Genomic DNA, 41,921 nt, shown 5'->3' with positions numbered 1-41,921 from the left:
TCTGTAGTTCCGGCCACCCCTACTGTTCCCGTTCGGGGACAGTAGGGGATGCCGTGTCTTCGTCCCCGGGCCGGATCCTGCAACTACGGGTGGCGGACACCGGGGATTCCGGTAGCGTCACGCCCACTCGGGCCGTTCCTCCGGCTCTCGCCGGGCCCCGTATTTTCGCCTGGTACGTGTTCTAATTTTTTCCCCTCCTGCGACGACTCGATCGGGCCGTGACGGCCTCTCGTGCCGAGGTGATCGAGCTCGGGCCCGGCGTCGAAAATCTCACCGAAACCCCAGCGTAAAACCACTTATGAGCGTGTCGATGCGCGTCGGTCGACGCCCGTGTGTCCGTTCGGACGGAAATGGATCGAGATGCCCCTCGACGGATCTTTGACAGGTGAACACGTTCTAGTTACTATGACCCGGGTCACAGCACACGCCATCGATCGGCCGCGCGCCGACGACGTGAGGATCGAAGGGGGCACACGATGGTAGACCTCCTCGAGGTTCCCTTACGGGCCGTCGGCGGACTGTTCGCCATGACCGGCGAGACCGCCCGGGCGGCCTTCCGTCGCCCCTTCCAACGGCGCGAGTTCATCGACCAGGCATGGTTCGTCGCACGCGTCTCGCTCGTGCCCACCGTGCTCGTCGCGGTGCCGTTCACGGTTCTGGTGAGCTTCACCCTCAACATCCTGCTCCGGGAGATCGGCGCGGCCGACCTCAGCGGAGCGGGTGCGGCCCTCGGCGCGGTGACGCAGGTGGGTCCCATGGTCACGGTGCTCATCGTCGCCGGTGCCGGCGCCACCGCGATCTGCGCCGATCTCGCGGCGCGCACCATCCGCGAGGAGATCGACGCGATGCGTGTGCTCGGCATCGATCCGATCCAGCGTCTCGTCGTGCCCCGGGTGCTCGCGTCCACCGTCGTCGCCCTGCTGCTCAACGGTCTCGTGTGCACGATCGGCATCCTCGGCGGGTTCGCCTTCTCGGTCTTCCTCCAGGACGTCAACCCCGGCGCGTTCATCAACGGCATCACCCTGCTCACCGGCTTCGGAGAACTGATGATCTCCCAGGTCAAGGCGGGGCTGTTCGGCATGATCGCGGGGCTGGTCGCGTCCTATCTCGGTCTCAATGTCAAAGGTGGAGCGAAGAGTGTCGGCGACGCCGTCAACCAGACGGTCGTGTTCGCGTTCATGGCGCTGTTCGTGGTCAACCTCCTCGTCACGGCCGTCGGCATCAAGCTGACCGCGGGATGAGGGGAGCGGAGATTTCATGGCAGTGATGTCCTGGCGCTTCCCCCGTGCGGTTCGGCGCATGACACGTGCGTCGTCCACGGTGGACCGGGTGGGGGAGCAGGCGCTGTTCTTCGGGCGCGCCCTCGCGACGGTCCCCCGGGCGCTGATGCACTACCCCAAGGAGACGGTGCGTCTGGTCGCCGAGATCAGCATGGGCACCGGCGCACTCGCCGTCATCGGCGGCACCGTCGTGATCGTCGGCTTCCTGACGCTCTTCACCGGCGGCATCATCGCCGTGCAGGGCTTCAGCTCACTCGGCAACATCGGCGTCGAAGCGCTCACCGGCTTCTTCGCGGCCTTCATCAACGTGCGTATCGCGGCCCCGACCATCGCCGGCATCGGGCTGGCGGCCACCATCGGCGCCGGCTCCACCGCCCAGCTCGGCGCCATGCGTGTCTCCGAGGAGATCGACGCGCTCGAGACCATGGCGATCCCGTCCATCCCGTATCTGGTGTCCACGCGCGTGCTCGCCGGGATGATCGCGATCGTCCCGCTGTACTCGCTCGCCGTGATCGCCTCGTTCGTCGCGAGCCGTTTCGCGACGGTGGTGCTCTACGGTCAGTCGGCCGGCGTGTACGACCACTACTTCACCACCTTCCTGATACCCACCGACATCCTGTGGTCGTTCGTCCAGGCCATCGTGATGGCGATCGCCGTGATGCTCATCCACACCTACTACGGCTTCACCGCAGGTGGCGGCCCCGTCGGTGTGGGTGTCGCGGTCGGCAACGCGGTGCGGGCCTCGCTCGTCGCGGTCGTCACCGTCACCCTGCTCATCTCGCTCGCCGTCTACGGCGCGACCGGCAACTTCAACCTGTCGGGATAGGGCGCGCGACATGGACACTCCTTCGTGGAAGAAGAAGCTCGCCGCCTTCGGTCTCGTGGGCGGCCTCGCCGCGATCGCCGCGGTGGCACTGACGATGTTCGCCGGTGGGTTCACCTCGACGGTCCCGCTCACCGTCACCTCGCCCCGGTCGGGTCTGGTGATGGAACCCGACGCCAAGGTGAAGATGCGCGGCGTCGAGGTGGGCCGCGTGGCGTCGATCGAGCACACACCGGCCGGTGCGGTCCTGCATCTCGACATGCAGCCCGGGCAGATGCAGCTCATCCCGTCGAACGCACGGGTGGCGATCGAATCCACCACCGTCTTCGGTGCCAAGTTCGTCGACATCGTCGTCCCCGACGATCCGTCCTCGGTGCCGATGCAGGAAGGCGCCGTGATCGCGGCCGACAACGTCACCGTCGAGTTCAACACGGTCTTCGAGCACCTGTCCGACGTGCTCGCCCAGATCCAGCCCGAGAAGCTCAACGCCACCCTCGGCGCGCTGTCGGAAGCACTCAACGGACGCGGCGACGCCCTCGGTGCCGCCCTGGCCGAGGCCGATGCGTATCTCGCCGAGATGAATCCGTCGCTGCCGCAACTGCAGGCCGACCTCGTCTCGGCCGCGCAGGTGACCGACGTCTACGCCGACACGGCCCCCGACCTCATGACCACGATCGGCAACGCCACCGACGTCGGCAACACCGTCGTCGACGAACAACAGCAACTCGACCTGCTGCTGATGAACCTTACCGGTCTCGCGAACACCGGGCGGGACGTCTTGGGGGAGAACGAAACACAGTTGACCACCGCACTCGACAGCCTGAGCCACACCACCGGCCTGCTCGGTGAGTACTCGCCCGAACTGACCTGCTTCATCGTCGGTCTCAACGACGCCCGGGTGGCGTTCGAACCGATGGCCGGCACCGGCGAGTACGCGGCCCTGACCCTGAGTACGAGCTTCATGGGCGGTGCCACGCCGTACAACGACGCCCAGGATCTGCCCGTGGTCGGCGCGACCGGCGGACCGAACTGCTGGGGCCTGCCGAACTTCGACCCGCGCCGCGACGGTCACGCGCCGTTCGTCGTGTCGAACACCGGCGAAACGCCCTACAAGCCCGCAACGGAGGCCTGGATCCGCTACCCGACGATCTTCCAGTACCTGTTCGGCGACCATCTCGCGGGCGGGCGGTGACCATGAGAGCGACCACCGTCAAGTTCCTGATCTTCGCAGTCACGATGGCGTTGATCTTCGCCGGTCTGGCCGTCGTGTTCAGCCAGGCGCGGTTCACCGGCACCGAGAACTACCGGGCCACCTTCACGGACGTCTCCGGTCTCGGTGCCGGCGACAAGGTCCGCATCGCCGGGGTGCAGGTCGGTTCGGTGAAGAAGGTCGACATCGGCCGCGACAACACCGCCGAGATCGAGTTCGACGTGGACGCGAAACACACGCTGTTCACCGGCACCCGCGCCACCGTGCGATACGAGAACCTCGTCGGCGACCGGTATCTCGAACTGCTCGAAGGTGCCGGCAGCGTCGACGTCCTGCCCGCCGGTGGCAGCATCCCGATCGAGCAGACGGAACCCGCCCTCGATCTCGACCTGCTCCTCGGCGGGTTCAAGCCGCTGCTGCAGGGCCTCGACGCGCAGCAGGTCAACGACCTCTCCGGAGCTCTGTTGCAGGTCTTCCAGGGGCAGGGCGACACGCTCGTGTCGCTGCTGGGGAACACCAACTCGTTCACCAACTCACTCGCCGACCGCGACCAGCTGATCGGCGACGTCATCGACAACCTCAACGCCGTCCTCGGCACGATCGACGATCACGACCGCGAGTTCGAGAACACGATCGAACAGCTGCACACCCTGGTGGGCGGGCTGTCCGCCGATCGTGATCCCATCGGCGCGTCGATCCCGCAGATCGCCTCCGGCACCGCGGATCTCGCCGCGCTGTTGCAGAACAACCGGCCCGACCTGCAGACGGTCATCGCCGAGACGAACCGCACCATGACCCAGCTCGACCTCGGCAAGGACGACATCAACCGCACGCTCGAACGCCTGCCCTCCGACTACAAGAAACTCATCCGCGTGGGTGCATACGGAAATTTCTTCCAATTCTTCCTCTGTGCCAATACTTTCAAGTTCTCCGGACCGGACGGCACCACCATCCGGTACACCACGGCGAACCACGACACGGGAAGGTGTGCGAAGGTCGAATGAGTGCACCTCGTGACCCCAACTACATCCGGACGGGCATCATCGGCCTGGCCGTGTCCGCCGCGATCGTGCTCGCCGGTCTGCAGTACGACCAGCTGCACTTCCTCTCCGGTGGCCTGAGCTACTCGGCCCGTTTCCAGGACGCCGGTGGCCTCGTCCCCGGCGACGACGTCATGCTCGCCGGCGTGAACGTCGGCGACGTCACTGACGTGCGGCTCGACGATCAGGCCGTGCTGGTCACCTTCCGCATCCGCGACGGCATCGGGCTCGGCGACACCACCGGTGCCGACATCAAGACCAACACCGTCCTCGGACGGAAGTCCTTGGCGCTGCGCCCCGGTGGCGGCGGCGTGATGCGCCCGGGCTCGGTGATCGCGCTCGAACGCACCAACTCGCCGTACTCGCTGACCGACGCTCTCGGCGACCTCACGACGTCGGTCTCCGAACTCGACACCGACCGGATCAACGAGTCGCTCGACGCGTTGTCGCAGTCGCTCGAGAACACCCCGCCCGAGATCCAGGGCGCCCTGGAGGGCATGACCCGCCTGTCGCAGTCGATCAACGCCCGCGACGAATCGCTCGACCAGCTGCTCGAACGCGCCGAGGGGGTGACGAGCATCCTCGCCGAGCGCAGCGACCAGGTCAACGCGCTCATCGTCGACGCGAATGCACTGTTCGGCGAACTGAGTCTGCGCCGCGACGCCATCACCGAACTGATCGCGAACATCTCGTCCGTCTCACGTCAGCTCACCGGCCTCGTGCAGGACAACCAGGCGCAGATGGCACCGACGCTCGAGAAGCTCAACCTCGTCACGGCCAACCTGCAGGCGAACAAGGAGAACATCGCCGGCGCACTCGACGGTCTGGGCCCGTACATCGGCGCGCTCGGCGAATCCGTCGCCAGCGGACCGTTCTTCAACGCCTACGTGTCCAACATCCTGCCGGCACCGTGGTGGAAAGCCGTGGTGGACAGCCAGGTCGCGCCCGATCTCCTCCCAGAGGATCTGCAGGACGTGATCCCGGACGAACCCCCGACGATCAAGAGGGACGGCGAATGAGTACCGATACCGCCGCGACGACCCGGCGGCGCCCACCCTGGCTGATGGCGGCGATCATCGGCGCCGTCGTCGTGCTCGTGCTCGGCGCTCTCGCCGTGCTCGTCCTCCCGGACCTCGGCAAGCGCACCATCCACGCCGAATTCGCTTCCACCAGCGGCCTGTACGAGGGCGACGACGTGCGGGTGCTCGGGGTGTCGGTGGGACGCATCAGCGACATCGAACCCCGCGACGACCTCGTGCGCGTGACGATGCAGGTCGACAGCGGCGTCGAGATCCCGTCCGACGCGAACGCCGTCGTCATCGCGCAGAGCCTCGTCTCGGCGCGCTTCGTCCAGCTCACCCCGGTCTACTCGGGCGGTCCGACGATCGAGGACGGCACGACGATCCCGATGCAGCGCACGGCCTCTCCGGTCGAATGGGACCAGATCAAGACCGAACTGATGCGGTTGTCCGAAGCGCTCGGACCCGAGGAACTCGACCCGCAGGGGTCCCTCGGCCGGTTCATCGACACCGCAGCCGAGAATCTCGAGGGCAACGGGCAGACCGTGCGTGGGGCCCTGCGCGAGTTGTCGGACACGATGCGCACGCTCTCCGAGGGGCGCACCGATCTGTTCTCGACGATCCGCAACCTGCAGACCTTCGTATCGGTCCTCTCGTCGAGCAACGAGCAGATCGTCCAGTTCGGCGGTCGTCTCGCGTCGGTCTCCGACGTGCTCGCGCAGAGCTCCGACCAGCTCGGGGTCTCGTTGTCCGAGTTGAACATCGCCGTCGGCGACGTGCAGCGGTTCGTGCAGGACAACCGGGCCGGACTCACCGAATCGGTGCAGCGACTCGCGGACGCGACCGAGGTGCTCGCCCGCAAGCGGCCCGAGATCGAGCGGGTGCTGCACTCGGGCCCGACCTCCCTCGCGAACTTCTACAACATCTACAAACCGGCGCAGGGTTCGCTCACGGGCGCACTCGCGATCAACAACCTCGCCAACCCCGTCGAGTGGATGTGCGGGTCGGTCGCGGCCGCCGCCAACGCGACCTCCGAACGCAGTGAGGAACTGTGCCGCCAGCAGCTCGGACCGGTGTTGTCGTCCATCAACGCCAACTACCTTCCGCTGCTGGTCAACCCGCTCGCCGGTGTGCAGGCCTTCGACGGCGACATCGTCTACACCGAACCCTGGCTCGAAGGGGCGTCGGAAGGACGCGGCACCGCACCCGGACCGTCGCTGTCGGAAGCGGCGTCGCCGCTCGACGGGATCCTCGGCGGCCTGCCGTCGCTGCAGGTCCCGCAGGATCTCGGTTCCCTGCTGCAGCCGGGAGGAGGACGATGACCGGCCGATCGATGTTCCGCCGCCTGGGCGTCGCGGTCACTGCCGTCGCGGTGGGCACGACGCTCACCGCGTGCGAGTGGGGCGGGCTCAACTCGATTCCCATGCCCGGCACCGCCGGCCGCGGGGAGGGCGCCTACCAGGTGCAGATCGAGATGCCCAACGTGACGACCCTGACCCAGAACTCGCCCGTGCGGGTCGACGACGTCACCGTGGGGTCGATCTCGGGGATCGAACTCGACGGCTGGCACGCGCTCGTGACGGTCTCGCTCGACGAAGGCGTGATCGTTCCGGCCAACTCGCTCGCCCGGATCGGGCAGACGAGTCTGCTCGGATCGCAACACCTCGAACTGATCCCGCCCGTCGGCGAACCCCCGCAGGGCCGGCTCGAGGACGGCGACGTCATCCCGCTCGAACGCGCCGGTGCGTATCCGACCACCGAACAGACACTCTCGTCGTTGTCGGTGGTGCTCAACGGTGGTGGACTCGCGCAGATCAACGACATCACAACCGAGCTGAACGCGGCGCTCGTCGGCCGGGAGGACTCGATCCGGAATCTGCTCCCGCGCCTGGACGAACTGGTGTCCACCCTCGACACGCAGCGCGGCGACATCATCGCGGCGCTGGAGGGCATGGACCGTCTGGCCGCGACCGTCGACGACCAGAACGCGACCCTCGTCCGGGCTCTCGAGGAACTGCCGCCCGCGCTCGAGGTCCTGGCCGATCAGCGCTCGAACCTCACGGCCGCGATGAGTTCGCTCGGCGAGATGAGCACCGTGGCGAGCCGGGTCGTGGAGACCTCGAACGACGACCTGAAGGCGAATCTCGAAGGGCTCGCGCCGACGTTGAAGGCCCTGGCCGATTCGGGCAGTGCCCTGACCGAGGTGCTCGGTGTGCTGCTCACCTATCCCTTCCCGCAGGCGGGCATCAACAACATCATCCGTGGCGACTACGCGAACCTCGCGATGACGATCGACCTCAGTCTCGAACGTCTCGACCTGAACTTCCTGTCCGGGACGCCGCTTGCGGGACGCCTCGCGGGTCCGGAGGGGATTCTCGGCCGCGACGCGGGACTCGCTGCGCAAGCGACGGATCCGTTCCGTGCACCGCTCGAGCCGCCACCACCGCCACCGCCCGGTCCCGAAGGGAAACTGACGATCCCCGGCATCGGTGAGATCACCATTCCCGGCCTGCCCCTGGGGGTGCCCGCACCATGATGCTCACGCGGTTCGTCCGCATCCAGCTCACGATCTTCGCGATCCTCACGGTCGTCGGACTCGTCGTGATGTCGCTGATGTACGTGCGGCTGCCCGCCCTGTTCGGGGTCGGGCGGTACGAGGTGGTCGTCGAACTCCAGTCGACCGGTGGCCTGTACCCGCATTCGAACGTCACCTACCGCGGCAACACCGTCGGCACCGTCCGGAGCGTCTCGCTGTCGCCGACGGGTGTCGAGGCCACGTTGTCCATCGACAGCGACGCGAAGATCCCCGCCGACGTCGACGCGGCCGTGCGCAGCGTCTCGGCGGTCGGTGAGCAGTACGTCGATCTCGTGCCCCACGCCGACGGTTCGGGCGGCGAACGCCTGGCCGACGGCGACGTGATCCCGATCGACCGCACGACGGTGCCGCAGGAGGTCGGTGCCCTGCTCGACCAGGCCGACGTGCTGCTCGCCTCGATCGGCGACACGCGACTGCAGACCGTGGTCGACGAGGCGTTCGACGCATTCAACGGCTCCGGACCCGAACTGCAGGAACTGATCGACTCGACGCGCCTGTTCGTGCAGGAGGCCTCGGCGAACAGTGCCGAGACACGGCAGTTGATCGACCAGATCGGTCCGCTGCTCGACACGCAGGTGGTCACGAGCGACGCCATCCGTTCGTGGACACGCGACATGGTGACCTTCACCGATCGTCTGCGCGAGAGCGACCCCGACCTGCGGGCCCTGCTCGACATCGGACCGGGCGCTGCCGCCGAAGCCGAATCGCTGCTGCAGGACCTGAAACCGACGCTGCCGCTGCTGCTTGCGAACCTGGTGAGCGTCGGCGAGGTGGGCGTCATCTACAACGCCGGCATCGAGCAGATCCTGGTGCTGTACCCGCCGATGACGACGGCCCTGATCACCGCGGCCGGCGACGGCCCGCCCGAGGACGGTGCCGTGGTGGACTTCCACCTGCAGTTGCACGATCCGCCGCCGTGTCTGGCCGGTTTCGTGCCGCCGGAACAGTGGCGCAGCCCGGCCGACACGTCCGTGGTCGACACCCCGGGCGACGTCTTCTGCCAACTGCCGCAGGACTATCCGAACGCGATCCGCGGTGCCCGGAACCTGCCGTGCATGGAGTACCCGGGCCGTCGCGCACCGACGCCCGACACGTGCCGCACCGGGTACAGCCCCACCTACTCGGACAATCCGTGGACCGGGCCGCCCACGCCGGTGGCCTCGGAGAACGTCGCACCCACGCCCGCCTCCTACGGCGGGGGAGACGGCACGGCTCCCGTGGGGGTCGCGGCGCGACGGATCGATCCGCAGACCGGGACGTACATTGGTCCCGACGGCACCGTGTACACGCACGCCGATCTCGGTGGAGATCGGAGCTTGGAGAGTTACATGAAGGCGCAGCAGGGCTGATGGCAGACGAGATCGACAAGAAGACGAAGCCGAGATGGGCCAAGCCGGTCGCGATCATTGCGTCCGTGCTGGTGATCGCACTCGTGGCGGTCGGGGCCTGGCTCATCGTCGACCGGCAGTCCGCGAACGAACGCGACGAGCGGCGGGAGGCGTACCTGCAGGCCGCGCGGCAGACGGTGCTCAACCTGACCACCATCAACGCCGACACCGCCGACGCCGACGTCGCGCGTCTGCTCGAAGGCGCGACGGGTGATTTCAAGGCCGAGTTCGAGGGCCGCGAAGGGCCTTTCGTGGAGGTCGTGCAACAGGCCGGCGTCGACACCACCGGTGAGGTCCTCGAAGCGGGGATCCAGAACGAGGACGGCACGTGCGCGTCGTCGCTCGTCGCCTCCCGCGCGATGGTGAGCAACGCCGACCAGACCGAACCCGAAGCACGCGACTTCCGTCTGCGGGTGACGATCTGCGACGAGAACGGCAGATTGTTGGCGTCGAAGGTGGAGTTCGTGCCGTGACCGACGAGAAGGACGATCGCGTGACGCTCGACAAGACGACCGACGACACTGTGGCCGGTGGGACCGAAGAGAAGGACGGACCCACCGCCGCCGAGACCTCGGCCGCCGACACCTCCGTCCCGGACGCGACCTCGGATCCGAAGGCCTCGTACCTGCCGCACATCGCGATCGGATTGTCGGTCGTGGCACTGGTTTTCGCGGTCCTGGTGGGATGGCTCGCCTACGGCACCGTCCAGCAGTCCGCCGCCGAGACGGCACGGACGGAGGCGCGGGTCGCTGCGGAGGAACAGGCGGTCGCGATGCTTGCCTACACCCACGACCAGGTGGACGCGCAGACCGCCGCCGCCGCGGAGGGTCTCACCGGCGACTTCCGCGAGGAGTACACGAATCTGATGAAGAACATCATCGCGCCGGGCGCCAAGGAGAAGGCGATCAGCGTGCAGGTGAGCGTGCAGGCGTCGTCGGTGGTCTCCGCCGACGCCGACAACGCCGTGACCCTGCTGTTCCTCAACCAGATCACGACGAGTTCGGAGAACCCCGAAGCGGTGAGCAGCGGCAGCCGGGTGCGCGTCGAACTCGAAAAGCAGGACGGGCGTTGGCTCGTCAGCCGGCTGACCCCGATCTAGGAGAGAGCCGTCAGGTGGGGTCGGGTTCGCCGGCCTCACCCGGCGCGATCAGCGCGCGTCCGGCGGCGCCGGTGTTGGCGAGGGTGTCGAGGAACGAACGGGCCCAGCGATCCACGTCGTGCGTGAGCACCTGACGGCGCAGCGCACGCATCCTCTTGCGGCCGTCCTCGCGCGGCACCTCGATCGCGGCCTGGATCTTGTCCTTGACGTCCTCGAGGTCGTGCGGGTTGCACTGGAACGACTGCCGCAGTTCGGCTGCGGCACCGGTGAACTCGCTGAGCACCAACGCGCCGCCGAGATCGCTGCGGCACGCGATGTACTCCTTGGCGACGAGATTCATGCCGTCGCGCAAGGGGGTCACCAGCATGACGTCGGCCGCGACGAAGAACGCGATGAGCTCGTCGCGAGGGACCGGGCGGTGGATGTAGTGCACCACCGGACGCCCCACCTCGGCGTACTCACCGTTGATGCGGCTGACCGTCCGCTCGATCTCGCCGCGCATGTGGACGTAGGAATCGACGCGCTCCCGGCTCGGGGTCGCGAGCTGCACCATCACGGTGTCCTTCGGGTCCATGCGACCCTCGGCGAGAAGTTCGTGCACCGCATCGAGCCGCACGTCGATGCCCTTGGTGTAGTCGAGTCGGTCGACACCGAGCAGGATCTTCTTCGGGTTGCCGAGTTCCTTGCGCAGCGCCTTGGCGCGATCGCGGATGGCTTTGCTCCGCGACTGCTGGTCGAGCCGGCCCGATTCGATGGAGATGGGGAAGGCGCCGACGCGCACCGAGCGGAAGCCGACCTGGACCACGCCGAGCTTCGACCGGATCCCGATGTTGCCGCGTGAGGTCTGGGCACCTGCCAGACGTCGGGCGAGATACAGGAAGTTCTGGGCACCACCGGGGAGGTGGAAGCCGATGAGGTCGGCGCCGAGGAGACCCTCGACGATCTCGGTGCGCCACGGCAGCTGCATGAACAGCTCGATCGGCGGGAACGGGATGTGCAGGAAGAAGCCGATCGTCAGATCGGGACGGAGCATCCGCAGCATCTTCGGCACCAGCTGCAGCTGGTAGTCCTGGATCCAGACGGTCGCGCCCTCCGCGGCGGCCTTCGCGGTCTCCTCGGCGAAGCGGCGGTTGATCTCGACGTAGGAGTTCCACCATTCGCGCCGGTACTCCGGACGCACGATCACGTCGTGGTAGAGCGGCCACAGCGTGGCGTTGGAGAACCCCTCGTAGTATTCGGCGATGTCCTCGGTGCTCAACCGCACCGAGTGCAGGGTCAGCCCGTCCTCGACGATGACGCCGGACTCGGCGTCGGCCACGCCGGCCCAGCCGACCCAGGCGCCGTTGTTCGAACGCAGGATCGGCTCGAGTGCGGTGACGAGCCCGCCCGGACTGCGCTTCCAGCGGGTGGTGCCGTCGGGAAGCCGTTCGAGGTCGACCGGCAGGCGATTGGCGACGACCACGAAGTCCGACCCGGCGTGCGAGTCGTGGTTCCCCGCTGCGTCCGCTTCGCCTGCTGTCACGTTGTGGTCCTTTTTCGGGGCCGGTGCCGTCGCCGGCCCGGCAGGGTGGGTGCCGTCACCGGCACCGGGGTGGGTGTCGTGCTCGTCAGTGCTTGTCGCTGGGACCGATGCCGAGCATCGACAGCAGCATGCGGCACTCGTCCGCGTTCTCTGCGTAGGCGGCGACGACTCGCTGCGCCTGTCGTGCGGTTTCGTCGGCGACGGGTTCGAGATCCTCGTCGGCGATGTCGTTCGCGGTGGTCGGGTCCGCGGCCATGATGTCCTCCCGGGGTCGCTGCTCTGTGCGAGCACGCATCGTCCTTCGACTCTAGGAGAATCGGACAGCTCGCCGCCACCCGCCTTCCGAGGGCGGTCCTGGCACGGTCCTGCACGTCTACGTCGCGGTACCGTAGGACGGTCGTGCTGTAGGTACACCGTGTGTGTTTCCGGCGCACGACGTCACGGCGCCGACCCGCGGCGCACAACCGCGCTCTCGTCGAGGAAGGTATTCATGCCCATTGCCACCGTGAACGGCATCCCGCTGAACTACCAGGTCAAGGGAACGGGCGATCTCGTCGTCCTCATCATGGGAACGGGTAGTCCGGGGCGCGTGTGGGATCTGCACCAGGTGCCCGCGCTCGTCAAGGCCGGCTACCGGGTCGCCACCTTCGACAACCGCGGCATCGCACCGTCGGGCGAGAGCCTCGGCGGCATGACCATCGACGACCTGGTGAAGGACACCGCCGGCCTGATCGAACTGCTCGGCGGCCCCGCCTACGTGATCGGTACGTCGATGGGTGCGCGTGTCGCGCAGGAGCTGGCGCTCGCCCGTCCCGAACTCGTCCGCAAGGCCGTCTTCCTGGCCGGCCACGCCCGCATGGACCAGTTCCAGCTGACGCTCACCGAGGGCGAGCGGCAGCTCTACGACAGCGGCGTCGAACTGCCGCCGAAGTACCAGGCCGCCGTCACGGCCGTGATGAATCTGTCGCCGGCCTCGCTGGCCGACGAGCACACCGCCCGCGACTGGCTGGACGTCTTCGAGTTCAGCGGAGGAAAGGTGTCGGCGGGAGTGCGCGCGCAGCTCGGCATGGACCGGGAGTTCGATCGGCGCGCGGCCTACCGCGGCATCACCGTGCCGTGCCTGGCCGTCGGATTCGCCGACGACCGGATGATCCCGGCCTATCTGTCGCGCGAGGTGGCGGACGCCATTCCGGGTGCGCGCTACGAGGAGATCCCGGACGCGGGGCACTACGGCTATCTCGAGCGGCCCGAGGCGGTCAACAAGATCCTGGTGGACTTCCTGGCTTCCTAGAGGAGTCCCTTCACAGGGGAAATCGGCAGGCGGGCGCGGTGGGATCGGCGACNCCGCGCCCGTCGTCGTCGAAATGCGACGAAGGTCCCTGTGATCCGGGAGATCGGGACGTCCCGCGGACCGTCGGGCGCTGGTACGCTCACCGAACAAAGGTTAGCCTGAGCTACCTTCGAGTCTCGTACGAACCGATCACGGGCCCCTCCGGACCCCCTAGTACGGAAGTTGAGTGATGACCGACCGTTCCAGCCTTGTCGCCGATGACGCGGGGAGGTCGGAGGGCAACTCGCAAGGAGACGTCTTCGACCTCGTCGGTATCGGTTTCGGCCCCTCGAACCTGGCGCTCGCGATCACCGTCGAGGAGCACAACACCGACAACCCCTCCTCGGCGATCCGGGCACGTTTCTTCGAACGCCAGTCGGCCTTCGCCTGGCACCCGGGCATGTTGCTCGAGGGCGCCACGATGCAGATCGCGTTCCCCAAGGATCTGGTCACCTTCCGTAACCCCACGAGCTCGTACAGCTTCTTCTCCTACCTGCACGAGCGTGGCCGTCTCGTGGACTTCGTCAACCACCAGACGTTCTTCCCCACACGTCACGAGTTCCAGGACTATCTGCAGTGGGCGGCCACGCGCGTCGACGCCGACGTCCGCTACGGAACCCAGGTCGTCTCGGTCGAGACCGTCCGCAACCACAACGGGGTCGCCGATCTGTTCGCCGTGCGGACCGCCGACGGCGCCGTCGTGTACGCGCACAGCGTCGTGGTCGGAGTCGGACTGCGTGCCCGGCTCCCGAAGTGGGCGACCGAGTCCGCCCGCTGCTTCCACAACCACCACTTCCTCTTCCACATCGAGGACATGCCGGAGCCGCAGCACCAGCGCTTCGTGGTGGTCGGTGCGGGACAGAGCGCGGCCGAGGTCGTGCAGTACCTGCACACGCACTACCCGCAGGCCGAGGTCCACAACGTCTTCAACCGCTTCGGGTACAGCCCGGCCGACGACAGCCCGTACGCGAACCGCATCTTCGACCCGCAGGTCGTCGACGAGCTGCACGCGGCCCCGCTGTCCGAGCGTGAGCGTCTGCTCGCCCTGCACCGCAGCACCAACTACTCGGTCGTCTCGCCCGAACTCATCGAGGCGCTCTACGCGACCGAATACCGCGAACGGGTGAGCGGTCGTCGCCGCTTGTTCATGCGTCGTGCCTCGGAGGTCGTGTCGGCGATCGAGAGCGACGCGGGAGTCACCGTCGAGATCCGCGACAATCTCGAAGGCGACACCGAGACCCTCGAGTGCGATGCGGTGGTCCTCGCGACCGGCTTCGAGCCCACGCCTCTCGCGCCGCTGCTGGGTGATCTCGCACCCGAGGCACCCGTTCTGTCCGTCGCCCGCGACTACCGTCTGCCGCTGCCCGAGAACGTTACGGCCGACGTCTACCTGCAGGGCGGAACCGAGAAGACACACGGTCTGACCGCGTCGTTGCTGTCCAACGCAGCGATCCGCGCGGGTGAGATCCTGACCTCGATCGTCGAACGCCGAGAGCTCCGTCTGCCCGGAGCCGGGGGAGGAATCGACGAGCTTGGTAGGATATCGGACCATCACACCTACGCAACAAGTGAGGCGAGATGAGCACGAATCCATTTGACGACGAAGACGGCCGCTTCTACGTCCTCATCAATGATGAGGAGCAGTACTCGCTGTGGCCGACCTTCGCCGAGGTTCCGCAGGGGTGGCGGGTGGTATTCGGCGAAGAGTCGCGCGCCGCTTGCGTCGAGTACGTCGAGCAGAATTGGACCGATATGCGTCCGAAGAGCCTTCGCGACGCAATGGAAGCCGACGAGAAGGCCCGCCAGGGCAGCTGAACGCTTCCGTCAGATCCGCCGAGAGTCACGCCCGCGCCGAAAGCGCAGCGTGGCTCTCGTCGTTTGTACGGACGATCCTGCCTCCCGGCCCGACGACGACCCGTGCGAATCGACGGGGATCGGGCCCGTGGCCAGCGGACCCGACGCGATCGGGCCCGTGGGTATCGGGCCGGTGGCGATCGGTCCCGTCGCGATGGGGCCCGTCCCGGGAGCTGTGGGTATCGGGCCGGTGTGCAGCGATCCCACCGGGATGGGACCCGTGGTGAGGCCGGGCGCCGGACGCCACACCGGGCGGTTCTTGTCGAGCCGGATCCGGGGGATCCGCCGCAGCTGCGGGCGACGCAGCGCGCCGACGCGGAGGACACCGCGCGGGTTGCGCGTGCGGCGGGCGAGCCATTCACCGAGCGTGACGCCTGCGGCGAGCGCGCACCCGATACCGAACGCCGAGAACAGCGCCGTCATGCCGGTGGCCATCTGATTGCGGAGCATCGCGTACAGGCCGCGATAGAGGGCGAGACCGGGCAGCAGCGGCGTGATGCCGGCGACCGCGACGACCAGCGGTGGCGTGAGCGCGCGGCGGGCCATCAGACCACCGGCGAAACCGATGACGGTCGCGGCCAGCGCCGACGAGATGATCGGACCGAGCGACAACCCGAGCGCGAGCTGGTAGCCGAGGCTGCCGGTGGCGCCGGCGAGCGCGGCGACCGTGAGAGCGCGACGTTCGGCGTAGCAGGCGAGGGCGTAGAACAACGCCGCCGCGGCACCGGCGAGGATCTTCGTCGGCAGCTGTGTGAGGTCGGGAAGTGCCTCGTAACTGATGAGAGGGAGTTCGGCGCCGAACACCGACGCGACCCGTAGGGTCGTCGCGACACCCGCGATGATGCCGCCCGTCATCATCAGCACTTCGAAGAAACGCGCCGACGCCGTGATGGGGGCCCCGGTGATGGCGTCCTGCACCGAACCCACGAGCGACAGACCGGACAGCAGCACCGTCACGCCGGCCGCGATGATCAGTCCCGGCGACACTTCGATCCCGATCGTCTCCCGTATCCCGTACAGGGTGATCGCCGGGGCCGTCGCGACGATGCCGCCCACCAGATGCTGGAAGAAGAACGGCAGCCCGGCCGCGTTGAGTTTGCGGTTGACGCGGTCGATCACGAACGTCGAACCGAAGGCGACGAGCGCAACCAGCGCGTCGCCGCCGAGGAGCACGGAGATCGAGGCGGCCATCGCCGACCACGCGATCGTCGCCACCCAACGGTTGTACGGATGCGCCTTGGTAGTGATGGCGAGCAGTTCCTCGTGCGCCTGCGCCGGGGAGATCGCGTCGCGGCGGATGCGGCGGGTCAGACGGTCGACGGCCGCGAGTCGCGTGAAGTCCATCGAGCGGTAGTGCACCACCCGCATCGTGCTCGACGGCGGCATGGTCGGTCCGCGATAGGCCGACAGCACGATCGAGTTGTAGGTGACGTCGACGTCGCACTGCGCCAGACCGTAGGTGGCGGCGACGAACCGCACCTGTTCGGCGGTGTCGATCGCGCCGGTGCCCGAGGCGAGCAGGACCTCACCGACACGCACGGCGACGTCGAGCGCCTCGGCGACCACTGCATCGTCGGTCAGATCGATCGGCTGCAGTGGCGCCGGCGCCTCGGTGACCGCGTCGATGGTCGCGCGGCGGGTACCGAGAACCCGATCGAGGAAGTCGTCGAAGCGGCTCACCGTCCGCGGCCTCCGGTACGGCTGGGGGAAACGGGGAGGGTGGGCATGCAATCCACCGTAACGAAGGCGGGTGGGTGCGCGCCGGGAGTGTGACGCGCTATATGATGGCGTCGCTCACGCGTCGTCCGCGACCGTCGAGTTCTGTGCCTCCTTAGCTCAGTGGTAGAGCACTCGCCTTGTAAGCGAGCGGTCGTCAGTTCAATCCTGACAGGGGGCTCCAGTAGGGCCCGTCGCGTACCGCGCGGGCCTGTTTCATCCGGTGCTGCTGTGAACCGCTGCGAAGACCACGAACACGGCGAACAGTGCCGCGACGCCCAGGCAGGCACCGATCAGAGCTTCGCGACGATGCGTCGCCGTGCCCCTGTCGACCCGTTCGAGACCGATCCATCCGCACACCACCGCGACCAGACCTGCGGGGATCGCGACGAAGTCGCCGATGACGGGTACGAAGGCGAAGGCGAGCGCGACGATCCCCGCGATCAGTGCCGTGTTCCCGGCGCCGTTGCGGGGCGGGACCGGGGTGAAGCGGTCTGCGGTCATCGTCCCTCGATCCGGGAGGCACACATGCACGGGCGGGTGTTCGCCCGGACCGGATCCCCTGTCCCGTCGAAGGCGAGAAGGACAACCTACATCGGAAGACGGGGCTCCGGGAGGGTAGCCGGGCCGATGCCGTCCTGCTCCGGCCGGTGGTATTCGCCGAGGCGGAGTGCTCGGCGCTCGGACAGGTCGATCACCGGCGCGATCGTGCGCGGCGCCTCGTGAAGGTCGCGCGCCGCGGCGACGCGGCCGAATACGAGGGCGACCACCGGGGATGCCGTGAACCATCCGAGCAGCGGCCAACCGATCCATGTCATATCCGGAGAACGGTTCGGGCGCACGGAGCGTTAACGGATCCGCCGCAGTTCACCCGGTTGTTCACCCTCCGCATGTCACTGCAGGGGCGTGTGAATACGGAAGTGACGAAATGGATCGGATATCAGGACTTCGAGGATTCGAATGCGTCCATATCGACGAATATCAGCCGTCCGTCGTCGAGTGCCACAGCCCAGCGGCGCACGGGCGCCCAGTCGCGACCCAGCTTGTCGCCCACGGCTTCCTGTGCGGGACCGAAGTCTTCGACGATCGTGCCGGGACAGGCCTTGTCGCCCGCGACACCCGCGCGTACGACGACCTTCGAGCCCACAGCAGGCTTCGGGGGAGTATTCGACGATCCGGCCATAACTCGAATCATGCCATCAGTGGAAAGAAATGACCGGGCAAACACGGATTATCCCCATCGAACGAATGTGGTGATTCGGGTGGAATATCCCTTTTGTGTTGTTCTTTCCTCCGGAAACGACTTCGCCCANCGCCGGTCGGCGTGGGCGAAGAGGTTCCCGAATCGGAGAAACAATGGTCGGTCAGCGCAGTGCGAGCTTCTCGCGCGCCTGATCGACGAACTCGGAATCGACCATGAGGTCGTAGCGCGAGGCCTCGATGCTCTTTCTCGAGACGAAGTCGCGGCGTCCCCCGGTGCTCCAGTGGGTGAAGAAGCCGAGTGATCCGCCCCATACCGCGCCGAAGACGACAGCGGCGAGGATCACGGTGGTCATGCCGGTGGCAGGCAGGAGCAGCGCCAGGAGCAGACCGAAGAGCAGGCCCGTCCAGACGCCCGCGGCGGCGCCGCGAAGGGCTGCCTTCCCGTTGGTCATGCGGCCTTCGATGTGTTCGACGGTGGTGACTCCCTGGCCCACGACCCGCAGGTACTCCACGGGAAAGCCTTCGTCGGACAGGTGGTCGATGGCCCTCTCGACGGCGTCGTAGGTGCGGTAGCTCTCGAGGACGGTTTCGGATTCGGTGTAGTGCCCGGGTGTCGGTGCGTAGATATCTGTCATGCGTTCCCCTTCGTCGACGATTGGAACGATACGCTCATCGTAGCGTATCGTTTCGTAGTGTTTGATTCGGGGTCGCCTTTTCGGGGAGACTCGGGAATCCTGCGGGTGTATGCCCGCGCGAGGAGGATGTAGACATGGTGGGCGAGGTCGAGACGGAGTCCGTGGCCCTGACGTCGCGGCGTCCCGTCAAGGAGCGTGCCGGGACCGACACACGCATCGTGAAGGCCGCGCTCGAGATCCTGCGCCTTCACGGGCCCAACCGCGTCACCGTCGAGGCGGTCGCGGCGCTGTCGGGCGTCGCGAAGACGACGATCTACCGGCGCTACGCGAACCGCGAGGAGATCCTCGACGCGGCATTGCACTCGCAGGTCGCCTCGCCGTGCGTTCCCGACGGGCTGTGCGTCTACGACCGCGTCAAATGGACCCTCGAGCTGATCCGTCGCGGACTGTCGAACGAGGTGGGCATGGGCAGTGTCGGCGCACTGCTCACCGACCAGGAACCCGAGTTCACCGAGTCGATCCGCGAGATCATCAATGCCCGGAGCGAGGTCGTCGCCGACGTGCTCCGCACCGCGATCGAGTCGGGCGCGATCCGCAAGGACATCGACGTCGACACCGCCGTCTCGATGCTCGTCGGCGCGTATCTCGGCGCCTACCTGCGTCACGGCGAGGTGGGGGAGTCCTGGGCGGACGAGGTCGTCCACATCGTCTGTCCCGAACTGGAACCGGACACGAAGGGGCAGTGATCGTAGGCCCGCCCCCGCGGGTCGATCGGTCGTAGGCTCGACCCGTGACCGAGTCGAGTCGATGCGTGGTGGCGGTCGTGGGATCGCTGAACCTCGACCTGACGGTCGTCGTGGCACGTGCTCCCGAAGAGGGTGAGACGGTACTCGGCCGGCATCTGCGCACCTATCCGGGAGGCAAGGGCGCGAACCAGGCCATCGGTGCTGCCCGTCTGGCTCCCACCGCCATCGTCGGCGCGGTGGGCAGCGATCATGCCGCCGACGTACTGCGCGGCGTGCAACAGAGGGCCGGGGTCGACACCTCCCATCTGCGCACCACACCGGGCCCGACCGGCCGGGCCGTCATCATCGTCTCCGACGACGGGCAGAACCGGATCGTCGTCGTTCCGGAGGCCAATTCGCTGCTGAAGGCCGAGGACGTGACCGCCGCACTCGATGCCCTCGATCCCGCGGTGGTGCTCACCCAACTCGAACTGCTCCCCGCCGTGACCTGGGCCGCCGCCCAGTGGGCGCGCGATCACGACCGCCGGTTCGTGCTCAATCCGAGCCCGGTGATCGACCTGGACGAATACGTCCTCGCCGACGCCGATCCGCTCGTACTCAACGAGCAGGAAGCCCTGCACTACGCGGGTCTTCCCGCCGGAACCCCCTTCGACGAGATCGTGACCCGCCTGCTCGAACAGGTACGCACCGTGGTGATCACCCGGGGCGGGGAGGACGTCGTGGTCGGAACCGAGGACGCGATCGAACATCTGCGGGTCCCGCAGGTCGACGTCGTCGATACGACGGGGGCGGGCGATCATTTCGCCGGCACGCTCGCCGCGATGCTCGGCACGGGGGAGGACCTGTTCGCGGCAGCGCGCCGGGCATCGGCCGACGCTGCCCGGCTGGTCGCATCCCGCCGCTCCGATCGCTGAAACGGCGGAACCGCGTCAGGGCGGCGGAAGCAGTTCGCCCTTGCCGCTGCGCAGCCAGCGCCCGGGAAGCCGGCCGGCGAGGTCGCCGAGCGGACCGACGGCCCCGCGCAGCAGCTCGACCGTTTCCTGCAACATGTCGATGCTCGCGTTCATCTGCGAGATGCCGGGCGTGAGATGCGCGAGGGTCTCCGAGAGCGAGACGATCTGATCGAGCGGACCGCCCTCGGCGAGCAGTCGTTCGAGGGCGCCCCGTTCGGAGAGCAGGACGTCGAGGACGCCGCCCTGGGCGAGGGCCCGCTCGACGACCCCACCGGGCCGGATCGCCACATCGACGATGCCGCCCGGCGCGGTGAGCCGTTCCACCGCGCCGTCCTGGGCGAGCAGCCGTTCGAGCGGGCCGTCGTGCGCGGTGAGGCGATCGAGCAGACCACCTTCGGACACGAGGCGGTCGAGGGCACCGTCGTCGGCGAGGATCCGGTCGAGGGGACCACCCGGTGCGGTGAGCCGGTCGACGGGTCCGCCCGGTTCGAGCAACCGATCGAGCAGGCCACCCGGCTCGGTGAGTCGATCCACCGGCCCACCCGGCGCGAGCAGCCGGTCGAGGGGACCGCCGGGACGCAACGCGTGCCCGAGTCCGCGGTCCTCCGACGTGAGCTTCGAGATCTGCTGCAGCAGACCCACCGAACTGCGGGTGTCGGGCAGGCCGACCGCGCCGAGCGCGGAGTAGGTGGTGGGCGACACCGCGACCCGCACGGTGCCGACGACCGTCTCGGCGACGCTCAGGGCGGCCTCTGCGGCGGTCAGACCCACACGCACCGGCATCACGAGTACGGACCCGAGGTTCATGGAACCGACTGTAACGGTCAGTGTCCGAGAACGTCGGTGTCCGAGAAGGTCGGTGTCCGAGAAGGTCAGTGCACGAGTTTGAGACCGACGACGCACAGCACGATGCCCGCGATCAGTGCGAGCTTCAGCAACGAGGCGGTCTCGGTGCCGGTGACCATCGCATATCCGACCGTGAGAGCGGCGCCGATACCCACCCAGATCGCGTAGGACGTCCCGACCGGCAGGGTGCGCAGGGCATAGGCGAGTCCGGCCATGCTCAGGACGAGGGCGACGACGAACACCAGTGTCGGGGTGAGCCGGCTGAAACCGGCAGATCTGCCGAGGGCCGTGGCCCACACGGCTTCGAGCACACCGGAGAGGACGAGAACGATCCAGGCCATGACGTACAACGCTCCTGCACCGTCTTGTCGCTGGCCGGGTACGGTGCGCTCGTCCGGGAGGCCGACCGGCGGCCACCTCAGTCGAGGTTAGGAATTCCGGGCGAGTATTGGCAAATTGCTCAGGACACGCGCAGCAGCTGTGGTTCCTGCGCAATCACCGTGCACGAGCATCCGCCGTCCAGCTCGGTGCAGTCGAGAACGAGGGTGTGCCGCACGATCTCGAAGTCGACGCAGTCGGGTTCGGTGCAGTCGACCCGAGTATCGGCGTGGATCACGAGGGTGCCGTGGCAGTGGTCGAGATCGTGGTTGCACTGTGAGCACGTCATGCACCACTTGATAGCACTGCCGTCGGACAGGTTCTCGGAGGCGGGTCGTCGTGCCGTCCGGTTCGTCCGGTGCGCGGGCCCCGACGCCCCACGACTATCGTGAGCACGCGCAACAAGCAGGTATTGCCGACTCGGGGAGGAGTCACATATGGGGATCACGGACGTGGTCGGGAAGGCCGCGCGGAACGCGTGGTCGTTGTTCGTCGCCGACGGAATCGCGCCGCCCCATCGCACTCCCTCGGTGGTCGTCGGGGACGGTCGCCACCGCACGCTGCGTCGCTTCGGCCCGGAGAACGCCGGTCCGCCGGTGCTGCTCGTGACCCCGCTCGCCGCGTCGCCCACCTGCTTCGACCTGATGCCCGGCCAGAGTCTCGTCGAGCACCTGCTCGAGCTCGGACGCAGCGTCTTCCTCGTCGAATACGGCGAGATGACCTCCGTCGATCGCGCCCTCGGCCTCGAGTTCTGGATCGACGACGTCATCCCCGAAGCGATCGCCCGCACGTCCGAACTGTGCGGGAACCGCGAGGTGGACGTCGTGGCGTGGAGCATCGGCGGCACGCTGGCGATGCTCACCGCCGCGGCACATCCCGATCTGCCGATGCGGTCGCTGACGGCCTTCGGCAGTCCACTCGACTACTCCGCGATCCCGCTGATGGCGCTGCCCCGGCTCGTCGGCCGGTTCGTCGCCGAGCCCGCACTCGGCCTGCTCGACGCCGTCTTCGGCGGGGTGCCCGCACCCATCGTCCGCACGGCCTACCGCCTCACCGCGATCGAACGTGAGATCCAGCGTCCGTGGTTCGTCGCGACGCACCTCGCCGACGCGGAGACGCTCGCGCGGATGGAACGCGTCGACCGGTTCCAGGACGAGATCCACGGCTACGCGGGACGCGTGTTCCACCAGCTCGCGACGAACGTGACGGTCGACAACCAACTCGCCACCGGACGTCTGCACCTCGGCGACCGGGTCGTCGACCTCGCCGACGTCGCGGTCCCGGTGCTCGCGTTCGGCGGCGAGGACGACGTGCTCGCCCCGATCCCGGCGGTCGAGCCCGTCATGAGGCTGCTCGTCGGCACGCAGGTGCGCTTCGTCCGCGTCCCGGGCACGCACCTCGGCATGCTCACCGGCAGCGCCGCGCGCGACACCTCGTGGGTCGAACTGGACGCCTTCCTCCGCGAACCGTGTGCGGACAGCAACGCGCCGGCCGCCACGCTTCCCGTCGAACAGGAAGTCGTGACGACCGGCGCGTGAGTGCCGGGCCGGTGTGTACTGCCGGCTAGTGCGTTCCGGCGGTCTCGGGGACCGACAGCTCCACCGCATCCGCCTCGGGCTCCGGGGCCCGTCGGACGAACAGCGAGCCGACGACCGCGATCACCGCGATCACCGCGCCCCACGTGAACGCGCCGTGGACACCGTCCGCGAGCGCACCGGCGGGATCGCCCGCGCTCTCGGCGCCCGCGACGGTCGTGCGGGTCAGCACCGTGATGAACAACGCCGTACCGGCCGCACCGGCGACCTGCTGCATCGTGCTGACGATGGCGCTGCCGTGGGAGTACAACCGCCGCGGCAGCGCTCCGAGTGCCGAGGTCAGCAGCGGCGAGAACATCAACGCGAGGCCGATGTTGAGCAGCACGTGCCAGGCGATGACCGTGCCGATCGTGGTGGTCGCGTCGAAGGTCGTCATGCCCCACATCGCGACGCAGGCGATGATCGCCCCCGGTGCGACGAGCGGCCGCGGACCGAACCGGTCGAACAGGCGTCCGACGATGTAGCCGAGCAGACCCATGACCAGACCACCGGGCAGCAGCATCAGGCCGGTGGTCAGCGTCGACTGACCCAGCACGTTCTGCAGGTAGATCGGCAGCAGGATGAGGGTGCCGAACAGCGACATCATGCTCACCGACACGAGTGCGACCGCGAGCGAGAACGCCGGGGTGCGGAACGCGCGCATGTCCAGCAGGGCGCCGTCGCCGAGGCGGATCTGACGCAGGACGAAGACCGTCAGCGACGCGATGCCGACGACCAGCGGCAGCCACGGCGGCATGAGCGGATCGCCCTCGGCGGCCTCACCGAGACTGCTCAGACCGAAGACGAGACCGCTGAACCCGAGGGCCGACAACATCACCGACGGGGCGTCGAGCGGAACCGCGACCGGTTCGGTGACGTTGCGGATCCAGCTCAGGCCGAGCGCCGTCGCGACGACCGCGATCGGCAGCACCAGCCAGAACATCCACCGCCAGCTCAGCTGGTCGAGCACGACGCCACCGATGGTCGGGCCGACCGCGGGAGCGACCGCGATGACGATCGAGATCACGCCCATCGTGCGACCGCGACGATCGGCGGGAACCAGGTTGAGCACCGTCGTGAACAGCAACGGCAACATCACCGCGGTGCCCACGGCCTGGACGACACGACCCAGCACGAGGACCGGGAAGATCGGGGCGCTCGCGGCGATCAGGGTGCCGAGCAGGAAGCTGCCCATCGCGATCGCGAAGACCGTGCGCAGCGACAGCCGGGTGAGCAGGTAACCCGTGATCGGGATGACGACGGCCATGGTCAGCATGAACGCCGTGGTGAGCCATTGGGCGGTGGCTGCGCCGACGTCGAACTCGACCATCAGCTTCGGCAGCGCGACGCTCATGATCGTCTCGTTGAGGATGACGACGAATGCGGCCCCGACGAGAACGGCGATCAGAAGACCGGCGCGCGGTGCGGCAGCGGCCTGCGGCTCGGCCGTACCGGCCGGGGCTGGGGAACTCGGTGGAGTAGAAGACACGAGGAACACAACGGGATACCGGTCGGAATTGTTCCGCCGATATCCCGTCGAGCGGATCAGTCCGGGATGTGCTCGCCGTGACCCTGTTCGCGCAGGGCGTCCTTGATTTTCCGATGCGCGCGGTCGAGCGATTCGGGCGACGGATCCTTCTCGGCCGTCGCGAAATCGAAGTCGCCGAGGGAGTAGGCGGGGAAGACGTGCAGGTGCAGGTGGGGGATCTCCAGGCCGGCGATCATCAGGCCGGCGCGCGGGGCGTCGAAGGCGGCGGTGACGGCGCGACCGAGGATGCGGGCGACGTCGTTCACCTTCGCCCACAGGTCGTCGTCCACGCTCTGCCAGTGATCGACCTCCTGCCGCGGCACGACCAGCACGTGCCCCTCGGTGAAGGGATTGATGGTCAGGAAGGAGACGACGTCGTCGTCCTGCCAGACGAAACGGCCCGGCAGTTCACCGGCGATGATCTTGCTGAACACGGAAGTCATACCGGGAGGATAAGGGACACCGTGTTCACCGGAGCTGTTCCCCGACATCGGCCGCCGCGACGGTGAGGACCAGCAGCGGCACGACCTTCTCCGGCGCGATCCGGTAGCGGTTGCGGCTCTCCTGCTCGACCACGCGCGCAGCCGACAGAGCCCGGAGATGGTGGTAGAGCCGGCCGGTCGACGTGAGGTCGGTGGCCTCCTGGAGTTCGGTGGCGGTGGCGGGCCCGCGCAGCAGGGTCCGCACGATCGCCAGCCTCGCGGGGTTGCCCAGGGCGTCGAGGACGGCGGCGACGGGAACGGGATCGAGTGCGAGGGATGCGCCCGCGTCGTACTCGATGTTCCAGCGGACGTTGCCGTGCAGGGAGACGGAGCCCCCGTAGGTCACGGACCCCGTGCTTCCTGCCACGTCCGCCACGGGACTGGTACCACCGGGACCGGGACCGTCCCCGGCGCCCGGGCGGGTCGCGTCGCCCTCGAGGATCCGCACACGGCGTTCGAGATCCGCGATCCGGACCTCGTACTCGTCGTTCACGTCGCCGTCGCTCACATCGCGCAGCGTATCCGCTCGAGAAAATCGGGATCGTTCGCTGCCGCGGCGAGCATCTCCTGGTGGGCGAACGATTCGAGGGCTCCCGCGTAGTCGCTGTCCGACATGCCGGACGCGAGCATCACCGTGGTCGCGATCGTGCCGTCGTCGCGGCGGAAGGTGACCGCGTCGGTGAGGATGCCGGGCAGGCTACCGCCCTTGAATCCGACTCCCTCGAATCCCGGAACCGTGGACGGTTGCCATTCGAGGTGGGTACGCGCGAGGTCGCCGCCGGCACCGAACGAACCGTTGGCGATCGCGCGATGCAGGGCGGTGAGCTCGGCGGCCGATCCGGTGTTGTCGAAACGCTGGACGCGGTCGACCCGGGCGAACAGATCCTCCGGCACCGGGTGCTGCACCGCTTCGACGCGGTAGGCGGGGTCGGAGGCGTAGCGGCGCGCGGCGTCCCACACCGCCGACGAGTCGTCGAGCGTCGGGTCGAGCAGCGCGAGCGTGTTGCCGAGCATCGTCGGCGGCGTGAAGTCGTCCCAGCCGCCCTGGGCGGCGGCCTCGCGCAGGGCGTCGTCGCCGAGTCGGTCGCGCAGGTAGTCGGGGACCGCGTTGTCGCTCTCCTGGATCATCGCCGACACCATCTCGTCGAGAGTGACGGTGTCCTCCGGGTCGTTCACACCGAGCCGTTCGAGAGCCCGGGGGTGTGCGCCGCCGTCGGTGTCCGGGAGATGCCAGCGTTCCCAGTCGGCGAGCGGTACGCGCTCGTCGGGGGAGAGTTCACCGGCTGCGACGGCGCGGGCATAGGCGGCGAGATGCACGACCTTCACAGCCGACGCGAGCGGTTGCCGCTCGTCGGGTCGTTGTTCGAAGGTCCCGCCGTTGCCGTCGTCGACCGCGATGGCGACCGTGTCGGAGTTCTCGGCGAGGTAGCCGATCCAGCCTTGGGCGGTGCTCACGTCGGCGGCGGGGGTGGGCATGCATTCACCGGTCGGCGCGGAGTCCCCGGCGCCGGAAGGTGTGGCGACGTCGGCATCCGGTGGGTCGGTCTGTCCGCATCCGGTGAGTGCGATCACGACGCTCGTCGCGGCGAGGGTGGTTCCGATCCTGTTCGGCATGGCGATATCCGTCCGTGTCGGGGTGGTTAGTTCGGAATTTCGAACTTTCGAAATAACGATAGATCGGTCGGGTGGGCGTGTCGAGAGCTCACGGCGACTCCGACGGTCGTGGGCGGTCGTATCGTCGGGCTCATGGGAGGTGACGGGAGCGTGCGGGAGGCGCCGCTGCGCGTGCTCGTGGACGAACTCGTCACACACGTCCTCGTCGGGCTTCCCGCGGATCGGCGCACGGTCGTCGGTCTGTGCGGGCCGCCGGGTGCCGGGAAGAGTCGCGCCGCGGCGCTGCTCGTCTACGCCCTCCGGTGCGCGGGGGTCTCCACCGGGCAGGTGCCGATGGACGGCTACCACCTGTCCAACCGGCAGCTCGACACCTTCGGCGCGCGGGACCGGAAGGGGGCGCCCGACACCTTCGACGTGGCCGGCTTCCGCGACATGCTGAGCCGGGTGCGGCAGTGCCGCGACGAGACGATCTACGCCCCGGATTTCTCCCGGCCGCTCGACGAACCGATCGCGGCGGTGCACGCCGTGCCGGCCGACGCCCGGGTGATCGTCACCGAGGGCAACTACCTGATGTTCGAGACCGGGGGATGGGAACACATCCGCCCGCTGCTCGACCTCGTCATCTACATCGACGCACCCCGCCGCACGCTCACGCGACGTCTCGTGCGCCGGCACCGCCACCACGGACGGGACGACGACGGAGCACGCGAATGGGTGCGGACCGTCGATCTGCCCAATGCGGAAGCCGTTCAGCGCACGCGCTCCCGCGCCGATCTCGTGTGGAGACCGGTCCCGTAGTCTGTCCTGCGTGCGCGTACTCGTTATCGGCTCCGGTGCCCGTGAACATGCTCTTGCTCTCGCCCTGTCCCGCGACCCCGGCGTGACCGCCGTGCTGGCCGCGCCGGGCAACCCCGGTATCGCGAACGTCGCCGAGCTGTTCCCCGTCGATGCGGCCTCCGCCGACAGCGTCGTCGCCCTCGCCACCGAGCAGAAGGCCGACCTCGTCGTCATCGGTCCCGAGGTTCCGCTCGTCCTCGGGGTCGCCGATGCCGTCCGCGCCGCGGGCATCCCCTGCTTCGGACCGTCCGCCGCCGCCGCACGCATCGAGGGATCGAAGGCGTTCGCGAAGGACGTCATGGCCGCCGCCGGTGTGCGCACCGCCCACAGCGAGGTCGTCGACACTCCCGCGACCCTCGACGAGGCGCTCGACCGGTTCGGACCGGCCTGGGTGGTCAAGGACGACGGTCTCGCTGCCGGTAAGGGCGTCGTCGTCACCACCGATCGCGCCGCCGCCCGCGACCACGCCGCCGAGATCCTCGAGAACGGGCACCCCGTCCTGCTGGAGTCCTTCCTCGACGGCCCCGAGGTCTCGCTGTTCTGCCTCGTCGACGGCGAGACGGTCGTGCCGCTGCTCCCGGCGCAGGACCACAAGCGCGTCGGCGAGGGCGACACCGGCCCCAACACCGGTGGTATGGGTGCCTACACGCCGCTGCCGTGGTTGCCCGAGGGCAGCGTCGAGCGGATCGTCTCCGAGGTCGTCGAGCCCGTCGCGGCCGAGATGGTGCGCCGCGGATGCGGTTTCTCCGGACTGCTCTACGCGGGTCTGGCGATGGGCGCCGAGGGCCCGGCCGTGGTCGAGTTCAACTGCCGTTTCGGCGACCCGGAGACCCAGGCCGTGCTCGCTCTGCTCGAGTCCCCGCTGGGCGAGGCCCTGAACGCGGTCGCCACCGGCATGCTCGCCGAGCTCCCGCCGCTGCGCTGGAAGGACGGCGCCGCGGTGACCGTGGTGCTCGCTGCCGAGTACTACCCGTCCACCCCGCGCACCGGCGATGTGATCACCGGCGCCGAGGGCGACACGGTGCTGCATGCCGGCACGAAGCGTCGCGAGGACGGTGCGCTGGTCTCCGCAGGTGGGCGCGTGCTCAACGTGATCGGTGTGGGTGCCGATCTCGCGTCCGCGCGCGAGGCCGCTTATGATCGGCTCGCCGACGTCAAGCTGCCGGGCGGTCACTTCCGCCGCGACATCGGTCTGGCGGCCGTCGAGGGCCGGATCTCGGTCTAGCCTTTCACCCTCGTCCTTCACCTTGCACCTACCGGGTGTATGTTGCACACTCGGTGCATCTTTGATGCCGCCAGGGGTGACTGCATGGTTTCTCGAAGACGAACGCCGACGCCGGACCCGACACCGCTACGGCACCACCACGTCGTCGTCCACGGGTTGCCGGACGACGTCCTCGTCGAGCGCGACGTACCCATCCGCACGGGCGACGGCACCGTACTGAGAGCCGACGTCTACCGCCCTGCCGACTCCGGTGAACACGACCGCTGCCCCGTGCTGGTCGCCGTCACCCCCTACGGCAAGGACGCCGGCGTCGACCGGTATCCCGTCGACTTCGACGACCTCGCCGAATCCGGCAACCACATCGGCGATCTCGAGATCAGCGCCTGCACCTCCTTCGAAGCGCCCGACCCCGCCTACTGGGTTCCTCGCGGCTACGTCCTGGTCGTCGCGGACATGCGCGGCCATCATGCGAGCGGCGGCCGTCCCCGCCTGCTGCTCGGCCGGGCCGCGCTCGACTGCGCGTCCGTCGTGGAATGGGCCGGCGGTCAGGAGTGGAGCAACGGCCGGGTCGGCCTCGCCGGCGCCGACTATCTCGCCACGCTGCAGTGGTACACCGCCGCGCTCAACCCGCCCTGTCTCGCGGCCATCGCACCCTGGGAGGGCGTGAGCGATCCCTGCCGCGACATCCTCACCCAGGGCGGCATCCCCGAGACCCGCTACAGCGAGTTCTGGTACAGCGCGATGAACACCGGGGCCCGCTGCGGCGCCGCCTCCCTCCGGCGGTTCACCCCCTGGTTGCTGCGGCGGTTCCCCGACTTCTTCCGTCACGTCGCCCCGCCGCCCCGGCTCGAGGACGTCACCGTGCCCGCGCTCGTCGGCGTCTCGTGGTCCGATCAGGGCCCGCGTGCCCGTGGTTCGGTCGAGGGCTACCGCCGCATCGCGTCGGAGCACAAGTGGCTCTATACCCACGGCCGGAAGATGTGGCAGACCTTCTACGGCAACGAGGCCCTCGACTACCAGCGACGATTCTTCGACCGGTTCCTCAAGGAGGAGGACAACGGCTTCGAGGACACCCCGCGCATCCGTCTCGAGACCCGCCACGACCTGCGCACCTATTCCGAACGCCTCGAATCCGAGTGGCCGGTCCCCGACACCCGTTACGTCGCACTCCACCTCGACCACGCGAACGCCGACCTGAGCACCACCCCGTGCGAGAGCCGCCAGTTCCGCCGCACCTTCCCCGTCGCGGGCGACGAACTCGTCTTCACCCACACCTTCGACGAGGACACCGAGATCACCGGGCACGCGGCGCTGCGTCTGTGGGTGCAGGCGAAGGACGCCAACGACATGGACCTGTTCGTCGGGCTCGCCAAGCGCGACGAGCACGGCCGCGACGTGTGGTTCGAAGGCCACGGCGGATACGAGAAGGGATTCGTCGCCCACGGATGGATGCGGGTCTCGCGGCGGGCACTGGACCCGGAGGCCTCCACCGCCTACCGGCCCGTCCACGACCAGACGAAGTACTGGCCGTTGCTGCCCGACCAGATCGTGCCGGTCGACATCGAGATCATGCCGCACAGCACCTTCTTCGAGGCCGGATCGAGCCTCGTGCTCGTCATCGCCGGCCACGACCTCGACGAGAACCCACGCGTCGGGCACGACCGCACGATCAACAAGGGCTTCCACATCGTGCACGCCGGCGGACAGTTCGACTCGCATCTGCTGTTGCCGGTCGTGCCGCAACCGGCGCCGGAACCCGACGAGGCGGCCACCGATGTGGAGGCCACGCCGGTGAAGGTCGTCGATCGTCAGGACTATCCGATCGCGTGGGGTGCCCTCACCCGACTTCAGCGCGTCCGGCTCTGACGAACGACGCGGGCGTACTACCGTCGTCGACGTGCGCCCCGAATCCCAACGCTCCGGTATCGAGACGTTCCATGTCATGGATGTGTGGAAGGCGGCCGCCGAGCGGCAGCGCAGCCACGGCGACGTCCTGAGTCTCGCCGCCGGACAACCGTCGACCCCCGCACCCGCTCCCGTGCTCCGGGCCGCCAACCTGGCGATCGATGCGGAACTGCTGGGTTACACGGAGACCTTCGGCATCCTGCCGCTGCGCGAGGAGATCGCGGCGTACCACCGCCACAAGTACGGCATCGACGTCGACGCGGACGACGTCGTCGTCACCACCGGCTCGTCCGGCGCCTTCACCCTGGTGTTCCTCGCGGCCCTCGACGTCGGCGACACCGTGGTCGTCGCCCGCCCCGGCTACCCGGCCTACCGCAACACCCTCGCCGCGCTCGGTTGCCGCGTCGTCGAACTCGACTGCGGCCCGCAGACCCGCTACCAGCCCACCGTCGCGATGCTCGAGGAACTCGACGCTCCGCCGGCGGGAATCGTCGTCGCCAGCCCCGCCAACCCGACCGGCACGATGATCGAACCGTCCGAGCTCGCGGCGCTCGCGCGCTGGTGCGACGAGCACGGCAGCCTGCTCATCTCCGACGAGATCTACCACGGCATCGAGTTCGGCACCGCCCGGTCCGAGACCGGTGAGGGCACCGGATCACCGGCGACCTCGACGGCGTGGGCGACCTCGCGCGACTCGGTGGTGATCGGCTCGGTGTCGAAGTACTTCTCGATGACCGGCTGGCGGCTCGGCTGGATGCTCGCGCCCGAGACGATGCGTCCGGCTCTGCAGCGACTCGCGTCGAACATGACGGTGTGCCCGCCGTCGATCTCGCAGTTCGCGGCGATCGAGGCGTTCGGGACCGAGGCCCGCACCGAACTCGACGGGCACGTCTCCCGCTACGCCGTGAACCGGGAACTGTTGCTCGAAGGGCTGCCGGATCTCGGCATCACGAAACTCGCACCGGCAGACGGCGCCTTCTACGTCTACGCCGACATCGGCCATCTGCTCGACGGCGAGAACTCGACGGCGTGGTGCGCGCGGCTGCTCCACGACACCGGGCTCGCGCTCGCACCGGGCGTCGACTTCGACACCGTGCGCGGCGACGAGACCGTGCGGCTGTCGTTCGCGGGTTCGACCGCCGACGTCACCGCGGCGCTCGACCGGCTCGCGGCCTGGCTGCCCGTCTCCTGATCGCCGGCCCGGACCGCCGCGGACGGGTCACCGCCCGTCGGCGATGATCCGCGCGATGTTCCGTTCGGCCAGCGCCGCGATGGTCAGCGACGGGTTCGCGGTGCCGGTGCTGCCCGGGATCAGCGCGCCGTCGACGACGTAGAGACCGGGATGGCCGTGCACGCGGCCGTAACCGTCGGTCGCCTCGCCGAGCACCGCACCACCGAGCGGATGCGCAGTGAAGGTCGCGTTGACGTCCTCGGCCATCGGCGATGCGCCCGGGATCGTGCCACCGGCCTGCGCCATCGCGTTGTGCACGGCCCGCAGGGCGTCGACGCTCTCGCGTTCGCCACCGGCCGGCCAGTTCAAAACCGCCCGATCGGCACCCGGGTCGTACGCGAAGTCGGCGCGGGTGGGGTCGAGGGTCATGCCGAGGGAGGCGAGCATCCCTACGTCCTTCGCGGTGCCCGCGACGAACCAGTTCTCGAGACTCAGCGGCAGACCGGACTCGTCGACGATCCGCGACGCCGACGGCGCGCCCTGGTCGCCGCCGAAACCCTCGGTGAGCGCGAACGAGCGGACGAGCACCGCGTCGCCGTTGGTGCCCCAGCCCCGGCCGACACGCTCGTCGAGGTTCGGCAGCGAACCGGTGTGCCGCGCCTTGACGAGCAGTTCGGTGGTGCCGATCGATCCGGCGCCGAGGACGAGGCGGTCGCACGTGATCGTGGTGGTGCGCAGCACCGCGCCCGTCGGGTCGACGGCCTGCACGTCGAGCCGGTAACGGCCGTTGCCGTCCTGACCGACCGCGAGCACCCGGTGACCGTGGCACACCAGGGTGCGCCCGGTCGCCTCTGCCGCCGGGATGTAGTTCTGCGTGAGATCGAACTTCGCGCCGTTCGAATTGCCGAGGTTGCTCTCGCCCGCGATGGCCGACCGGCGGACCGAGCCGGCGAGTTCGGCACGCACGACATCCCAGTCCCAGATGCCGTCGATGCGGTGCGGGCTGTAACCGGCGGCGCGGGCGTCGTCGTCCCACCGCCGCGAGTGTGTGAACTCGGCGGCGTTGTAGATGTCGTCGGGCATCGGGTCGAGGCGCAGCATCGAGCGCACCTTCGGGTACCAGGTGGACGTCATCTCGTCGTAGGACAGACGGCCGCCGAAGGCGTGCTCGAAGAAGTGCCGTTCGGGAGCGATCATCACCCCGGTGAAGACGATCGATCCGCCACCCACCGCGGCGCCGCGCCACACCGACATGTTCGGGTAGTCGACCACGTCGAGGACGCCGGCGAAGTCGTCGCACACCACCGGGATGCCCGTCGGACCGGTGAAATGGGTGCGGTGGTGGTAGCCGCGGCCGTCGGCGAGCAGATCGGTCGTGAAGATCTCGCGATGCGGGTCGCGGGGCCAGCGCATGCCCCGCTCGAGCATCGTGACCCGGTTCCCGGCCTCGGCCAGGCGCAACGCGGCGACGCTCGCTCCGAAACCGGAGCCCACCACGACGACCTCGGAGTGCTCCGGCGGGGCGGGCGGCGGAACGAACAGCTCGGGCACGAGACGCCGGTACTCGTCGACCCCGACGGGCAGTGCATTCGCGCGGGGGAGACCGATGCCGCTCAGGCCGGAACTTGCGGCGCCGGTGCCCGCCAGCGCGGCCCCGAGAAGCGATGCCTGCAGAAAGCGTCGACGTCTCATCCGGTCCGGCTCCGATCGTTCGATGACCTACTCGCGGGGAAACGCCCGCCGAGACTCGACACGCGCGGGCGGGCGCAATGGTACCGGTTGGTCTCCACTTCCGTTTTCCCCTGGTGAGACGCTCGGGACTGTCACCATGAGAAGGTGTCGATTGCTGCGACCCCGAAGGGCGAACGGCGCCGTCAGGCGCTGGTCGAGGCAGCGGCCGACCTCATCCTCGAAGGGGGGATCGACGCCGTCCGCCACCGGGCCGTCGCCACTCGCGCGGGCCTGCCGCTCGCATCGACCACCTACTACTTCGAGTCGCTCGACGACCTCGTCGCATGCGCGGTCGACTACAACAGCGAGCGGGAACTCGATGCGATGCGCGAGCGCGTCCGCGACATCGAGCCGCTCCCGCGCAGTCTCGAGGGCACGGCCGATCTCATCGTCGAACTGCTGATCGGACCGCGGGACTGCGACGGCGGCATCGACCGCGAACGCCTGATCTCCCGGTACGAGCGGTGCGTCGCGACGGCGCGTTATCCGGAACTGCGCGACGTGCAGGTACGCATGCGCGAACAGATCGACCACCTGCTCACCGACCTGCTCGAACGCTGCTGCCGCTCCGTACGGCCCCGTGAGGTGCGCCGGCTCGTCGCGGTCGTGGACGGCGCGGTCCTCGGCGGACTGGGCGAGCTCGATCCCGACCCACGCTCGCTCGCGCGCGGCATCCTGCTCGACGTCGTGGAGACCGTCGCGCCCCCGGTCGAGGATTGAGGTCGGGGAATACGGGAGCAGACCCGGACCGTAAACTCACTTGTGTGAGCCACATCCCCAACGTCCTCGCCACCCGCTACGCCAGCCCCGAACTCCGGGACCTGTGGTCGCCCGAGTACAAGATCGTGCTCGAGCGGCAGCTGTGGCTCGCGGTGCTGCGGGCGCAGGCCGAACTCGGGATCGACGTTCCCGCCGAGGCGATCGCCGACTACGAACGCGTGATCGAGCAGGTCGACCTCGAGTCCATCGCCCAGCGCGAACGCGTCACCCGCCACGACGTCAAGGCCCGCATCGAGGAGTTCAACGCCCTCGCCGGTCACGAGCACGTCCACAAGGGCATGACCAGCCGCGACCTCACCGAGAACGTCGAGCAGCTGCAGATCCTGCGGTCGCTCGAGCACGTCCACTCCCACGGTGTCGCCGTGGCCGCACGCCTCGCCGAGCGCGCCACCGAGTACGCCTCGCTCGTCATGGCCGGCCGCTCGCACAACGTCGCGGCGCAGGCCACCACCCTCGGCAAGCGTTTCGCGTCGGCCGCCGACGAACTGCTCATCGCACTGCAGCGCGTCCGGGAACTGATCGCCCGCTACCCCCTGCGCGGGATCAAGGGCCCGATGGGCACCGCACAGGACATGCTCGACCTGCTCGGCGGTGATTCCGCCAAGCTCGCGCAGCTCGAGCAGAAGGTCGCGCAGCATCTCGGCTTCGCCAACGTCTTCACGAGCGTCGGCCAGGTCTACCCGCGTTCGCTCGACCACGACGTGCTCTCCGCGCTCGTGCAGGTCGGCGCCGGTCCCGCGTCGTTCGCCCACACCATCCGGCTCATGGCCGGCCACGAACTCGTCACCGAGGGCTTCCAGCCCGGCCAGGTGGGGTCGTCGGCGATGCCGCACAAGATGAACACCCGCTCGTGCGAGCGCGTCGACGGCCTGCAGGTCGTCCTGCGCGGGTACGCGTCGATGGCCGCCGAACTCGCCGGCGCGCAGTGGAACGAGGGCGACGTCTTCTGCTCGGTCGTCCGGCGTGTGGCCCTGCCCGATGCCTTCTTCGCGATCGACGGCCAGATGGAGACCTTCCTGACGGTCCTCGCCGAGTTCGGTGCCTACCCGGCGGTGATCGAGAAGGAACTCGTGCGGTACCTGCCGTTCCTCGCGACCACCAAGGTCCTCATGGCCGCGGTCCGGGCCGGGGTGGGTCGCGAGACCGCACACGAGGTCATCAAGGAGCACGCGGTCTCCGTCGCACTCGCGATGCGCGAGGAGGGTCGCGAACCCGATCTGCTCGACCGTCTCGCCGCCGACGACCGGCTCCCGCTCGACCGCGCCACGCTCGACGCGGCACTGGCCGACCGGGAGGTCTTCGCCGGAGCTGCGGTCGCGCAGGTCGAAGCGGTCGTCGCGGCGGTGCAGGACCTCGTAACGCAGTATCCGGAAGCAGCGAAGTACACGCCGGCGCCGATTCTGTAGGAAGCCGATTCGACAGGAATCACGGGAACCGACTGCCGGGGGGAGTGTCCGATGGGGGTGGCGGTATCAGCAGGGGAGAACGAAGTGTCGGTGAAACCGGGAAATACGGGTCGGGTGCGTGACGCAGCGCGAACACGCACCGCGCTGCTCGATGCAGCGCGCGAGGTGTTCCTGCGCGACGGATACGCGGCGGCGGCCACGGAGGAGATCGTCTCGGTCGCGGGGGTGACGCGCGGTGCGCTCTACCACCACTTCGCCGACAAGCGGGATCTGTTCCGCGGCGTCATCGAACGCCTCCAGAAGGAAGCGGAGAGCTCCCTGGTCCCGGCCGAACCGGTCGAGGACGCCTGGGAGGGCTTCACCCAGGCCGTGCTCGCCTCGCTCGACGCCGTCTACGATCCCGCGACCCGCCGGCTGCTGCTCATCGAAGCTCCCGCGGTCCTCGGCTGGGCCGAGGTCCGCGAGACCCACCGGCACTCCTCGCTGAAGGCCATCGAGCGCATGCTCGTCACCCTCGATCCCGACACCTACGAGGCGTCGCCCACGCGGACGTCGGTGCTCGCGCACCTGCTCGTCGCGGCCGTCGAGGAAGCGATGTTGTGCCTTGCGCACAGCGACGACCCGGTACGCGACCGTCCTGCGGTGCAGGGCGAACTGCTGCGCCTGCTCGAAACCGCGCGCGGACCCGCACGTGCGGAGGAGTCCACGCCACGGTGACGGACTGCATCTTCTGCGCCATCGTGGCCGGGCAGTCGCCGGCCAGCGTCGTGCTCGACGAACCCGACGTGCTCGCGTTCATGGACATCCGCCCGTTCACTCCGGGGCACCTGCTCGTGATTCCGAAGCGGCACGCCTCCGGACTGGCACAGCTCGATCCCGACGACGGAGCGAAGGTGTTCGCCGCGGGGCAACGGATCGCCACGGCGATGCGCGGGTCCGACCTCCCGATCGAAGGCGTGAACATGTTCCTCGCCGACGGCGTGGCCGCCGGCCAGGAGGTCTTCCACGTACACCTGCACCTCGTTCCGCGTAGGGCCGGGGACGGCTTCGGGATCCGCGCCGACTGGCGGACACCGAACCGGACCGTGCTCGACGGCACGGCCGCCACCATCCGCACCGCCGTGGAGACACACCGGTCGTGATGCAGTGACAGGTGCATACGTTCAGCCGATCGCGCCGGTCGGCGGGTCGCTCGCGTGGTCGGCACTGGTGGCGGTACTCCCGCTGCTGACCATGCTCGTCCTGCTCGCCGTCTTCCGGCTGCGGTCGCATTCGGCCGCAGGAATCGCGGTGGTCGTGGCCCTGATCGTGGGCACCGCGGTCTACGGCATGCCGGTCGGATCCGCGCTCAGCGCCGGTGTCGAAGGCGCGGTCTTCGGTCTCTTCCCGATCATGTGGACGGTGGTCAACGCCGTCTGGGTGTACCGGCTCACCGTCGAATCCGGGCACTTCGACGTCCTCACCCGCGCCTTCGGGCGAATATCCCCGGATCCGCGGATCCTCACCATCGTCATCGCCTTCCTGTTCGGCGCGCTGCTCGAGGCGGTCGCCGGTTTCGGCACCCCCATCGTCGTCGCGACCGTCGTGCTCATCGGTGCCGGTCTGCCGCCGGTGCGTGCTGCCGCGGCGTCGCTGCTCGCCAACTCGGTCGTCACCCCGCTCGGCGTCATGGGCACACCGATCCTGACGATGTCGCGCGTCTCGGAGATCCCGATCGACGAGATCGGACCGGTCGTCGCGCGTCAGGTCTGCCTGCTCGCGGTGTTCGTCCCGCTCGTGCTGGTCGCGGTGGTCGGCGGATGGCGCGGAGTTCGCGAGACGTGGCCGGTCGCGCTCGTCGTCGGACTCGCCTTCGGCGCCGCCCAGTTCGTGTGCGCGAGCTACCTCACCGTGGGGCTGAGCAACATCGCCGGCGCCGTGGCCGGTCTGCTCGTGCTGCTGGTCGCGGTGAAGGTGCACCCCACGCATCGGGAGGCCCGCCGGGCCGCGGCCGAGCGGATCCACGACTCGCGACGACGCGTCGTCGAGGCGTTCGCCCCCTACGCCCTGATCGTGGTCGTCTTCCTCGTCAGCCGGTTCGGTCCGGTGGCGTCGCTGTTGTCGAACGCGAGCCTGTCGTTCCCCTGGCCGGGTGTGGACGTGACTACGGCCGACGGGGACGTTCCCACCGCGGAGACCTTCACCATCGATCTGCTCACCGCCCCGGGCAGCCTCGTCTTCGTCGCCGCGCTGCTGTCGATACCGGTGCTGAAGGTCGCGGTGGCCGACGCGGTGCGATGCTTCGTCGCGGCGGTCGTGCAGTTGCGATGGTCGTTCGCGACGGTGACGGCGGTGCTCGCCCTCGCGTACGTGATGAACCTGTCCGGGCAGACCGCCACGATCGGCGGTTTCCTCGCCGGTGCGGGCGTGGCGTTCGCGCTGTTGTCGCCGGTGCTCGGCTGGCTCGGCGTCGTGGTCACCGGCTCGAACACCGCCTCCAACGCGATGTTCGGCAGCCTGCAGGTCGCTGCGGCCCAGCAGTCGGGACTCGACCCGACCGTGCTGGTCGCCGGGAACATGGCCGGCGGCACCACCGGCACCCCGATCGCACTGCAGAACCTCGCGCTGGTGTCGTCGGTGAAGGGACTGTCCGGCAAGGACGGACTGCTCATGCGCCGGATCTGGCCGCTGAGCATCGCCGGTCTCGCGGTGCTCGCCGTCCTCGTGTGGCTGCAGTCCACCTCGGTGCTGGGCTGGATGGTGCCTTGACGCTGCAGTTGTGCAGTGACGAACGTCGGCGTGCCGCGAATGCCTGTTTCGTCGGGGTGCACTAGCGTTGTCGGAGTGGTTCGTGCACAACCGATACTGACCCCGCTCACCGAAGCGGCGATCTTCCTCGTCGTCACCGTCGACGAGGGCGCAGAGGACACCGTGCGGGATCTGCTCGAAGATCTCTCGGGCCTGCGCCGCTCGGTCGGTTTCCGCATCCCGGAGGGCGGCCTGTCGGTCGTCACCGGCATCGGCTCGGACATGTGGGACCGGCTGTTCGACGGCGCCCGGCCCGCCGAACTGCATCCGTTCGTCCCGCTCGACGGCGGTCGGCACCAGGCACCCTCGACCCCCGGCGACCTGCTGTTCCACCTCCGCGCGTCGACGATGGACCTGTGCTTCGAACTCGCCGCGAAGATCAACGACCGGCTGCGCGGAGCGGCGCGGGTCGTCGACGAGACCCACGGCTTCCGTTATTTCGAACGCCGCGACCTGCTCGGCTTCGTCGACGGCACGGAGAACCCCGAGGACGACGAGGCCGTCGAAGCGGCCCTGGTCTCCGACGAGGATCCGGACTTCGCCGGGGGTAGCTACGTCGTCGTCCAGAAGTACCTGCACGACCTCGCGTCGTGGAACTCGCTGACGGTGGAGGAGCAGGAACGGGCGATCGGCCGGACCAAGCTCGACGACATCGAACTCGACGACGAGACCAAGCCTGCGAATTCGCACGTCGCGCTGAACGTGATCGTCGACGAGAACGGGGTCGAGCAGCAGATCGTGCGCGCGAACATGCCGTTCGGCAGCTTCGGCGCCGACGAGTTCGGCACCTACTTCATCGGTTACTCGGCCACCCCGGAGGTGACCGAGCAGATGCTGCGCAACATGTTCCTGGGTAGCCCGCCCGGCAACACCGACCGCATCCTGGACTTCTCCACCGCGGTGACGGGGTCGCTGTTCTTCTGCCCCTCGCTGGAGTTCCTCGAAGATCTTCCGCCGTCACCGGCGGAAATTCCCTCCCACGAAGATTCGAGTGCCTCGACCGCCGGCCGCCCGGCCGACGGATCACTCGGAATTGGCGCTCTGCGAAGGAGTTCGACGCTGTGAACAATCTGTATCGCGACCTCGCCCCGATTTCCGAGGCGGCATGGACCGAGATCGAGGAGGAGGCCGCGCGCACCTTCAAGCGGCACGTCGCCGGGCGCACCGTGGTCGACTTCTCCGGACCGCACGGCACCGACTTCGCGGCGGTGGGTCTCGGCCGCACCCGCGAGATCGAGCCCCCGGCCGCCGGAGTGCGGGCGCGCCAGCACCGCGTCGCGCCGGTCGTCGAACTGCGGGTGCCGTTCACCCTGTCGCGTGAGGAGATCGACAGCGTCGAGCGCGGTTCCCGCGACATCGACCTCGACCCCGTCAAGGAAGCGGCCCGCCAGATCGCCTTCGCCGAGGACCGCGCGATCTTCGAGGGTTACGCGGCCGCCGGTATCGAGGGCATCCGGGCGTCGTCGTCGAACCCGTCCCTGCAGCTGCCCGAGGATCCCCGCGACTTCCCGGAGATCATCAGCCAGGCGCTGTCGCAGCTGCGACTGGCGGGTGTGGGCGGCCCGTACTCGATCCTGCTCGGCGCCGACGAGTACACCAAGGTCAGCGAGACGTCCGACCACGGCTACCCGATCCGCGAACAGCTGCGCCGCCTCATCGACGGCGACCTCATCTGGGCCCCGGCGATCGACGGCGCGTTCGTGCTGACCACGCGCGGTGGCGACTACGACCTGCAGGTCGGTCAGGATCTGTCGATCGGCTACCTCTCGCACGACGCCGAGACGGTGAACCTGTACTTCCAGGAGTCGTTCACCTTCCTCGTCTACACCGGTGAGGCCTCGGTTCCGCTGGTGCCGACGACGCTCGAACTCCCGCACTGAGCCGGCCCCGGGGCGTTCGCGTGTGCGGCGCCCCGGGTCACCGACCGTCCGGCCGGATCACGACGGCGCGGACGAAGTTCTCCGCGAAGATCGCGCACGTGCGTTCGAGGTCGGGGAGTGCGATGCCGGTCGCACGGGCGGCGTGCGGACGCAGCAGGACGTGGATCAACAGTGGTCCCATCAGCTGCTGGAGCAGGAGCAGACGCGGCAGATCCCGCAGTCGACCCGCCGCGACCTGCCCCTCGATCCAGTCCAGCACCTCCATCACCGGCGACCGCGGCACGATGTACTCGACCAGTTCGGCGATCGTCGGGTCGTGCGGGTTGGCCAGCACCTCGGCGAGCATCGCCGGCAGCACTCGCGGCTCCCGCGTCCACGCATCGGCGATCCGCAGGTACACCTCGGTCATGACGGCCACCGGATCGTCGCCCAGATCGGTATCGGCGTCGATCGGCAACGTCGGCCGAAAACGTTCGAAGACGGCTTGCAGCAGTCCCGTTCGGCCACCGAACGTCGAATACAGGCTGTAGACCGAGCATCCCGCTTCCGCCGCAACCGATTCCAGTGTCGCGGAAGCCAATCCGAGACGGCTGATCAGATGTGCCCCGGCTTCGACCGCGCGCTCGCGGACGGGCTGCTGACCGCCGGGGTCGATGCCGGCGGCGCGCAGTGCCTCGTCCAGTGCGCTGCGGGTGCCGCCGAGACGTCGCAGCAGGGTGCTGCGGGAGATCCCGGCCCGTTTCGCGATCTCGACGAGCGGCACCTCGGCGACATCCCTGCCGAGTTCGCGGGCGGCCTGCTGGGCGGCGTCGAGCAGGGCGGGAGGTACGTCGTCCGGTGCCGGTGCTCGATTCGTCGCGGTCACGAGGGTCAGTCTAGCCCGACGAGACGTGAAACCATGATTGCTGGATCCTGTAGTCGAGTGTCAGACTGGAGGCGTTGCACCACGACGAAGGGGCTCATCATGTCGAACACACCCGCACCGACTGCCGGCGATGCCGGCAGCCCCGACTCGTCCGTCCATCCCGATGAGGGCCGGTCACCGTGGATCAAGTTGGTCGCGCTCGTCGTCGGCATCACGGCCGTCGTCGCGGTGATGCTCGTCGCGTTCGCTCTCCCCGCCGTCAACGGCGGACCCCACCACATGGAACTCGGGGTGGTCGGACCTCCACCGGCGGTCGACGCGCTCGGCGCGAATCTGGACGCCGACCAGTGGGAGATCGTGCGTTTCGACAGTCCCGACGCCCTGACCGCAGCCATCGAGAACCGCCAGGCGGCAGGCGGACTCGCGCTCGGCCCCGACGGGGTGCAGGTCTACACCGCCTCGGCCGGAGGCGCCGGTGCGGCCGCCGCGATCGGCGCG

Annotated in this window: 43 protein-coding genes, 1 tRNA gene, 1 pseudogene and 1 riboswitch; of the genes and pseudogenes, 29 read left to right on the top strand and 16 right to left on the bottom strand. The window is 68.6% G+C overall.

Annotated features, from left to right (window positions below; all coding sequences use genetic code 11):
- Positions 1-476: 476 nt before the first annotated feature.
- From ACLBYD_RS21325 to ACLBYD_RS21280, 10 genes are read left to right on the top strand one after another with little or no spacing between them, the layout of a single operon-like run.
- Complete coding sequence (locus ACLBYD_RS21325) at positions 477-1,241, top strand: MlaE family ABC transporter permease (RefSeq protein WP_006551898.1); 765 nt, start codon at positions 477-479, stop codon at positions 1,239-1,241.
- A 16-nt stretch (positions 1,242-1,257) separates the two neighbouring features.
- Positions 1,258-2,106: an MlaE family ABC transporter permease gene (locus tag ACLBYD_RS21320; protein ID WP_024102955.1), complete on the top strand. Its 849-nt coding sequence runs from the start codon at positions 1,258-1,260 to the stop codon at positions 2,104-2,106.
- A gap of 10 nt (positions 2,107-2,116) precedes the next feature.
- Positions 2,117-3,295, top strand: a complete 1,179-nt coding sequence (locus tag ACLBYD_RS21315) for an MCE family protein (RefSeq protein WP_447818000.1) — start codon at positions 2,117-2,119, stop codon at positions 3,293-3,295.
- 2 nt (positions 3,296-3,297) lie between these two features.
- Positions 3,298-4,317 carry an MCE family protein gene (locus tag ACLBYD_RS21310; protein ID WP_060654192.1) on the top strand — a complete coding sequence of 340 codons (1,020 nt, stop codon included), beginning with the start codon at positions 3,298-3,300 and terminating at the stop codon, positions 4,315-4,317.
- Positions 4,314-5,372, top strand: a complete 1,059-nt coding sequence (locus ACLBYD_RS21305) for an MCE family protein (RefSeq protein WP_447817998.1) — start codon at positions 4,314-4,316, stop codon at positions 5,370-5,372. Before ACLBYD_RS21310 ends, ACLBYD_RS21305 begins: the two co-directional genes overlap by 4 nt.
- Positions 5,369-6,694, top strand: a complete 1,326-nt coding sequence (locus tag ACLBYD_RS21300) for an MCE family protein (RefSeq protein WP_447817997.1) — start codon at positions 5,369-5,371, stop codon at positions 6,692-6,694. The genes ACLBYD_RS21305 and ACLBYD_RS21300 overlap by 4 nt, the downstream gene beginning before the upstream one ends.
- Positions 6,691-7,908, top strand: a complete 1,218-nt coding sequence (locus tag ACLBYD_RS21295) for an MCE family protein (protein WP_447817996.1) — start codon at positions 6,691-6,693, stop codon at positions 7,906-7,908. Before ACLBYD_RS21300 ends, ACLBYD_RS21295 begins: the two co-directional genes overlap by 4 nt.
- Positions 7,905-9,317, top strand: coding sequence for an MCE family protein (locus tag ACLBYD_RS21290; protein ID WP_447817995.1), 1,413 nt, complete (start codon positions 7,905-7,907; stop codon positions 9,315-9,317). The genes ACLBYD_RS21295 and ACLBYD_RS21290 overlap by 4 nt, the downstream gene beginning before the upstream one ends.
- Positions 9,317-9,829 (top strand): hypothetical protein, encoded by a 513-nt coding sequence (locus tag ACLBYD_RS21285; protein ID WP_016692414.1) that lies wholly within the window; start codon positions 9,317-9,319, stop codon positions 9,827-9,829. Before ACLBYD_RS21290 ends, ACLBYD_RS21285 begins: the two co-directional genes overlap by 1 nt.
- The gene (locus ACLBYD_RS21280) at positions 9,826-10,455 is read left to right on the top strand and encodes a twin-arginine translocation pathway signal (protein WP_447817994.1); all 630 of its coding nucleotides are present in this window, start codon (positions 9,826-9,828) and stop codon (positions 10,453-10,455) included. Before ACLBYD_RS21285 ends, ACLBYD_RS21280 begins: the two co-directional genes overlap by 4 nt.
- 10 nt (positions 10,456-10,465) lie before the next feature.
- Here the strand turns inward: ACLBYD_RS21280 and ACLBYD_RS21275 are convergent, their stop codons facing one another.
- Both ACLBYD_RS21275 and ACLBYD_RS21270 read right to left on the bottom strand, forming a co-directional pair.
- The gene (locus ACLBYD_RS21275; RefSeq protein ID WP_060654180.1) at positions 10,466-11,977 is read right to left on the bottom strand and encodes an alpha,alpha-trehalose-phosphate synthase (UDP-forming); all 1,512 of its coding nucleotides are present in this window, start codon (positions 11,975-11,977) and stop codon (positions 10,466-10,468) included.
- An 85-nt stretch (positions 11,978-12,062) separates the two neighbouring features.
- Entirely contained in the window at positions 12,063-12,272 is a 210-nt protein-coding gene (locus ACLBYD_RS21270; RefSeq protein ID WP_016692417.1) for a hypothetical protein, read from the bottom strand.
- A 195-nt stretch (positions 12,273-12,467) separates the two neighbouring features.
- On the opposite strand from ACLBYD_RS21270, the gene ACLBYD_RS21265 reads away from it, so the two are divergent.
- The 3 genes from ACLBYD_RS21265 (at position 12,468) to ACLBYD_RS21255 (ending at position 15,122) form a co-directional block, all read left to right on the top strand.
- Positions 12,468-13,268 carry an alpha/beta fold hydrolase gene (locus ACLBYD_RS21265; protein ID WP_085469374.1) on the top strand — a complete coding sequence of 267 codons (801 nt, stop codon included), beginning with the start codon at positions 12,468-12,470 and terminating at the stop codon, positions 13,266-13,268.
- A 229-nt stretch (positions 13,269-13,497) separates the two neighbouring features.
- On the top strand, positions 13,498-14,889 hold the full coding sequence (locus ACLBYD_RS21260; protein WP_447817993.1) for a lysine N(6)-hydroxylase/L-ornithine N(5)-oxygenase family protein: 1,392 nt from the start codon (positions 13,498-13,500) through the stop codon (positions 14,887-14,889).
- Positions 14,886-15,122, top strand: a complete 237-nt coding sequence (locus ACLBYD_RS21255) for an MbtH family protein (protein WP_006551884.1) — start codon at positions 14,886-14,888, stop codon at positions 15,120-15,122. The genes ACLBYD_RS21260 and ACLBYD_RS21255 overlap by 4 nt, the downstream gene beginning before the upstream one ends.
- Positions 15,123-15,131: 9 nt before the next feature.
- Here the strand turns inward: ACLBYD_RS21255 and ACLBYD_RS21250 are convergent, their stop codons facing one another.
- The gene (locus ACLBYD_RS21250) at positions 15,132-16,841 is read right to left on the bottom strand and encodes a threonine/serine ThrE exporter family protein (protein WP_447817992.1); all 1,710 of its coding nucleotides are present in this window, start codon (positions 16,839-16,841) and stop codon (positions 15,132-15,134) included.
- Between the two features lie 145 nt (positions 16,842-16,986).
- On the opposite strand from ACLBYD_RS21250, the gene ACLBYD_RS21245 reads away from it, so the two are divergent.
- Positions 16,987-17,061: transfer RNA gene (locus tag ACLBYD_RS21245), tRNA-Thr, on the top strand.
- A 32-nt stretch (positions 17,062-17,093) separates the two neighbouring features.
- On the opposite strand, the gene ACLBYD_RS21240 is transcribed toward ACLBYD_RS21245, so the two are convergent.
- From ACLBYD_RS21240 to ACLBYD_RS21225, 4 genes are all read right to left on the bottom strand, one after another.
- A complete protein-coding gene (locus ACLBYD_RS21240; RefSeq protein ID WP_447817991.1) occupies positions 17,094-17,381 on the bottom strand; it encodes a hypothetical protein in 288 nt (95 codons plus the stop codon).
- Between the two features lie 86 nt (positions 17,382-17,467).
- Positions 17,468-17,695, bottom strand: a complete 228-nt coding sequence (locus tag ACLBYD_RS21235) for a hypothetical protein (RefSeq protein WP_447817989.1) — start codon at positions 17,693-17,695, stop codon at positions 17,468-17,470.
- 122 nt (positions 17,696-17,817) lie between these two features.
- Positions 17,818-18,060, bottom strand: coding sequence for a hypothetical protein (locus tag ACLBYD_RS21230; RefSeq protein ID WP_026061175.1), 243 nt, complete (start codon positions 18,058-18,060; stop codon positions 17,818-17,820).
- A 181-nt stretch (positions 18,061-18,241) separates the two neighbouring features.
- Positions 18,242-18,715 carry a general stress protein gene (locus ACLBYD_RS21225; RefSeq protein WP_447817988.1) on the bottom strand — a complete coding sequence of 158 codons (474 nt, stop codon included), beginning with the start codon at positions 18,713-18,715 and terminating at the stop codon, positions 18,242-18,244.
- Between the two features lie 134 nt (positions 18,716-18,849).
- Here ACLBYD_RS21225 and ACLBYD_RS21220 point away from each other — a divergent pair, with 134 nt between their 5' ends.
- Both ACLBYD_RS21220 and ACLBYD_RS21215 read left to right on the top strand, forming a co-directional pair.
- A complete protein-coding gene (locus tag ACLBYD_RS21220; RefSeq protein ID WP_447817987.1) occupies positions 18,850-19,461 on the top strand; it encodes a TetR/AcrR family transcriptional regulator in 612 nt (203 codons plus the stop codon).
- A gap of 44 nt (positions 19,462-19,505) precedes the next feature.
- A complete protein-coding gene (locus ACLBYD_RS21215) occupies positions 19,506-20,375 on the top strand; it encodes a ribokinase (protein WP_447817985.1) in 870 nt (289 codons plus the stop codon).
- A 15-nt stretch (positions 20,376-20,390) separates the two neighbouring features.
- Here the strand turns inward: ACLBYD_RS21215 and ACLBYD_RS21210 are convergent, their stop codons facing one another.
- The 3 genes from ACLBYD_RS21210 to ACLBYD_RS21200 form a co-directional block, all read right to left on the bottom strand.
- Entirely contained in the window at positions 20,391-21,221 is an 831-nt protein-coding gene (locus tag ACLBYD_RS21210) for a hypothetical protein (RefSeq protein ID WP_016694817.1), read from the bottom strand.
- A gap of 65 nt (positions 21,222-21,286) precedes the next feature.
- Positions 21,287-21,601, bottom strand: a complete 315-nt coding sequence (locus ACLBYD_RS21205) for a DMT family transporter (protein ID WP_006551875.1) — start codon at positions 21,599-21,601, stop codon at positions 21,287-21,289.
- Positions 21,602-21,614: 13 nt separating this feature from the next.
- A riboswitch (guanidine-III (ykkC-III) riboswitch) is annotated at positions 21,615-21,680 on the bottom strand.
- Between the two features lie 40 nt (positions 21,681-21,720).
- The gene (locus tag ACLBYD_RS21200; RefSeq protein WP_447817984.1) at positions 21,721-21,927 is read right to left on the bottom strand and encodes a hypothetical protein; all 207 of its coding nucleotides are present in this window, start codon (positions 21,925-21,927) and stop codon (positions 21,721-21,723) included.
- 148 nt (positions 21,928-22,075) lie between these two features.
- On the opposite strand from ACLBYD_RS21200, the gene ACLBYD_RS21195 reads away from it, so the two are divergent.
- Positions 22,076-23,176 (top strand): alpha/beta hydrolase, encoded by a 1,101-nt coding sequence (locus tag ACLBYD_RS21195; protein ID WP_447817983.1) that lies wholly within the window; start codon positions 22,076-22,078, stop codon positions 23,174-23,176.
- Positions 23,177-23,201: 25 nt separating this feature from the next.
- Here ACLBYD_RS21195 and ACLBYD_RS21190 read toward each other — a convergent pair whose 3' ends face one another.
- The 4 genes from ACLBYD_RS21190 to ACLBYD_RS21175 are packed head-to-tail and all read right to left on the bottom strand — an operon-like array spanning position 23,202 to position 26,836.
- On the bottom strand, positions 23,202-24,701 hold the full coding sequence (locus ACLBYD_RS21190; protein ID WP_447817982.1) for an MDR family MFS transporter: 1,500 nt from the start codon (positions 24,699-24,701) through the stop codon (positions 23,202-23,204).
- Between the two features lie 56 nt (positions 24,702-24,757).
- The gene (locus tag ACLBYD_RS21185) at positions 24,758-25,183 is read right to left on the bottom strand and encodes an HIT family protein (protein ID WP_447817981.1); all 426 of its coding nucleotides are present in this window, start codon (positions 25,181-25,183) and stop codon (positions 24,758-24,760) included.
- 25 nt (positions 25,184-25,208) lie between these two features.
- The gene (locus tag ACLBYD_RS21180) at positions 25,209-25,730 is read right to left on the bottom strand and encodes an ArsR/SmtB family transcription factor (RefSeq protein WP_447817980.1); all 522 of its coding nucleotides are present in this window, start codon (positions 25,728-25,730) and stop codon (positions 25,209-25,211) included.
- On the bottom strand, positions 25,727-26,836 hold the full coding sequence (locus tag ACLBYD_RS21175) for a serine hydrolase (RefSeq protein WP_447817978.1): 1,110 nt from the start codon (positions 26,834-26,836) through the stop codon (positions 25,727-25,729). Before ACLBYD_RS21175 ends, ACLBYD_RS21180 begins: the two co-directional genes overlap by 4 nt.
- A 132-nt stretch (positions 26,837-26,968) precedes the next feature.
- On the opposite strand from ACLBYD_RS21175, the gene ACLBYD_RS21170 reads away from it, so the two are divergent.
- The 4 genes from ACLBYD_RS21170 to ACLBYD_RS21155 all read left to right on the top strand — a co-directional run bounded on the left by ACLBYD_RS21170 (position 26,969) and on the right by ACLBYD_RS21155 (position 31,995).
- Entirely contained in the window at positions 26,969-27,634 is a 666-nt protein-coding gene (locus tag ACLBYD_RS21170) for a nucleoside/nucleotide kinase family protein (protein ID WP_060654149.1), read from the top strand.
- A gap of 10 nt (positions 27,635-27,644) precedes the next feature.
- The gene (gene purD, locus ACLBYD_RS21165) at positions 27,645-28,898 is read left to right on the top strand and encodes a phosphoribosylamine--glycine ligase (protein ID WP_447817977.1); all 1,254 of its coding nucleotides are present in this window, start codon (positions 27,645-27,647) and stop codon (positions 28,896-28,898) included.
- Between the two features lie 84 nt (positions 28,899-28,982).
- Positions 28,983-30,764, top strand: a complete 1,782-nt coding sequence (locus ACLBYD_RS21160) for a CocE/NonD family hydrolase (RefSeq protein ID WP_447817976.1) — start codon at positions 28,983-28,985, stop codon at positions 30,762-30,764.
- 31 nt (positions 30,765-30,795) lie between these two features.
- Positions 30,796-31,995: a pyridoxal phosphate-dependent aminotransferase gene (locus ACLBYD_RS21155; protein WP_447817975.1), complete on the top strand. Its 1,200-nt coding sequence runs from the start codon at positions 30,796-30,798 to the stop codon at positions 31,993-31,995.
- A 27-nt stretch (positions 31,996-32,022) separates the two neighbouring features.
- Here the strand turns inward: ACLBYD_RS21155 and ACLBYD_RS21150 are convergent, their stop codons facing one another.
- A complete protein-coding gene (locus ACLBYD_RS21150; protein ID WP_447817974.1) occupies positions 32,023-33,666 on the bottom strand; it encodes a GMC oxidoreductase in 1,644 nt (547 codons plus the stop codon).
- A gap of 144 nt (positions 33,667-33,810) precedes the next feature.
- On the opposite strand from ACLBYD_RS21150, the gene ACLBYD_RS21145 reads away from it, so the two are divergent.
- From ACLBYD_RS21145 to ACLBYD_RS21115, 7 genes are all read left to right on the top strand, one after another.
- Positions 33,811-34,425 (top strand): TetR/AcrR family transcriptional regulator, encoded by a 615-nt coding sequence (locus ACLBYD_RS21145; RefSeq protein ID WP_006551864.1) that lies wholly within the window; start codon positions 33,811-33,813, stop codon positions 34,423-34,425.
- A 44-nt stretch (positions 34,426-34,469) separates the two neighbouring features.
- Positions 34,470-35,891, top strand: a complete 1,422-nt coding sequence (gene purB / locus ACLBYD_RS21140) for an adenylosuccinate lyase (protein WP_447817973.1) — start codon at positions 34,470-34,472, stop codon at positions 35,889-35,891.
- 114 nt (positions 35,892-36,005) lie between these two features.
- Positions 36,006-36,608 (top strand): TetR/AcrR family transcriptional regulator, encoded by a 603-nt coding sequence (locus tag ACLBYD_RS21135; protein ID WP_447817972.1) that lies wholly within the window; start codon positions 36,006-36,008, stop codon positions 36,606-36,608.
- Positions 36,605-37,033 carry an HIT family protein gene (locus ACLBYD_RS21130; protein ID WP_447817971.1) on the top strand — a complete coding sequence of 143 codons (429 nt, stop codon included), beginning with the start codon at positions 36,605-36,607 and terminating at the stop codon, positions 37,031-37,033. The genes ACLBYD_RS21135 and ACLBYD_RS21130 overlap by 4 nt, the downstream gene beginning before the upstream one ends.
- A gap of 4 nt (positions 37,034-37,037) precedes the next feature.
- On the top strand, positions 37,038-38,639 hold the full coding sequence (locus ACLBYD_RS21125; RefSeq protein WP_413768184.1) for an L-lactate permease: 1,602 nt from the start codon (positions 37,038-37,040) through the stop codon (positions 38,637-38,639).
- Positions 38,640-38,714: 75 nt separating this feature from the next.
- Positions 38,715-39,743, top strand: a complete 1,029-nt coding sequence (locus ACLBYD_RS21120; RefSeq protein ID WP_447817970.1) for a Dyp-type peroxidase — start codon at positions 38,715-38,717, stop codon at positions 39,741-39,743.
- Positions 39,740-40,558: a family 1 encapsulin nanocompartment shell protein gene (locus ACLBYD_RS21115; RefSeq protein WP_006551857.1), complete on the top strand. Its 819-nt coding sequence runs from the start codon at positions 39,740-39,742 to the stop codon at positions 40,556-40,558. Before ACLBYD_RS21120 ends, ACLBYD_RS21115 begins: the two co-directional genes overlap by 4 nt.
- Positions 40,559-40,595: 37 nt before the next feature.
- On the opposite strand, the gene ACLBYD_RS21110 is transcribed toward ACLBYD_RS21115, so the two are convergent.
- Positions 40,596-41,423 carry a TetR/AcrR family transcriptional regulator gene (locus tag ACLBYD_RS21110; RefSeq protein ID WP_447817969.1) on the bottom strand — a complete coding sequence of 276 codons (828 nt, stop codon included), beginning with the start codon at positions 41,421-41,423 and terminating at the stop codon, positions 40,596-40,598.
- A 99-nt stretch (positions 41,424-41,522) separates the two neighbouring features.
- Between ACLBYD_RS21110 and ACLBYD_RS21105 the strand changes: the two are divergent.
- Positions 41,523-41,921: pseudogene (locus ACLBYD_RS21105) on the top strand (ABC transporter permease); the annotation flags it as partial.

The sequence above is a fragment of the Rhodococcus sp. C26F genome (genome assembly GCF_053345925.1).
Note: the sequence above shows the minus strand (reverse complement) of the source record. Positions and strands in the feature narration are given on the sequence as shown.

What these genes read in the sequence shown, in the direction of transcription:
- ACLBYD_RS21325 (WP_006551898.1), top strand. Translation starts at nt 477, where the DNA reads ATGGTAGACCTCCTCGAGGTTCCCTTACGGGCCGTCGGCGGACTGTTC.
- ACLBYD_RS21320 (WP_024102955.1), top strand. Translation starts at nt 1,258, where the DNA reads ATGGCAGTGATGTCCTGGCGCTTCCCCCGTGCGGTTCGGCGCATGACA.
- ACLBYD_RS21315 (WP_447818000.1), top strand. Translation starts at nt 2,117, where the DNA reads ATGGACACTCCTTCGTGGAAGAAGAAGCTCGCCGCCTTCGGTCTCGTG.
- ACLBYD_RS21310 (WP_060654192.1), top strand. Translation starts at nt 3,298, where the DNA reads ATGAGAGCGACCACCGTCAAGTTCCTGATCTTCGCAGTCACGATGGCG.
- ACLBYD_RS21305 (WP_447817998.1), top strand. Translation starts at nt 4,314, where the DNA reads ATGAGTGCACCTCGTGACCCCAACTACATCCGGACGGGCATCATCGGC.
- ACLBYD_RS21300 (WP_447817997.1), top strand. Translation starts at nt 5,369, where the DNA reads ATGAGTACCGATACCGCCGCGACGACCCGGCGGCGCCCACCCTGGCTG.
- ACLBYD_RS21295 (WP_447817996.1), top strand. Translation starts at nt 6,691, where the DNA reads ATGACCGGCCGATCGATGTTCCGCCGCCTGGGCGTCGCGGTCACTGCC.
- ACLBYD_RS21290 (WP_447817995.1), top strand. Translation starts at nt 7,905, where the DNA reads ATGATGCTCACGCGGTTCGTCCGCATCCAGCTCACGATCTTCGCGATC.
- ACLBYD_RS21285 (WP_016692414.1), top strand. Translation starts at nt 9,317, where the DNA reads ATGGCAGACGAGATCGACAAGAAGACGAAGCCGAGATGGGCCAAGCCG.
- ACLBYD_RS21270 (WP_016692417.1), bottom strand. Translation starts at nt 12,272, where the DNA reads ATGCGTGCTCGCACAGAGCAGCGACCCCGGGAGGACATCATGGCCGCG.
- ACLBYD_RS21265 (WP_085469374.1), top strand. Translation starts at nt 12,468, where the DNA reads ATGCCCATTGCCACCGTGAACGGCATCCCGCTGAACTACCAGGTCAAG.
- ACLBYD_RS21260 (WP_447817993.1), top strand. Translation starts at nt 13,498, where the DNA reads ATGACCGACCGTTCCAGCCTTGTCGCCGATGACGCGGGGAGGTCGGAG.
- ACLBYD_RS21255 (WP_006551884.1), top strand. Translation starts at nt 14,886, where the DNA reads ATGAGCACGAATCCATTTGACGACGAAGACGGCCGCTTCTACGTCCTC.
- ACLBYD_RS21240 (WP_447817991.1), bottom strand. Translation starts at nt 17,381, where the DNA reads ATGACCGCAGACCGCTTCACCCCGGTCCCGCCCCGCAACGGCGCCGGG.
- ACLBYD_RS21235 (WP_447817989.1), bottom strand. Translation starts at nt 17,695, where the DNA reads ATGACATGGATCGGTTGGCCGCTGCTCGGATGGTTCACGGCATCCCCG.
- ACLBYD_RS21230 (WP_026061175.1), bottom strand. Translation starts at nt 18,060, where the DNA reads ATGGCCGGATCGTCGAATACTCCCCCGAAGCCTGCTGTGGGCTCGAAG.
- ACLBYD_RS21225 (WP_447817988.1), bottom strand. Translation starts at nt 18,715, where the DNA reads ATGACAGATATCTACGCACCGACACCCGGGCACTACACCGAATCCGAA.
- ACLBYD_RS21220 (WP_447817987.1), top strand. Translation starts at nt 18,850, where the DNA reads ATGGTGGGCGAGGTCGAGACGGAGTCCGTGGCCCTGACGTCGCGGCGT.
- ACLBYD_RS21210 (WP_016694817.1), bottom strand. Translation starts at nt 21,221, where the DNA reads ATGAACCTCGGGTCCGTACTCGTGATGCCGGTGCGTGTGGGTCTGACC.
- ACLBYD_RS21205 (WP_006551875.1), bottom strand. Translation starts at nt 21,601, where the DNA reads ATGGCCTGGATCGTTCTCGTCCTCTCCGGTGTGCTCGAAGCCGTGTGG.
- ACLBYD_RS21200 (WP_447817984.1), bottom strand. Translation starts at nt 21,927, where the DNA reads ATGACGTGCTCACAGTGCAACCACGATCTCGACCACTGCCACGGCACC.
- ACLBYD_RS21195 (WP_447817983.1), top strand. Translation starts at nt 22,076, where the DNA reads ATGGGGATCACGGACGTGGTCGGGAAGGCCGCGCGGAACGCGTGGTCG.
- ACLBYD_RS21185 (WP_447817981.1), bottom strand. Translation starts at nt 25,183, where the DNA reads ATGACTTCCGTGTTCAGCAAGATCATCGCCGGTGAACTGCCGGGCCGT.
- ACLBYD_RS21175 (WP_447817978.1), bottom strand. Translation starts at nt 26,836, where the DNA reads ATGCCGAACAGGATCGGAACCACCCTCGCCGCGACGAGCGTCGTGATC.
- ACLBYD_RS21170 (WP_060654149.1), top strand. Translation starts at nt 26,969, where the DNA reads ATGGGAGGTGACGGGAGCGTGCGGGAGGCGCCGCTGCGCGTGCTCGTG.
- ACLBYD_RS21160 (WP_447817976.1), top strand. Translation starts at nt 28,983, where the DNA reads ATGGTTTCTCGAAGACGAACGCCGACGCCGGACCCGACACCGCTACGG.
- ACLBYD_RS21150 (WP_447817974.1), bottom strand. Translation starts at nt 33,666, where the DNA reads ATGAGACGTCGACGCTTTCTGCAGGCATCGCTTCTCGGGGCCGCGCTG.